This window comes from Truepera sp., from assembly GCA_032027045.1.
Classification (GTDB): Bacteria; Deinococcota; Deinococci; order Deinococcales; family Trueperaceae; genus JAAYYF01.
Genome location: JAVSMU010000001.1, coordinates 667,846 through 725,516, shown reverse-complemented (window position 1 = coordinate 725,516; position 57,671 = coordinate 667,846). Strand labels below are relative to the sequence as shown.

Annotated in this window: 44 protein-coding genes and 1 tRNA gene (2 of these 45 only partly in view); 20 read left to right on the top strand and 25 right to left on the bottom strand. The window is 69.2% G+C overall.

Going from position 1 to position 57,671, the window contains the following annotated elements:
* A protein-coding gene (locus tag ROY82_03195; GenBank protein MDT3681473.1) for an ABC transporter substrate-binding protein crosses the window boundary here: on the bottom strand, positions 1-290 show its 5' portion. 940 nt of this gene lie to the left of the window's left edge; the window shows 290 of its 1,230 coding nt (coding positions 1-290); it begins with the start codon at positions 288-290; its stop codon lies beyond the left edge, outside the window.
* A 307-nt stretch (positions 291-597) separates the two neighbouring features.
* Between ROY82_03195 and ROY82_03190 the strand changes: the two genes are divergently transcribed.
* The 5 genes from ROY82_03190 (at position 598) to ROY82_03170 (ending at position 10,378) form a co-directional block, all read left to right on the top strand.
* A complete protein-coding gene (locus tag ROY82_03190) occupies positions 598-3,228 on the top strand; it encodes a PD-(D/E)XK nuclease family protein (GenBank protein ID MDT3681472.1) in 2,631 nt (876 codons plus the stop codon).
* Positions 3,225-6,659, top strand: coding sequence for a UvrD-helicase domain-containing protein (locus ROY82_03185; GenBank protein ID MDT3681471.1), 3,435 nt, complete (start codon positions 3,225-3,227; stop codon positions 6,657-6,659). The genes ROY82_03190 and ROY82_03185 overlap by 4 nt, the downstream gene beginning before the upstream one ends.
* A 54-nt stretch (positions 6,660-6,713) precedes the next feature.
* A complete protein-coding gene (locus ROY82_03180; GenBank protein ID MDT3681470.1) occupies positions 6,714-8,309 on the top strand; it encodes an iron ABC transporter permease in 1,596 nt (531 codons plus the stop codon).
* Positions 8,310-8,381: 72 nt separating this feature from the next.
* Positions 8,382-9,383: an ABC transporter ATP-binding protein gene (locus ROY82_03175; GenBank protein ID MDT3681469.1), complete on the top strand. Its 1,002-nt coding sequence runs from the start codon at positions 8,382-8,384 to the stop codon at positions 9,381-9,383.
* On the top strand, positions 9,380-10,378 hold the full coding sequence (locus ROY82_03170) for a thiamine diphosphokinase (GenBank protein ID MDT3681468.1): 999 nt from the start codon (positions 9,380-9,382) through the stop codon (positions 10,376-10,378). Before ROY82_03175 ends, ROY82_03170 begins: the two co-directional genes overlap by 4 nt.
* Before the next feature lie 81 nt (positions 10,379-10,459).
* On the opposite strand, the gene ROY82_03165 is transcribed toward ROY82_03170, so the two are convergent.
* The gene (locus ROY82_03165) at positions 10,460-12,211 is read right to left on the bottom strand and encodes a catalase (GenBank protein ID MDT3681467.1); all 1,752 of its coding nucleotides are present in this window, start codon (positions 12,209-12,211) and stop codon (positions 10,460-10,462) included.
* 337 nt (positions 12,212-12,548) lie between these two features.
* On the opposite strand from ROY82_03165, the gene ROY82_03160 reads away from it, so the two are divergent.
* Positions 12,549-12,974, top strand: coding sequence for a hypothetical protein (locus ROY82_03160; GenBank protein ID MDT3681466.1), 426 nt, complete (start codon positions 12,549-12,551; stop codon positions 12,972-12,974).
* A gap of 63 nt (positions 12,975-13,037) precedes the next feature.
* Here ROY82_03160 and ROY82_03155 read toward each other — a convergent pair whose 3' ends face one another.
* Positions 13,038-13,952, bottom strand: a complete 915-nt coding sequence (locus ROY82_03155; protein MDT3681465.1) for a MerR family transcriptional regulator — start codon at positions 13,950-13,952, stop codon at positions 13,038-13,040.
* Positions 13,953-14,060: 108 nt separating this feature from the next.
* Here ROY82_03155 and ROY82_03150 point away from each other — a divergent pair, with 108 nt between their 5' ends.
* The 3 genes from ROY82_03150 (at position 14,061) to ROY82_03140 (ending at position 16,667) form a co-directional block, all read left to right on the top strand.
* Positions 14,061-14,306 (top strand): DUF378 domain-containing protein, encoded by a 246-nt coding sequence (locus ROY82_03150; GenBank protein MDT3681464.1) that lies wholly within the window; start codon positions 14,061-14,063, stop codon positions 14,304-14,306.
* Between the two features lie 227 nt (positions 14,307-14,533).
* The gene (gene aspS / locus ROY82_03145; GenBank protein ID MDT3681463.1) at positions 14,534-15,871 is read left to right on the top strand and encodes an aspartate--tRNA(Asn) ligase; all 1,338 of its coding nucleotides are present in this window, start codon (positions 14,534-14,536) and stop codon (positions 15,869-15,871) included.
* A gap of 157 nt (positions 15,872-16,028) precedes the next feature.
* Positions 16,029-16,667: a CsgG/HfaB family protein gene (locus ROY82_03140; protein MDT3681462.1), complete on the top strand. Its 639-nt coding sequence runs from the start codon at positions 16,029-16,031 to the stop codon at positions 16,665-16,667.
* 82 nt (positions 16,668-16,749) lie between these two features.
* Here ROY82_03140 and ROY82_03135 read toward each other — a convergent pair whose 3' ends face one another.
* The 8 genes from ROY82_03135 to ROY82_03100 all read right to left on the bottom strand — a co-directional run bounded on the left by ROY82_03135 (position 16,750) and on the right by ROY82_03100 (position 31,596).
* Positions 16,750-17,925 carry a M20 family metallopeptidase gene (locus ROY82_03135; GenBank protein MDT3681461.1) on the bottom strand — a complete coding sequence of 392 codons (1,176 nt, stop codon included), beginning with the start codon at positions 17,923-17,925 and terminating at the stop codon, positions 16,750-16,752.
* A gap of 86 nt (positions 17,926-18,011) precedes the next feature.
* On the bottom strand, positions 18,012-19,025 hold the full coding sequence (locus tag ROY82_03130) for a hypothetical protein (protein ID MDT3681460.1): 1,014 nt from the start codon (positions 19,023-19,025) through the stop codon (positions 18,012-18,014).
* 285 nt (positions 19,026-19,310) lie between these two features.
* Positions 19,311-24,779 (bottom strand): VWA domain-containing protein, encoded by a 5,469-nt coding sequence (locus ROY82_03125; GenBank protein MDT3681459.1) that lies wholly within the window; start codon positions 24,777-24,779, stop codon positions 19,311-19,313.
* Between the two features lie 126 nt (positions 24,780-24,905).
* Entirely contained in the window at positions 24,906-27,326 is a 2,421-nt protein-coding gene (locus ROY82_03120; protein ID MDT3681458.1) for a hypothetical protein, read from the bottom strand.
* On the bottom strand, positions 27,323-27,949 hold the full coding sequence (locus ROY82_03115; GenBank protein MDT3681457.1) for a hypothetical protein: 627 nt from the start codon (positions 27,947-27,949) through the stop codon (positions 27,323-27,325). Before ROY82_03115 ends, ROY82_03120 begins: the two co-directional genes overlap by 4 nt.
* Positions 27,946-28,140 carry a hypothetical protein gene (locus ROY82_03110; GenBank protein MDT3681456.1) on the bottom strand — a complete coding sequence of 65 codons (195 nt, stop codon included), beginning with the start codon at positions 28,138-28,140 and terminating at the stop codon, positions 27,946-27,948. The genes ROY82_03115 and ROY82_03110 overlap by 4 nt, the downstream gene beginning before the upstream one ends.
* Positions 28,141-28,351: 211 nt before the next feature.
* Positions 28,352-30,970 carry a tetratricopeptide repeat protein gene (locus ROY82_03105; protein MDT3681455.1) on the bottom strand — a complete coding sequence of 873 codons (2,619 nt, stop codon included), beginning with the start codon at positions 30,968-30,970 and terminating at the stop codon, positions 28,352-28,354.
* Positions 30,967-31,596 carry a thymidine kinase gene (locus tag ROY82_03100; GenBank protein ID MDT3681454.1) on the bottom strand — a complete coding sequence of 210 codons (630 nt, stop codon included), beginning with the start codon at positions 31,594-31,596 and terminating at the stop codon, positions 30,967-30,969. The genes ROY82_03105 and ROY82_03100 overlap by 4 nt, the downstream gene beginning before the upstream one ends.
* Before the next feature lie 150 nt (positions 31,597-31,746).
* On the opposite strand from ROY82_03100, the gene hslV reads away from it, so the two are divergent.
* Both hslV and hslU read left to right on the top strand, forming a co-directional pair.
* Complete coding sequence (gene hslV, locus ROY82_03095; protein MDT3681453.1) at positions 31,747-32,340, top strand: ATP-dependent protease subunit HslV; 594 nt, start codon at positions 31,747-31,749, stop codon at positions 32,338-32,340.
* On the top strand, positions 32,337-33,641 hold the full coding sequence (hslU, locus tag ROY82_03090) for an ATP-dependent protease ATPase subunit HslU (GenBank protein ID MDT3681452.1): 1,305 nt from the start codon (positions 32,337-32,339) through the stop codon (positions 33,639-33,641). The genes hslV and hslU overlap by 4 nt, the downstream gene beginning before the upstream one ends.
* Positions 33,642-33,674: 33 nt before the next feature.
* Here hslU and ROY82_03085 read toward each other — a convergent pair whose 3' ends face one another.
* Genes ROY82_03085 through ROY82_03065 form a run of 5 tightly spaced genes read right to left on the bottom strand, consistent with a single transcriptional unit; the run spans position 33,675 to position 41,342 of the window.
* Entirely contained in the window at positions 33,675-34,493 is an 819-nt protein-coding gene (locus tag ROY82_03085) for a menaquinone biosynthesis protein (GenBank protein MDT3681451.1), read from the bottom strand.
* A 22-nt stretch (positions 34,494-34,515) separates the two neighbouring features.
* On the bottom strand, positions 34,516-35,670 hold the full coding sequence (gene mqnE / locus ROY82_03080; GenBank protein ID MDT3681450.1) for an aminofutalosine synthase MqnE: 1,155 nt from the start codon (positions 35,668-35,670) through the stop codon (positions 34,516-34,518).
* 31 nt (positions 35,671-35,701) lie between these two features.
* Complete coding sequence (gene lpdA / locus ROY82_03075) at positions 35,702-37,111, bottom strand: dihydrolipoyl dehydrogenase (protein ID MDT3681449.1); 1,410 nt, start codon at positions 37,109-37,111, stop codon at positions 35,702-35,704.
* 1 nt (position 37,112) lies between these two features.
* Positions 37,113-38,483, bottom strand: coding sequence for a 2-oxoglutarate dehydrogenase complex dihydrolipoyllysine-residue succinyltransferase (gene odhB, locus ROY82_03070; protein ID MDT3681448.1), 1,371 nt, complete (start codon positions 38,481-38,483; stop codon positions 37,113-37,115).
* A gap of 48 nt (positions 38,484-38,531) precedes the next feature.
* Positions 38,532-41,342 (bottom strand): 2-oxoglutarate dehydrogenase E1 component, encoded by a 2,811-nt coding sequence (locus ROY82_03065; GenBank protein MDT3681447.1) that lies wholly within the window; start codon positions 41,340-41,342, stop codon positions 38,532-38,534.
* A gap of 232 nt (positions 41,343-41,574) precedes the next feature.
* On the opposite strand from ROY82_03065, the gene ROY82_03060 reads away from it, so the two are divergent.
* From ROY82_03060 to ROY82_03050, 3 genes are read left to right on the top strand one after another with little or no spacing between them, the layout of a single operon-like run.
* Positions 41,575-42,561 carry a PfkB family carbohydrate kinase gene (locus ROY82_03060; protein MDT3681446.1) on the top strand — a complete coding sequence of 329 codons (987 nt, stop codon included), beginning with the start codon at positions 41,575-41,577 and terminating at the stop codon, positions 42,559-42,561.
* 33 nt (positions 42,562-42,594) lie between these two features.
* Positions 42,595-43,617 carry a threonine/serine dehydratase gene (locus ROY82_03055; protein MDT3681445.1) on the top strand — a complete coding sequence of 341 codons (1,023 nt, stop codon included), beginning with the start codon at positions 42,595-42,597 and terminating at the stop codon, positions 43,615-43,617.
* 57 nt (positions 43,618-43,674) lie between these two features.
* Positions 43,675-44,289: a hypothetical protein gene (locus ROY82_03050; GenBank protein MDT3681444.1), complete on the top strand. Its 615-nt coding sequence runs from the start codon at positions 43,675-43,677 to the stop codon at positions 44,287-44,289.
* A gap of 124 nt (positions 44,290-44,413) precedes the next feature.
* Here the strand turns inward: ROY82_03050 and ROY82_03045 are convergent, their stop codons facing one another.
* The gene (locus tag ROY82_03045) at positions 44,414-45,067 is read right to left on the bottom strand and encodes a DUF2847 family protein (GenBank protein ID MDT3681443.1); all 654 of its coding nucleotides are present in this window, start codon (positions 45,065-45,067) and stop codon (positions 44,414-44,416) included.
* 355 nt (positions 45,068-45,422) lie between these two features.
* On the opposite strand from ROY82_03045, the gene ROY82_03040 reads away from it, so the two are divergent.
* From ROY82_03040 to rdgB, 4 genes are all read left to right on the top strand, one after another.
* Positions 45,423-45,514: transfer RNA gene (locus tag ROY82_03040), tRNA-Ser, on the top strand.
* A gap of 74 nt (positions 45,515-45,588) precedes the next feature.
* Positions 45,589-46,434, top strand: a complete 846-nt coding sequence (gene murI / locus ROY82_03035) for a glutamate racemase (protein MDT3681442.1) — start codon at positions 45,589-45,591, stop codon at positions 46,432-46,434.
* A gap of 10 nt (positions 46,435-46,444) precedes the next feature.
* The gene (gene rph / locus ROY82_03030; GenBank protein ID MDT3681441.1) at positions 46,445-47,167 is read left to right on the top strand and encodes a ribonuclease PH; all 723 of its coding nucleotides are present in this window, start codon (positions 46,445-46,447) and stop codon (positions 47,165-47,167) included.
* Positions 47,164-47,808 (top strand): RdgB/HAM1 family non-canonical purine NTP pyrophosphatase, encoded by a 645-nt coding sequence (rdgB, locus tag ROY82_03025; protein ID MDT3681440.1) that lies wholly within the window; start codon positions 47,164-47,166, stop codon positions 47,806-47,808. Before rph ends, rdgB begins: the two co-directional genes overlap by 4 nt.
* 6 nt (positions 47,809-47,814) lie before the next feature.
* Here rdgB and glpX read toward each other — a convergent pair whose 3' ends face one another.
* The 5 genes from glpX to ROY82_03000 all read right to left on the bottom strand — a co-directional run bounded on the left by glpX (position 47,815) and on the right by ROY82_03000 (position 52,940).
* Positions 47,815-48,891 carry a class II fructose-bisphosphatase gene (gene glpX, locus ROY82_03020; protein ID MDT3681439.1) on the bottom strand — a complete coding sequence of 359 codons (1,077 nt, stop codon included), beginning with the start codon at positions 48,889-48,891 and terminating at the stop codon, positions 47,815-47,817.
* Between the two features lie 180 nt (positions 48,892-49,071).
* Positions 49,072-50,139, bottom strand: coding sequence for a hypothetical protein (locus ROY82_03015; protein ID MDT3681438.1), 1,068 nt, complete (start codon positions 50,137-50,139; stop codon positions 49,072-49,074).
* 55 nt (positions 50,140-50,194) lie between these two features.
* Positions 50,195-50,824 (bottom strand): bifunctional phosphoribosyl-AMP cyclohydrolase/phosphoribosyl-ATP diphosphatase HisIE, encoded by a 630-nt coding sequence (gene hisIE / locus ROY82_03010; protein MDT3681437.1) that lies wholly within the window; start codon positions 50,822-50,824, stop codon positions 50,195-50,197.
* Positions 50,821-51,600: an imidazole glycerol phosphate synthase subunit HisF gene (gene hisF, locus ROY82_03005; protein ID MDT3681436.1), complete on the bottom strand. Its 780-nt coding sequence runs from the start codon at positions 51,598-51,600 to the stop codon at positions 50,821-50,823. Before hisF ends, hisIE begins: the two co-directional genes overlap by 4 nt.
* Before the next feature lie 26 nt (positions 51,601-51,626).
* Positions 51,627-52,940: a hypothetical protein gene (locus tag ROY82_03000; GenBank protein ID MDT3681435.1), complete on the bottom strand. Its 1,314-nt coding sequence runs from the start codon at positions 52,938-52,940 to the stop codon at positions 51,627-51,629.
* Positions 52,941-52,995: 55 nt separating this feature from the next.
* Between ROY82_03000 and ROY82_02995 the strand changes: the two genes are divergently transcribed.
* Positions 52,996-53,526 carry a hypothetical protein gene (locus tag ROY82_02995; GenBank protein ID MDT3681434.1) on the top strand — a complete coding sequence of 177 codons (531 nt, stop codon included), beginning with the start codon at positions 52,996-52,998 and terminating at the stop codon, positions 53,524-53,526.
* 95 nt (positions 53,527-53,621) lie between these two features.
* Positions 53,622-54,089 (top strand): cytochrome c, encoded by a 468-nt coding sequence (locus tag ROY82_02990; protein MDT3681433.1) that lies wholly within the window; start codon positions 53,622-53,624, stop codon positions 54,087-54,089.
* 19 nt (positions 54,090-54,108) lie between these two features.
* Here the strand turns inward: ROY82_02990 and ROY82_02985 are convergent, their stop codons facing one another.
* The 3 genes from ROY82_02985 to ROY82_02975 form a co-directional block, all read right to left on the bottom strand.
* Positions 54,109-55,143, bottom strand: a complete 1,035-nt coding sequence (locus ROY82_02985) for an ABC transporter permease (protein ID MDT3681432.1) — start codon at positions 55,141-55,143, stop codon at positions 54,109-54,111.
* A gap of 1 nt (position 55,144) precedes the next feature.
* Positions 55,145-56,176, bottom strand: coding sequence for an ABC transporter permease (locus ROY82_02980; protein MDT3681431.1), 1,032 nt, complete (start codon positions 56,174-56,176; stop codon positions 55,145-55,147).
* A 147-nt stretch (positions 56,177-56,323) separates the two neighbouring features.
* Positions 56,324-57,671, bottom strand: the 3' portion of a protein-coding gene (locus ROY82_02975; GenBank protein MDT3681430.1) for an ABC transporter substrate-binding protein. 398 nt of this gene lie beyond the right edge of the window; only the last 1,348 of its 1,746 coding nucleotides appear in the window; the start codon falls outside the window, past its right edge — the gene reads right to left on this strand; the stop codon is at positions 56,324-56,326.

The following is a 57,671-nucleotide window of genomic DNA, read 5'->3' as shown; positions in this document are numbered from 1 at the left end:
GTCGGCCCGATGAGCGCCACCACCCCGTCGGCGTTGATGAGCTTCTGGGCGGCCGTGAAGCCGGCATCGACGGTGCCCTCGGTGTCTCCCTGCAGCAAGCGGATCTGTGCTCCGCCGATGCCGCCACTCGCGTTGGCATCGTCGGCGATCATCTGGGCGACGGGTTGAACATTGGCTCCCACCCAGTCGTACTGGCCGGTGAAAGGCAGCAGCAGCCCGATGGAGATGGTGCCCTGAGCCATCACGAGTCCGGAGACGAGCGCCAACAACAGCATCACGATGCGCTTCATGTAATCCCTCCCAATCGTCGGCCATTATGTCTCCCGTTCGCCTGACCGGGCCGGTACGATGACACTTAACGAACAGCTCGCGACGCGGTATGGCCCGCGTATGGCGTCCAGTGCGTCCATCAGGGTTCCCAGCCGCCGTCGCTCGCTGGTCCTTGCCCGGGGCCTCGGGCGGCCGGGCTCCGGCGGCCTGGCCCCGCACGTCCTAGCCAGGCCCCGCTCGCCTGGCTAGGACGTGCGGGTAGCTCCGTCATTCCCTGCCGCACGCCCGCGTTATCCTCCTCGCAGCTTCGAAGGGGGGCCGCCTGCCTTGCTAAGGCGCACCACTTACGTCGTCCCCGGCCGCCTCGGCGGGCGCCGCGTGCAAGACGAGCTGGCCGAGCAGGGCAGCCTCGGCCACCAGGTCTTGTCCATGGCCGGCCTCGCCGGCCGCCTGGTAGGGGGCTTCGCTCGGCCCGTCAGTACCTCCGAGCTCCTGGCAGCGCTGCAGGTGCCGCCGGTGGAGAGGCTGACGGGGCTCCGGGAGCTCGCCGGCATGCCCGGTTTCGCGCGGGCCGCAGCACGGACGCTGCGGGCAGTGTGGGACGCCGACCTGGACTTGCGCGAGCGCGCCGCGGCGGGCGGCCGCTGGGCGGAGCTCGCCGCCCTCGAACAGCACGTGGAGGACGCGTTGGAGGGTGGCGCCCTCCTCCCCCACCGACTGGTGAGCCGCGCGAGGCGCCGGGTAGGCCTTGCCCCCACGCTGCTGGGTCCGACGACTCTCGACCGCGTAGACGACCTGCCGCCCCTGTACCGCGGCCTCCTGACCGACCTGGCGCAGCAGGTCTCCGTCACGTGGCGCGGACTGCAGCCGCGCCCGCCGGCTTGGCTGCCGGCGCAGGTCGCCTGGCTGGCGGCTCCGGCTCTCACACCGAGGACGACGCAGACCAGTTGCGCCAACCCGGAGCACGAGGCCCTCGAGGCCCTTCGCTGGGTGCACGAACTCCTGAGCAGCGGGCGCCGCCCCGAGGAAGTGGCCATCGGGACCACGGAAGTGGGCCCATACGACGAGAGCGTGCGCAGCCTCGCCAAGGGCGCCGGCTTGCCCGTGCACGCCGCTCACGGCACACCGGTCCTGGCGACACCCGTCGGCCAGTTACTTGCCGCCCTCGCGGATGCGCTGGCCAGGGGTCCGTCTCAGCCGCACGTCAGGCGGATCGCGGCCGCGGCGCGGGAAGTGAACACCGGCCCCCTTGCCGTCCTGCCCGAAACGTGGTCGGACGAAGTGCACCAAGATGCCGGGCTCACCAGCCTGGCGCACTGGCGCGGTGCGCTCGGACCCTTGGCGCGGCGCGAGCCGCTGCAGGCGCAGATCCTGGAGCGCCTGGTGGCGGACGTCTCGCTCGGCCTACCGGCGGCGAGCAAGGTGGGCGAGCGGTGGTTGCGCGGGGACGCCCTGGCCCTGTGGCGGCGGGCCCTGAACCAGGGTCCTGCCAACGTCCTCGAGCAGTCGCTGTCGCGCCTTCGGGTCGAGGACGGCAACGACCCGGCGACGTCAGTGATCTGGGGACCTGCCGGCACGCTCGTCGGCTGGCCCAGGCCGTACACGCGCCTGTTGGGCCTGACCGCGCGGGCGTGGCCGCGCCGCGCCCCTGATGAGGACGCGCTCCTTCCGCAGCGCCTCAGGCCCGGCATCGTGCTGAGGGAGCGCGGGGTGGGCCGGCAGGACGCCGATAACTTCCGCGCTCTGGTGGCCGCTACCGGCGAGGAGTTGGTGGCCTCCTGGCCCCGCCGCGGCTCTGACGGCCGCAAGCAGACGAAGAGCCGCCTGCTCGCAACCTTGGACGCCGAACGGGCCACGTCTCGACCCAATGCGGGCGCGCATCACGCCCTGAGCGAACCCGACAGGCTCGCGGGCCGCCCAGACGAGCTGGAGGCGGAGCGGCGCTTCCAACGAGCGCGCAGTGTTCATGGTTCGGCCTACACGGCCGAGCTGACGGCGAGCGACGGCGTGGTGCGCCCGGGCCATCCGGCCATCGAGGCGGCGCTTGCCCGTCACCACTCCGCGACCTCGCTCAAGAGTCTCCTCCTCCACCCCTACGGTTTCGTGGCCAGGTACGCGCTCGGCTGGCAGCGCCCCGAGCCCCGTGGTGAGGTCATGGCGCTCGACCCGGCCGCGCTCGGCTCCCTGCTGCACGAGGTGCTCGAGGCGGCGGTCGGCCACCTGGCCCTCGGGGATGAGCCGGCGCTGGAGGAGGCGGTCACCAGGGCGTGCCAGGAGGTGGGGGCGGCCTGGGAGGCGGAGCGGCCGGTGCCACCGGCTGCCCTCTGGCGGGCGACGCTGGAGACCGTCGCGGACTGGGCCCGCTGGGGCCTGACCTTCGAGGAAGGGCTCGACTTCGGCCAGGAGAGTTACGCCGAGTTGCGCTTCGGCTACACGAACGGAGCGGACCGAGGCGGCAGTGGGCCTTGGAGCACGCGTACCGAGGTGATGCTGCCGGGCACCGACCTGCGCCTGCGAGGCGTCATCGACAGGCTCGACCTCGACCGCGTCGGCTTACGAGTGCGCGTCGTGGATTACAAGTCCGGCAGGCAACTCAGGGACGCCGATGGCCTGGCAGGCGGCGACGAGCTGCAGCGCCCAATCTATACCGCGGCGGTGCGGCAGCTCCTCGGCCCCGAATGGCGGGTGGAGGCGCTGCTCGCGTACCCGCGCCACCGGACCACTCTGCCGCTCACCGACCCCGACGCGGCCCTGAGCGACCTGGCCGAGGCCGCAGAACTGGCCGCGGCGAACCTGCGGGAGGGCAACGCGGTTGCCGGGCCGGGCCTGGCTTCGCCGTACGAAGACACGCGCCTCGCGTTCCCCGCTTACGGGGTGGCGCGTTACTTGAGCCAGAAGAGTGCCGGACTCGAACCCCTGCGCCGCAGGCTGGACGAGCTACTGGGAAGTGCGACGTGAACGGTACCGGCGGCCGGCCGCCCATGGACGCCGCGGCGCGGTTGACGGACGCCGCGGCGCGCAAGATGGCGCTTACGGACCGGCACCGAGGCTTGTTGGTGGAGGCAGGGGCGGGCACGGGCAAGACGGCCATCCTGGCTGGGCGAGTGGCCCTGTTGTTGGCGGACGGCGTGGCGCCTCGCAACGTGGCGGCCATCACGTTCACCGAGCTTGCCGCTGCCGAGATGGCGAGCCGGGTGCGGGAGTACCTCGAGACCTTGGCGAGGGGCGAGGTGGTCCCACCCCTCGCTCCTGCGTTCGACGCTTCCGGACCGACCGAGGAGCAGAGGCGGAACCTCGCCGCGGCGTTCGAGGCACTGGACGAGCTCACCAGCACGACCATCCACGGCTTCGCTCGTGAACTCGCGCTGCCGTATCCGGTCGAGGCACGCGTGGACCCTGGCGCGGCGGTCCTGGACGCCGCGGCGGCGGACCTCCTCTTCGACGACGTGTTCGACGCGTGGTTGCGTCAGCGCCTGAGTGCCGACCCGCTCGCCGCCTCCGAGGACCCCTTCATCGACCTCCTGACGCACCCCGAGTCTCCGAGCTTGGAGAGCCTCAAGTCCCTCGTCGGCATCATGCGCGAGCACCCCGACCTGGTCGTCCCGGAGGCGAACGTACAGGCCGCCCGCGAGGCGGTCGACCGTACGGCCCGGCGCTTCGGCCGCCTGGTCGACCGCGAGCCCGCCGCTACGGAGGCCGTCCAAGACTTCAACGAGGCCCTGGCGGCCTACGTAGCCGGGCTGGCGTGGACCGAGGGCACGACCGACACGGCGTTGGCGGCGCTACGAACGGACGCCGGCCCCCTTTTCACACAGAAGAACAGCGTCAGGAAGCTCAGGGCGAAAACGGCCTGGGTGGCGGCGATCAGGTCTGCCGGCGGCTCCGCCGAGGAAGCGAAGGCGAGCTACGTGGCGTTGCTTGCCGCATACGAGGACGCGGCCGCGGCCATCGCCCACCTGCTCTCGACCTCCGTCGATCACTTGGTCGGCCTCTTGATCGGCTCGCTCCGGGGAGCGCTCGAGGCGTACGCGGAGGCCAAGCGGCAACGCGCCGTCATCGACTTCGACGACCTCATAGCGACGGCCGCTCGGCTGCTGCGCGAACACGAGCACGTGCGCGGCGAGCTGGCGGAGCTCTACCGCTACGTGCTGGTGGACGAGTTCCAGGACACCGACCCCCTGCAAGCCGAAATCGTCTGGCGGCTGACGGGCGTACCGACGGAAGGTGACTGGCGGCGGTGGCCCTCACGGCCGGGCGCGAGGTTCGTAGTGGGCGACCCCAACCAGTCGATCTACAGGTTCCGCGGCGCGGACCCCGCCACCTACCTGGCCCTGCGAGACGGCCTGGCCCGAGACCCGGGCTCGAGCACGCTCCGCCTGACCACCAACTTCCGCTCGGTCCCGGGCGTGCTCGAGAACGCGAACTTAAGCTTCCAGGGACCGCTGTCCGCGCCCGGCCAAGCGGGCCTGGCGCCGCTGGACGGGAGCCGCCGGCCGGGGCCCGGCGCCGCACTGGTGCGGCTCAACGTCGTCAGGCAAGACGCGACCCGCGACCAAGCGGAGACGGAGTCGACGGACCCGAACGAAGAACAGGGCCTCCTCATGGGCGCCAAACGGGAAGCGGAGGCAGCCGCCGTGGCGGCGTTCTGCCTTAGCCTCGTCGAGGGACGCAGCGGCCTGCTAGATGGACCGGTCAGTCCAGGTGAGATCGCGCTGCTGGCACCGAGCTTCGTGGGCCTCGAGCACTACGAACGCGAGCTCGAGGCGGTTGGCCTGAACGTCGCGAGCCAGGCGGGCAAGGGGTTTTACCGCCGCCAGGAAGTGCAGGACATGGTCGCGCTCACGTGCGCTCTGGCGCACCCCGCCAACTCGCTGGCGCTGGGCGCCTTCCTCCACGGTCCGATGGTGGGCATCACCGACGAGGAGCTGCTCGACGTGGCGTACGCGCTCTCGCGGTCCGCGGGCGACCCGCAACTCACGCTTGCGACCGACCCCGCCCTGGTGCCGGTGCCGCGAGTGGCCGAGGTCCTCGAAGTGCTGGCACCGCTCGGTGCACGACGCTTCACGGCCGCCCCCTTCGACCTCCTCACCGAGGCGGTGGACGCTCTGCGGTCGAAGGCCGTGCTCGTCCATCGGCACCGCTTCCGGGCCGACCGGGCACTCGCCAACCTTGAGCGCTTCCTCGAGGCGGCCAAGGCGTACGACCTGCGCGGCATCGCCGCGTTCGCAGACGACGTCTGGACCGCCTGGAGCGAAGGCAGCGCGGAACTCGAAGGCCGTGTGGACGCGGAGGAGGACGCGGTCACGCTCATGACCTTGCACTCGGCCAAGGGCCTCGAGTGGCGGGTGGTCATACCCGTCGGCTCGATGTCGCGCCCCAAGGGGGCCGAAGTCCCGCTCTACGACCGGCAGAACAAGCGCCTCGCCATGAGGTTGCTCGGGCACCAGTGCAGCGCCTTGGATGAGAGCCTGGAGCGGGAGGCCGCGGAGCTGCAAGGAGAGCGAGTGCGCCTCTGGTACGTGTCAGCGACGCGGGCGCGAGACCTGCTGGTGATCCCCCGCTTCGACTTCGAGACCGCCGACGGCGCCTGGTGCAACCTCGTGCCTTGGCAGGAGGAAGTCGCCTGGCACCCGGTCACGCCCGATGTTCAAGACCGGCGGTGGACCGACCTGGCCGCGAAGAACACGACTCAAACCCCTGAGGAGTTCGCGGCGCAAACGGCGGTAGTCCGTGGCGTCATACGCCACGTCGAGAGGCGCGCGCCGAGCCGCAGCGACGAGGGTGATGGCGCCGCTGAGGGGGTCAAGGCCGAGGACTCGGTCCCCCTATTCACCGCAGAGCTTGGCACCTGGATCCTCGATGCCCTCGATTCGGTCGAGGAGGCACCCGCCACTGCCTCGACGCTGACGGTGGGAACGGCCCGCGGCATCCTGCTTCACAAGCTCATGGAGGACGTCATCAACGCAGTGGTGGAGGCCGCACAGGCCGCGCTCGCGGTGCGGGCGGCCGGCCTGCTGGCGGAGCTCTCGCCGGACGACCTCGGCGTGGACCCGGCGGAGGTGGCCGGCATGGCCCTGCGCGCCTGGCACGTGCCCGAGGTGGCTGCGCTGCACGGCAGTCTACTGGCCGAGGTCGCGGTGGCGGGCGCCGAACACGACCACGGTACGGGCGGCGAGGTCATCTGGAGCGGGATCGCGGATGCCATCGCGGTCGACCCCCAAGGCCGACCGGAAGTGGTGCTCGACTGGAAGTCCGACCGGGCACCCACCCCGGAGACCCTGGCACATTACCGGGAGCAGGTCCGCGCCTACCTGCGGCTCACCGGCGCCAGGGAGGGGATCGTCGTACTTGCCGCGCGTGACGAGGTGCTGCGGGTGCTGCTCGGTTGAGGCTTCGCGGGCGCGCCGTGGGGCGGCCGGGGGCGGTGGCCTACACTTGAGGCCATGCGGCGCAGCCCCGTCACCCACCTGGCCGGCGCCCTGGCAACCGCCTTCCTCGCCGCCTTCTTGCTCGTGCCGCTGGCTGTCATCCTGGCGCGGAGCCTGACACCCGCCCACGGCGAGGTGTTCGCCGCGGGCTTCCTCGCCGCCCTCACCGATCCCTACAACCTCGGTCGCATCGGCTTCACGCTCGCACAGGCCCTACTTTCCACCCTGCTCACGGTCGCGCTTGGCCTGCCCACGGCGCTGCTGCTGGCGCGCTACCGCTTCCGTGGCAAGCGCGCCCTCACCGCGGCGTTCTCCGTCCCCTTCGTCATGCCCACCGTGGTGGCCGGCATCGGGTTCCTCACGCTGGTGGGCCCGCGCGGCGTCCTCGGCGTCGACCTGCGCAACACCCTGGTCATCTTGCTCATCGCGCATGTCTTCTACAACTTCGCCGTGGTGGCGCGCGTGGTCGGCGGGTTCCTGGAGGGCGTCGCGCCCCGGCTCGAGGAGGCGGCGACCACCCTAGGGGCCACTCCGTGGCGCGCGCTGTGGCGCGTGACGATCCCCCTGGCGCTCCCCGCCACCCTCGCCTCGGCGCTGCTCGTGTTCCTCTTCTGCTTCACCAGCTTCGGGGTGGTGCTTATCCTCGCCCCGGCCGCCAGGTTCGCCACGCTGGAGGTCGAGATCTACCGCCTGACCGTGCGCCTGCTGGAGCTGGACTCGGCCGCGGCCCTGGCCCTGGTGCAGCTCGTCCTCATGATCGGCGTGGGGTTCTTGTACACGAGGCTCCAGGAGCGGCTCTCGGTGAGCGTGGCCCCCGGGGACGCCACGCGGCGACCGACCGGCGCGGGCCACCTGCTACTGGGCGGCATCCTGCTGGTGACGAGCGTCCTGGTGCTCGCACCGTTGGTGACCCTCGCGTCGCAGTCGCTCGCGGCGCCCGGCGCCGGCTGGCCTTCACTGAAGAACTTCTCGAGCCTCCTCACGCCTTCGGACACCATCGGGTTCACCGGCCTGTGGCACGCGCTGCGCAACTCGCTGGCGTTCGCGTTCAGCAGCGCCGCCCTGGCGCTGTTGGTCGGCTTCTTGTTCGCGTACGCGGTGGCGCGTGGCGGCTGGCGCTGGCTGGACCAGGCGAGCCTCCTGCCGCTAGCGACCAGCCCCGTGACGCTCGCGTTCGGCTACCTGCTGACCTACCCCGTGCTCGTTGGCTCCGCGTGGGGCGTGCCCCTGGCACACGCCCTCCTCGCGTTCCCGTTCGTGACGCGCACGCTGCTGCCGGCCTATCGATCGCAACCACCGGCGCTGGCGGGCGCGGCCGCCAGCCTGGGCGCCGGACCGCTGAGAACGCTGTGGCGCGTCGAGTTGCCCCTCCTCAGGCCGGCCTTCCTCACGGCGGCGGCCTTCGCCTTCGCCGTGTCCATGGGCGAGTTCGGGGCCACGCTCTTGCTCGTCAGGCCCGAGTACGCCACCCTCCCGGTGGCCATCTTCGACCGCCTGGGGCGGCCGGGCCAGGCCAACTACGGGGAGGCCCTGGCGCTGGGCGTGGTGCTGATGCTCCTGACTGCCGCCGTCATGCTGTTCCTGCAGCGGCGCGGCCCGAGCGAGTTCTGAACGCATGGCCGGCGCCGGTATGATGCCGCTGAACATGCCGACAATCCCCCTCAGCACTGCAACGGCCCCAGCGTGAACCTGCGCCTGACCGGGCTCGTAAAGCGTTATGGGCCCGTCACGGCGGTCGGCGGGGTCTCCCTCGAGTTGGAGGAGGGCACGACGCTCGCACTGCTCGGACCCAGCGGTTGCGGCAAGAGCACCCTCCTCAGGCTGGTTGCCGGACTGGAGGTCCCCGACGCGGGCAGCGTGCGCCTCGAGGACCAAGACCTTACGCAGACGCCCCCCGCGAAGCGCGGTTTCGGCATGGTCTTCCAGGACTATGCCCTGTTCCCCCACCTCGACGTCGCGGGCAACGTGGGCTTCGGGCTCGTGGAGGCCCGGGTCGCCCCGGCCGAGCGCAGCTCCAGGGTGGCTGACCTGCTCGAACTGGTGGGCCTGGCCGGCATGGGGCGACGCAGGGTTCACCAGCTGAGCGGCGGGCAGCAGCAGCGAGTTGCGCTCGCCAGGGCCCTGGCGCCCTCACCCCGCCTGCTCCTGCTCGACGAGCCCCTCTCGAACCTCGACGCCAACTTGCGCGAGTCCTTGAAGCTCGAACTGCGCGGCATCCTGCAGGGCCTAAGGACGGGGGCCATCTACGTGACCCACGACCAGGGAGAGGCGTTCACGGTTTCCGACCGGGTGGCGCTCATGCGCGAGGGCGTCATCGTTCAGACGGGCGCGGGTGAGGAACTGCTGGACCAACCCGGAGATCCGTGGGCGGCGCGCTTCCTGGGCCACGACAACGTCTTCGAGGGGGAAAGCGCCGCCCTACTGCCGGTCGCGTCCCGCGCGGTGCTCCTACGCGCCGACCTCACGCGCCTCCTCGAAACCGGCGAGGGCACGACGCCGGTTACCGTCCTGGCGGCCGCGCGCGACGGCCTCGCGTGGCGACTCACCCTCGACGCCCCGGCCTGGAACGTACAGCTGACGTGGCGCGGCTTCGACCGCGAACTGCCGTCTCACCCGGCGCCCGGCTCGACGTTCGGACTGCTGGTGCCAGGGGACGCCTGGCGTGACCTGGAGAGGAGACCATGAAAGGCGAGCGACTACCGCATAAGACGGCCCTCGTGCTAGCCGGCGGCACCCTGCCGGCGACCGGGCTTTGGCCCCTGCTGCTCGAGGGGCGAGACCTGGTGATAGCCGCCGACGGCGGGCTGGCTCACGCCCGCGTCCTCGGCGTCGAGCCCGACCTCATCGTGGGCGACTTCGACAGCGTGGAAGCGGGCGACCTGAGGCGCTATGAGCACGTACCCGTCGAGAGGCACCCGCCGGAGAAGGACGACCTCGACCTCGAGCTCGCACTGAGCGCGGCCTGGGAGCGCGGCGCGGACCACGCGAACGTGGCCGGGGCGTTCGGCGATCGCCTCGACCAGAGCTTCGGCGCCCTGCTCATCGCTGCGCGGCTGGTGGCCTCGGGGCGGAGCTTGGCGCTGTTCGCCGCCAACCACGAGGCACGGGTCGTGGCGGCGGGAGGGTCACTCACCCGCGAGTTGCACCCTGGCACCACCGTCAGCCTCCTGGCCCTGGCGGAGGACTGCGTGGTGTCGACGTCCGGCGTCCGCTACCCGCTGCGCGAGGCCGCGTTGCCGATGGGCACCGGCCTCGGCTTGTCGAACGCCGCCACCGGGGGGCCGGTAGAGCTCGCGGTTCACGCGGGCGTCGTCGCCCTGCTGGTGGAGCACCCGCCCGACGAGCCGAAGCAGGCCATCTGGGGCGCCCAGGCGGAGCGCATAAGCGCGGCGCTGGCCGCGGCGGACCCGGACCTCGGCGCCCTGGTGGAGCGTGTTGCCTACGGCGACGTGTTCGCGCGGTCCGGGCTGGACCTGGCCGCGCGCGAACTGATCGCCTTGGCGCTGCTCTTGGCGGAGGGTGACGTGCAAGACCTTCCCACGCACCTGCGGGGCGCACTGCGCGTAGGCGCGAGCGAGCGTCAGATCCGAGAGACGATCATCCACGCGGCCATGTTCGTCGGCTTCCCGAAGGCGCTGGCCGCCATGCGGGCACTGGAGCGGTTCCTGGGCGACCGCTGACCTCAGGAGCCCGCGTGCCCGCCGGGGGCCACGATTACTGCCTCGTGCCGGCGTCCCCCTCGAGGAGCCGACCAAGCACGCCTAGTGGCTTGCTTCTGCCCGCTCGGCGGAAGCGATCTTGCCCGCGAGCACTTCCTCCGCGGTGCCGGCGCGGTTCTCCACCGAGCTCGTCCACTTCCCCCACCGCTTGGGATCGATCACGTCACCGTTCTCGCCAAGCTTCTGACGACGGCGTTCGTCCTCCTCGGTAAGGATCTGGCCGGGCAGCAACTCGAGGTGCTTCACGTCGGCGGCCGACATGTTCAGGCCCTGGCTCACGCGCTTGCCGTAGTCGTCGTGGATCAGGAAGAAGTGCCACAACATGCGCTCCTGCACGTCGCGCTCGCACTGGGAGAGGTTGTCGATCATGTTGTGCACCAGGTCGTCGCGCTCCCACTGCAGCATGGTGTCGTAGCGCCCGCGCGCCTGCACGTAGTCGTTGCGGCGCTCGATGATGGCGCGCGTCACCTTGCCGCGCACCTCGGGTTGGTCGTCGGGCCCCGCCTCTTGCGCCTCGTGCAGGCCCCCGTGAATCGACGGTTCGTAGTTCACGTGGGGATTCTGCCCCGGCGCCAGATCACGGCCGTAGGACATGGGTCCACCCGTCAGATGCGTATGCACCCGGCCGTTAACGCCCTTTGGCTGGTTAACGGGCAACTGCAGGTAGTTGCTACCCACCCGGTAGCGCTGCGTGTCCGAGTAGGAGAACGTGCGGCCCACCAGCATCTTGTCGTCGGAGAAGTCGAGGCCGTCGACCAGCACACCCGTACCCATGGCGATCTGTTCGTTCTCGTCATGGAAGTCCTCGACGTTGCGGTTGAGGGTCATGACCCCCACGTGGCGCAGCGGGAACTGATCCTCCGGCCAGATCTTCGTGTCGTCCAAGGGGTCCCAGTCGAGCTCCGGGTGGTCGTGGTCGTCCATTATCTGGACGAAGAAGTCCCACTGCGGGTAGTGCCCCAGCTCGATCGCCTCGTACAGGTCCTTCGAGGCCGAGCCGAGTTCCTTGCCCTGGACCTTCTCCGCCTCGGCCTGGGTGAGGCTCACGACGCCCTGACGCGGGTGCCAGTGGTACTTGACCAGCACGGTCTGCCCCTGGGCGTTCACCAGCTTGTAGGTGTTCACCCCGAAGCCCTCCATGTGACGGTAGCCGGCGGGGATGCCCCGCGGGCTGAACAGGTGCGTCAGCATGTGCATCGACTCGGGCGACTGGCTCATGAAGTCGAAGATGCGGTTCGGCTCCTGGCGGAAGGTCACCGGATCGGGCTTGAGGGAGTGGATGACGTCGGGGAACTTGATGGCGTCGCGGATGAAGAAGATCGCGAGGTTGTTCCCGACGAGGTCCCAGTTCCCGTCCTCGGTATAGAACTTGACGGCGAAGCCCCGGGGGTCGCGCGCGACCTCGGACGAGTCGCGGCCGCCGATGACCGTCGAGAAGCGGACGGCCAGCGGCGTCTTCTTCCCCTGCTCCTGGAACAGCTTGGCGCGGGTGTACTTGGCCGCAGGTTCGTCACCGATCTTGCCGGTGGCCTCGAACTCGCCGTAAGCGACGAAGCCGCGGGCGTGCACCACGCGTTCGGGCACGCGCTCCCGGTCGAAGTGGCTGATCTTCTCGAGGAACTGGTAGTTCTCCAACGTCGCCGGTCCCCGGCTGCCAATCGTGCGTTGAGCTTGATTGTTGGTGACCGGATGCCCTTGACGCGTGGTCAACGTGGAGTCGGTGCTTGCTTCACCGCTCGAACGTAGCCTGTCGTGACCTTTGACCGACGCCTTGTGCTTCTTGTTGTCGTCCATGGCTCTCGATTGCCTCCCTTGACGTTCATCGACCTTCGCTCTGCAGACGTCCATTCTCCCAGAAGGCAGGGCGCACGGCAGTTGCACCGGCGACTGGTTGCACTTAGAAATGTCCGCGGCTAGCGATAGGCATTGCAATAGGCATTAGTGGTTGGACCATGAACTGAACTTTGGCGTTCCGTAGTAACCACGGCTGCTACTGGGCTCATACGCGAACAACTGCGCAGACTGCTCGGAGCGCTCGGCATGGGCGAGGTTCCCCGCCTCCCGCCGGACTCTTGCGACGGCGCCCACGCTACGGATGCCCCCATGCCCGCCCTCCCCTTATACTCGCCGCGTGAAAGCGGCGGAGATCTTACCCAGGTTGGCGGAGCTCTCCCTCCCCAACGGCGATTACGCCCTGCACTCGAGCGCGTCGCTCGTCTTGCGCGGCATCCTGGAAGAAGCCAGTGACCTGGACATCGTCGCGCGCGGGGCCGCCTGGGACCAGGCGTTGAGCCTCGTAGCGGCCGGGAAGGCCGTGCTGGATGAAGGGCGCCAGGATTCACGGGTCAGCGTCGGCGAAGACGTCGAGATCTATGATGGTTGGCTGGGAGAAAACGCCGATACGCTGGTGGACCGCGCCGAATCGGTGCTAGGCGTGCCGTGCGTCCCACTCGAGGACGTCATCGCCATGAAAGAGAAACTGGACCGGCCCAAGGACCGGGAGCACCTGGCGCGCATCCAAGAGCACCTGATGCGCACACGCGAGCACCGCGGGTAGGGAACGCCACGGATGGCTTGCGGCGGCGTCATGCTCGATCAGGTCATGCTCGATCGGGGGGAACTACTGTCCCCCGCCGAGGATCTCGTCGACCTTGGCGGCTGCCAGGGCGAAGTCGGCCGGCAACTCATCTCCGAACGCGCGTAGTCTCTCTGCGCCGGCCGCGGCACCCCCGAACGACACGCTCGTAGCGGTCACCGCCGCCCTTAAGGCGCCGGCCACTCTCGAGGCGGGGATCACGTCGGCCTCGAGCGCCACCCCGACGAGCACGAGTCGTGCGCCCGTGTTGCTCGTCGCAGTTATCCAGTCCTCCACCGGCAGGTTCTTCCCCAGGTACAGAACATCCAGCCCGTGACGCCTCAGTGCAACGGCGTGGGCAAGGGCGCCGAGCTCGTGGTGAGACCCGGGCGGAAGCCCGACGAGGACCCGGGGCCGGGGCGAGTCTCGCGCTGCGGCCTCGTACTGAAGGCCGAGCCAGCGCAACGCCGCCGCGGCGGCCATGTGCTCGCCCGCGACCGAGACGGTGCCGTCCGCCCACGCCTCTCCCAGGGCGCGCAAGGCCGGAAACAGCCGGGCGGTCACTGCGGCTTCGAACGACCCAAGCGCGCCCAGCCCGTCGAAGAACTCCCGAAGGGCTGCAGGGTCCAAGGCTGCGGCCGCATCCACGAGCGCTCTATCTGCCCCCGGTGTGGCCTCGGTGGCGTGGGTCTTCACGGTTGCCGCTCCGCCTCCGCCGTCCACTGCCCGGGAGGCCGGCCCTGGATCATGTGAGTCGAGGTGGAGCGCCGCCTCCAGGGGCCTGTAGCCGCCGGCGACGAGTCGCCGCATGCGCGCCAGTCGCTCGATGTCGGTGGCGCTATAGAGGCGGTAGCCGCTCGCGGAGCGCGTTGGGCTCACCACGCCGTAGCGCCGCTCCCACGCCCTGAGCAGGTCGGGGCTGAGTTTCGCTCGCTCGGCTGCTTCCTTGATAGTGAACATGTCCTGAGCCTATGCCTTAGACGCGCCCTTGACAAGCCCTAGTCATCTCTGTATAGTCTAGACAAACCTTGGACAGACGGTCCGGGGTTACCCATAGGAGGAAACACCATGCGTACCGTCAAGCTGATCTCGCTGCTGCTCGTGATAATAGGCGCCCTCAACTGGCTGCTCGTCGGCCTCTTCGGCTTCGACCTCGTAGCCGCCGTCACCGGCGACTCGTTCGGTCAGAAGAACGCCATCTCGTCCATCATCTACACCCTCGTCGGGCTCGCCGGGATCGTCATGCTCCCGAGCCTCTTCGGCGGCGCCGAGACCTCGTCCGGCACGGGTGTGCACGCTCGCTCGCGCGTCTGAGGGTTCGGCCCGCGCGCCGCGTTGACTACGGGCGACCCTCCTGCTAACGTAGCGCGCATGACGTGTGCCTACGCCCTCGCCACCCAGGCCAATCCGGATCCAAGGCGGCTCAGGGCCTAGGCGCGATCAGGGCACCCCATAAGGACCCCCGAGGCGCGGCCCTCGGGGGTCCTCTCGTTTGACGCACAACAAGCGGCGGCACTCGAGCCCCAGCCAGGAGGCAGGCGATGACCAGCAACGAGTTGGAAGCAGGTTCGGAAGCGTTCTCGGGCGCGGCCCCCGGGAACGCCGTGTCACGGGTGCTGGTCCGTGACCTGGCGGCGCACGACGGCGAACGGGTTGGCCTCCAGGGTTGGATCCTCACGCGCCGCGACCTGGGCGGGATCCGCTTTCTCCTGCTTCGCGACCGCAGTGGCGTCGTGCAGTGCGTGCTCGAGGGCATCGACGTGCCGCTCCACGAGAGCTGCGTGCGCCTGACCGGCAAGGTGGTGGCCCACGCGAAGGCCCCGGGCGGCTACGAGGTGCAGGCCGACTCCCTCGAGACCCTGAGCGCGGCGACGCTGCCGCCCCCCGTCGAGCTTTCCAAGGAGGAGTGGCACGCCAACCCTGAAACGCTGCTCCAGTACCGCCACGTCACGGTCCGCAGCCCCAAGAGCCGCGCGGTCCTCAAGGTGCAGGCCGAGCTGGTACGCGGCTTCCGCGCCTACCTGGACGGCCAGGACTTCACCGAGATCTTCACTCCCAAGCTCGTCTCGGCCGGCGCCGAGGGGGGCGCCAACCTCTTCGAGGTCGACTATTACGGCCGGCGCGCGTACCTGGCGCAGTCGCCGCAGCTCTACAAGCAGATCATGGTGGCGGTGTTCGAACGGGTCTACGAGACGGCGCCCGTTTACCGCGCGGAGAAGAGCCACACGCATCGCCACCTCTCCGAGTACCTGTCGCTCGACGTCGAGCTGGGCTTCATACAGGACGAGAACGACGTGATGGAGCTGGAGGAGGCCCTCCTCAAGAGGATGCTGGCGGGCGTGGCCGAGCGTTGCGGCCCGGAACTCGCCACCCTAGGCGCGGAACTACCGGACTACGAGGTGGCCTTCCCGCGCATCGAACTCCTCGTGGCCCGCGACCTGGTGGCCGACCGTTACGGGCACGTCTCCGGCGGCAAGGACCTCGATCCAGAGGCGGAACGCCTGCTGGGCCGTTGGGCCAAGGAGGAACACGGCTCCGACTTCGTGTTCGTGACCAAGTACCCGCAGGCGGCCAGGCCGTTCTACACCTACCCCCTCGAGAACGGCCTCACCCGCGGGCTGGACCTCATCTTCCGGGGCGTCGAGATCACCTCCGGCGGGCAGCGCGCCCACCGGCCCGAGGTGCTGGAGGAGGAACTCCGCAAGCGCAACATGGACCCCCAGGCCTTCGCCGATTACCTCGAGGTGTTCAAGCACGGCATGCCACCTCACGGGGGCTTCGCCATAGGCGCCGAGAGGCTTACGGCGCTGCTGCTCGGAATCCACAACATCCGCTTCGCGAGGGCCTTCCCGCGAGACGCGCAGCGGCTCACGCCCTGAGCGGCGCCCTGAGCCGCGCCCCGGGCGGCGCTCGTAGCGCTGCGCCATCTCGGCCGGCGGCGCCCTCATTGATGGGTCTTTGACGCCTTTCTGGTAGCGTTGGTCACGGAAATCACCCCGATCGTCCAGCGACGTTCGTTGCGGAAGAGGAGCCACAATGTTGCGTAGACCCATAGTCGCCCTGATCGCCGTTGCCACCGCCTTGCTCGGTGCTTGCGCCCCCACGACCGAGGTCACCGCCGGACCCGCCGCCTGCGTCTCGGATCCGATACCGACCGTGGCGGTCGTCGACTTCCAGAACACGTCCGGCCAGGGTGGCGGCGTGAGCGTAGTGGGCGTCGAGGAGGCCGCCACCGCGCGCCTCATCACGCTGCTCAAGGAGTCCGGCTGCTACGTGATCGTCGAGCGCAGCGAGCTGCAGACCATCATCGAGAAGCAGGGCATGGAGTCGCTCGACCCCGTCGCCCTGGCCAAGGCGGCCGGCGCAGGTTACGTGGTAACAGGCACCGTCACCCGCGCCACCGTTGCCCGGCCCGGTGGCAGCCTGTTCGGCGTCACCCTGGGCGAGACGAAGGCCCAGATCGAGGTCGACGTGCGCGCCACCGACATCGTGACCGGCGAGGTCGTCGTGTCGAAGAAGGGGTCGGGCGAGGCCATGAGCCCGAACATCAGCGTGAGCAACGTCCCGGTCGCTGGGAACGTCAGCTACAACGACCCGACGGTCGGTCCCCTGTTCGCCGAGGCGGCGAACTCCGCCATCAACCAGGTGGTGGCGGCGCTGCGCGCCAAGTTCTAAGAGCCCGGGTAACCATGCCTGGAGCGGGCCCCATCTCACGGTGGGGCCCGTCACTCGTGGCTATGAGGAGCGCGCTTCCGGGCTAGTCGCCGCCCATCAGGTCGGCCACGCCCGAGGCCAGCAGCGCCACCGCCACCTCGAGCCCGCGCTCGTCCACGTCGAAGCGCGGATGGTGGTGCGCCCAGGACGTGTCGGGACCAGAGCTCGTACCCACGAAGAAGTAGCAGCCGCGCGCCTGCGAAAGCCACAGCGCCATGTCGTCGCCGCCCATGATGGGCGCTTGTAGCGTCACGTTCTCGTCTCCCACTACCTGGGCGGCAACCTTGCGGAACCGCTCAACGGACGTGGGGTCGTTCACGACGGCTGGCGTGCCCTCGGACCACTCCTGCTCCAGTGAGCAGCGGAGCAGCTTGGCGGTCGCCTCGGCCACCTCGAGGATGCGGGCGCGGAGCCTCGCGCGCGTGCCTGCATCGAACGTGCGCAGCGTGCCCTTCAACTCCACCTCCTCCGGGATGATGTTGAAGGCCGTGCCGCCATGGAAGCTCGTGATGCTGATGACCGACTGGTCGATCGGGTCGGTCTCGCGGCTCACCAGCGTCTGCAACGACAGCACGACCTGCGAGGCCGCGACGATCGGGTCGATGCAGGCGTGCGGATAGGCGGCGTGCCCACCGCGTCCCTTGACGACCAGGCGGAACGAGTCGGTGGCGGCCATGGCCGGCCCTTCGCGCACGGCAACGGTTCCCACCTCGTGGTTGCTCGAGAGGTGAAGGCCGATCACGTGATCGACGTCGAGGCCGTCGAGCGCCCCGTCTTCGAGCATGGCCCGCGCGCCGCGCACGATCTCCTCCGCGGGTTGGAACACAAACACCACGCGGCCGGCAAGCTGTGCGGCGCGCGCCAGCACGATCTCAACCACGCTGAGTAGCACCGCCACATGCCCGTCGTGGCCGCAAGCGTGCATCTTGCCAGGTGCCCGGGACCGGTACTCCACGTCGTTCTCTTCGGTCACCGGCAGCGCGTCCATGTCGGCGCGCGCCATGACGGTGACGCCCGGTCTGCCCGTATCGAACACGGCCACCACGCCGGTGCCGCCGACGGCCTCCCGCGGCTCCAGGCCGAGTTCGCGAAGCCGCGCCGCAATGATCCCCATGGTGCGGCGCTCCTCGAAGGCCGTCTCCGGGTGCCGGTGAAGGTCACGGCGGGTCGCTACCGTCTTGGGCTGAAGCTCGCTCGCGAGGTCGACGATCGTTCTCATGCCCGTCAGTCTAACGGAGCGGCCGGCCGGAGCCGGCGGGCCGGTGGGGGACGATTAGGCCCGCTACCGTCAGGCTGACCAACGGCTCAGGCTGTAGCCGCGTCGCCCTCCAGCGCCGGGCCGGCGTCCCTCTGGTCCTCCTCCGCCTCGACCTCCGCGGGGGCGCGACCGACCGACCCCACCGCGGCCGCGGCCTTGCGCCCGAGTTCACGGAACTTGTCGCTCGCCCCGTCGAGCTTGGCCACCCACTCCGGGTTCGGTTCCATGGTGGCGGTGGCGCCATGGTAGGCGAGGAGCGTGGCGGCGAGCGAGATGGCGTCCGAGAGCGCGAGCTTCAGCATCCAAGCGCCTATCAGGACGCCGATGCCCAGGGCCGGCCCGAGGTTGGGCGCAGCGGCGCCGATGGCCAGCGCCGGTAAGCCGAGGATCAGGAGGAAGATGACGAACTCGGCGTAGCTGAGTAGCGCCAAGACGACGGCGTTGGCCAAGATGGGCTTCCACGCCTGGGCGTAGAGCACGACGCCGTCCTTGGCCACCGCCCACACGTTCTGTTCGCGCTTGGCGTAAGCGCGCGACAAGATCGCCTCGTCGACGTAGGTGGTGCTGAGGATGGCAACGCGCTCGAGGAACTTGCCCAACGAGTCGACTCCGGGCACCGGCAGGATGGACACGATACGGGTGAACGTTCGAACGACGAACTTCGTGATGCCCCCAACCAGCAGGCCGACGCCGAAGAGGATGGAGGTGTCTGCGAAGCGGCTCATGACCTGCTTGCGTCCATACTCGAGCTGGCCCGTGACCGGACCGTTACCGGTGGTGATGAACTCGGTCATGACCGCCGTATGCGCCGCCCGCAACAGGTGGAACCAGTACTTGCCGGCCAGGTCGACGATCCAGAAAGCGCCACCGACGGCAGCGATGAAGATGATGACACCGAGCGGCGCCCAGAGCTTCGCCAAGAGCAAACCGATGCCGATGAACAGCCCCGCATAGATACCGAGCCCAAGGCCCAACACCAAGTAGCTGGCAAGCCTCACCCAAACGATCGGCAGGGTCTTGAGGACCAGTCGAATGGCCTCACCTAAGTAGATCTTCGGCATCCGCGCCTTCCCTTCCTGGTCGTCACGGCACCGTTGCGGTTCGAGAAGCGCCGCGTCCAAGGTAATGGACCGGCAACCCCGCGACCTAGGGCGGTGCAGTCACGCTAATAGTGACTTCTGCTGCCAAAGTTACACGAAGGGGCGTCAACGCGCCGTCAACGTCCGGCCGTAGGTGAGTCGGGTCCCGACCGGTGGGGAGTCAGACCCCTACCGTTGGTGAGCCGGGCCCCGACTGGTAGCCGGGCCCACTCCCGGCCACCAAAACCTCTCGACTCAGCGCCTAAGTCAAGGCTCACGAAGCGTGAGCCTCACGTCCCTCTCCCCCGGCACCCTCACGGCCCGGAACTCCTGCACGGGCGAGACGAGCACGCGCACGTCGTACACCCCCATCTCGAGTGACACCGGGTCCGCCCCGACCCGGCCCCGCGCTACGAGCTCTCCCGACTTGGCATCGAACACCTCGAAGGCCGGGTTGAGCGCCTCGGCCACGGCCTCGCTCAGCGCCTCGAACGAGCCGACGTCGACGTAGGTCGCTCCCACGTCGGCGGCTAGGGCCTGGAACACCGCCAGGGCTTCCGGCTCGAGCCCCAGGGAGACGATGGCGAAGTCCACGGGCCCGGAGGCGCGCAGCTCCCGCACGGCGGCGGCGGGATCGCCGCCGCACGATTCCTCGCCGTCGGTTATCAGGATGACCGTCCTCGCGCCGCCGGCCTGCGCGAGGTCATCCTTGACGGCCAGCAGCGAATCCGCGATAGGCGTCTGCGACAGGAGTTTCGGCTCTATCGCCTGAACCACCGCAGCCGCCTTGGCGCGGTCCAGCGGCGCCAGCGGCAGGTCCAGTCGCGTCTCGCAGGACGACGGCTTGATGTGCCCGAAGGCGCGCAAGGCGAACGGGGTCTCCTCAGGGAGCACCTCGTTCACGAGTTGGGTCAGCGCCCGCTTCGCGGCCGTGATGCGCTGTTCGCCACTCGGCAGCTCCTTGCCCATCGACCCAGAGGCGTCGAAGACGATCTCCACGGCGGCCCTGGCAGCGCCCGGGGCCGCCTGCACGGAGAGGCTCCCGGGTCCGGGAAGTGGGGCGGCTCGCGTGTTGAGCATCAGAACGTAGCGCTTGGGGCGACGCAAGACGCACGAGGCGCGGGAGAAGCCTGCGTCGAAGTCGCCTATGCCGGCCGCCAACGAGTAGATGCCGGAGTTGACGTCCGCCCAGTCCTGCATGAGGTCTTGAGCGTAGTCGCTGCCTCCCGAGCTGATCTCGAAGGTGAAGATGCGGGGTCGTACCCGTTCGAAAGCCGCCCACAGGTCGGAGGTGATGGCCTGGCTGGGTGACTCGGCGTCCGTCATGAGCAAGATGGCGCGGGTGCCCTCTCGGTCCTCCAGCGCCTTGGTGGCCGTGAGCAGTGCCGTCTCGGAGTTGCTCGAGTCGGCCTCGCGGTCGAACTCGACGATCGAGCGCTGCACGCGCTGTGGATCGCTGGACCAGAAGGGCAACAGCCACTTCGGGGCAGGGTCGTCGAAGGCGAGGAGCTGAACGGCCTCGCGTTCGCCGTTCACGCCGGCGGCGAAGCTCGCGAGCGAGTTGTAGGTGATGGCCTGGTAAGGGCTCACGGAGCCGCTCGTGTCCCAGCTGAACACCACCGTCCGCTTGGGCTCCCACAGGTGGAGGTAGTAATCGCCGGGGTCGGCGAAAAGCGACAGCACGACGTCGTCGCCCTCGAAGCGCTCGTCGAAGCCCACCTGGTTGCCGCTGGCATCCACCAGCTCGTACAGGTAGAAGATCTGCGGGTCACCTGCGAGGGTGAGCTCCAGGAAGTTCTGGCCGGCGGGGATGGTGAGCCGGTACCAGTCCTCGTCGACGGCCACTTCCACGGCCCCGCTTACCTGCTCGCCGCTCCTGAGCGGGGTCGCCGACTGAAGGGTGTCGTTGCCCGCATCGGGAAGCTCGCGGCCGACCGTGACCGGGTTCAGGTACTCGTAGATCGCGTCCCGCGACATGGCGCCCCACTCGCCGAGGGCGGAACGGTACTCGTCGTCCGGCGCCCGCTCGAACACCCGCAGGACGTCGGGCGGGCTGAAGTAGCGGCCCGGCTCACCGTCGTCCCCGTCTACCTTGGCCGCCGTGAACTTCAGGTAGCGGGCCCACACGGGCTCGGCAAATTGCAGGGTGGCGACACCGTTTGCATCGCGGCGCAACGTCCAGTCGGCCAGCGGCGCCCATGGCCCGGCCCCGCCCGTGAGGCTCACCTCGACGGTGGCACCGAGGAACGGTGCCCCGTTGCGCGAGCCCGTGTCCAATTTGTCCTGCCACTCGATGCGCGTCACCTGGGCGGCGCGACCGTCGTGGAAGCCGACGACGAACGTGAACGCCTCCTTGCTCCTGAGATCGACGGCGCTGGCGCTGCCGTCGTCCCCGGTGATCAGCGAGGCTCCGTGGCTACCGATATACGGGTCACTGGTCACGACGTGACCGCCCGCCTCAGGGGCCGCAAGGTTGACCTCTCCGAAGGTTGCGTCCGGGGCGGCGATGAGCTTCCATTCGCCCAGGTAGGCGTTGCTCGAGTTCCGTTGTGAGCTGACGAAGACGAGGCGCGCGTAGCTGGCCGTCACCGGCGCGTCGAAGACGAAAGCCTGCTCGACCGCCGACGCTTCCAGGACGCCGTCGAAGGCGGGCGTGAACTGCCGGCCGTCGAGCGAGGTCTCGATCCGGAAGGCCTTCAAGTAGTCTCCGGCGCGGGCGTCCGAGCGGGGGTCGAGCGTGGCCCCCAACAGGGTCACGGGCCCGTCCCCGGCGAGGCGGTAGGTGGGAGAGTGGGAGAGGTGCAGGTAGCCGCCGCCGCTCGGTCCGACGCGCCCGTCTATCAACTGCCGGTCGCGCCGCTCGTAATCGGATGCGCCGAAGAGGGCGGCGCCGAAGTCCGGCCGCAGCGCGTCGAACCTACCCAGCAGTGAGTCCGGCAGGGGCCAGGCGGCGCGCGGGTCCACGGGTTGCGCCTCGCACCTGGCTGCCGCCACGACGTCTGCCGCCGCGGAACCCTCGGCACTGACCGCGGAAACCTCGACCCTGAGGGGCAGGTCGTCACGCAGGTCGCGGGGAACGAGGACTTCCACCGGCACGGCGCGGCTCTCGCCCGCGGCCAGGGTCAGCCCGGCTTCGTAGGAGAGGCCCACCAACGGGTTGTTGCTCGCGGCCTCGAGGCGAACCTCCTGCGGCGAATCGGTGCGGTTCTCGACGGTGGCGGTCGCGACGAACGCCTGACCCTCGTGCCAGAAGGCGGCCAGCTCGTCGGCCGAGGACTCCAGCGTGACGTTCAGGGCCCCGGAGGCGCGCGGCGCCAGCAGCTGCGCCGGGTCAGGCACTCCGTCGAAGCTCAGACGCGCCTCGTAGCGGGAGTTGACGTAGAGGCGCAACCAGGTGCTCTCGCCGGCCGGGATCGTGCCGCTCCAAGCGCCTCCCTCTTTATCCGACTTGCTCTCACTGAGTTGTAGGCGGCCGCCCTCGTTCGTGAACATGACGTCGGGCCGTTGCGAGGTCCCCTCGAGCGTCAGCCGGAACACCGTGTCCTTATCGAAGACCGGTAGGCGGTAGAAGTCGGGGTCCCCACCGAACTCACCCGCCTGGCCCGTCCACTCGAGCTCCGCGGGAAGCGTGGAGGCGGTGCGGATATCGTCGTTGGGCTCGGCGTCGACGGGCGGCAACAGGTTGTTGGGGAATGTCAATCGTAGTTGGTAGTACCCGTCCGATTCGACCTCGGGGCTCCGCAGGAACAGGCCATGGTTCCCCGCCAGGAACTTCCGCTCGTACACGGCGGGGCCTCCCTCGTCACCGTCAAGCACCAAGAGCCACCCGACATCGTCCAACCTTATGCCGATGGGTAGGCCGCCTTCGGGTGGCTGAAGTTCCAGGCGCACGTACTGGTCTCTCGCTAGGAAGAAGCGGTAGTAGTCGTCGCTGCCGCCGGTGAGGCGCCCGACGTGAACCTGGTCCGGGATGAGCCTCATCGCCCGGCTGGCGTCGTCGTTCGGCTCGAGCTCCAAGATCCCGGGTGGCGGCGGCGGGCCGGCCACCAGCGGCGCCGCCTCCGGCGCGGCGGCGGCCTCCTCGGCGGGCTCGGTGGGGGTACCGGGCGCTGCCGGGGAGAGCGGCTCGTCGGGCGCGGGACCGGCTGCTGCTCCTTGCGTGGCCACTGGGGCGGGCCCGAGCGCCAGGACCCTCAGGGCATACTCGCCGCCTTCGCCCAGCACCTCGAAGTAGTGAGTCCCGGGCAATAGCACGAGGTCGTCCAGGCGTAGTCGGTTCGTGCCCGAGGCCCTGGCCAGCTCCTGGCCCCTGGCCGTCTGCTGCGTGAGGCGGGTGGCGGTGGGTCCGACCAGTTGCACTCGGTAGAGCTGCGCCTCGCCCGTCACCTCAAGGCGGTAGACGTCGGCCTCGTAACCGTCGAACTGGCCGCGCACCTTGCCGTTCTCCGGGATGGGGCTGGCGCCCGCCGGGGTGTCGTTGGGCTCGAGCTCGTCTCCAATGGCCGCCGCCGGCCTCAGCGCCATCCGGTACTGCACGCCGTCTGTGCCCTCGACTAATAACCTGTACGTTCCCTCGACCAGCGAGAGCCCATGACGAGTGCCGCCCACGCTGCCCCGCCCGGACATCATGAGCTTGGTGCCCGCGGCGTCCATGAACGTGTAACTCAGCTCCGAGTCAGGGTCGAAGTCGAAATCGTAGATCCCCGCGCCGTCCTCGGGGACGTCGATGCGGAAGTAGTCACGCCCGTGAAGCGTCGCCCGCATCTCTCCCGCCACCGGGAACACGGTGGCGGTCTGCCAATCGTCGTTCGGTTCGACGGCCACGCCGTCGCCGCGGATGCCCTGCGACTCCAGGCGCAGGCGGATCATGCCGCTGGCGCCGACCACCCGCGCCACGTAATCACCGACCCCCAGGCCGAGGCCAGGAAGCCGCACGCGGCCGTCCGCACCGGCCTTCCCTTCGGCGATGACGCCGCCGGGGCCCTCCAGCCGGAGGCTCGGCGCGGTGCCCAACGCGGCCCACAGCTCGAGCCCCCAGACGCGGCCGGCCTCGGCCTCGCCCAGGCTGAACTTCTGCTCGAGCTCGCCGTCCACCGGGCCGTACAGGCCGAACTCGCCGGTGTAGCTCCTGGAGCGGGAAAGCTCGTCGTAACGCTCATCTGCGTCGCCGTACCGCAGCACGCTCACGGGTCGGACGTTGGCTACGTACTCGCCGCCGTTGCCGCTGTTGGATAGGCCCAGGAAGTAGGCCCCGGGCTCGACCAGGAACTGCTCGGAGACGGCCGCGGCGCCCCCCTGCGTGCCGATGTCGAGGAGCTTGTCCACCGCCGTCACGTCCGAGCCGTTCTCAGCGAACGTCACGCGGAACAGGTCCAGCTTGGTGAGGCTTCCGCCCGGGCCCACCAGCTCGATCTCCCAGCGATGAGCTGCCTGCTCCTCGGAGACGTCCCAGCGGAAGGCGTCCTGGTCGCTGGCGCTGACGTCCCCGGTAAGGCACAACCCACCGACCGAGTTGCCCCTCGCGGGCCCGAGCATCTGCGGTCCGGCGCCCGTGAGACGAGTGGCGGTGGCGGGCGTCTCGTTGGGTTCGAGCTCGTAGGTGCACTGCTGGGCGTAAGCGGCGCCCGCAGCCAGCGCCAGGGAGAGCAGCAGCATCGACGCCGCCCGGCGCCACGGCCTGGTAACCAGCCCGAACCTTGCCGACTTCGTTCTTGGGGCCAGACTCGTAGCGACCACTATGTTCTCCTCAACTGAAGGTTCGGCCGCTTCCTCGCGGCACGGGTGAGACTCGAACGCGCAGCCGTTCGGCGTCCCCGGACCCTGGACGACCGGCGACGTCGCGCGGGTAGGGGCACGCGTTCATCAGGCCAGGATGCAACTACGCGGCCCGCTGTCGCCGATAAGCTTATCGACCCACGTGCAAGGCCCACCGAGGAAGAGCGACGGAACGCCCACCCCTAGGTCCAGGGCCAGGAACGAGCCTACGGCGACTCCTTGTTGCACCAAGACGGTGGCGCCTCCGAAAGCGGCAGCGATGCCCACGCCGATGCCCGTGAAGATGGCGATCCCCGTGACCATGTCACAGATGCAAAGTATGAGGTCGTCACCCTTCTGGGTGGCGCACAGGGCGGCGCCCGGCACGGCCAGCGCGGCCGCCAGCGCGAGGCTCGGCGACAACTCGACGAGGAACTCGGTCAACGCGCTGCCGTGACCGCCGGTTCCCATTCCGAGCGTCACGCCCGTCAGTGGATCCACCCGCCAGTAACCGAAGGCTTCGTCCGCGCCCGGTTGGGCAGCGGCGTAGACCAGGACGTTGCCGGCGCTCAGGTCCCGCTGCATGGCCGGAAGCGCTGCGGTCGGCGCGCCGGAGGCCGCGAGTTCGTCCTCGCTCTTCACCACCTCGAGAGGCGCCCCGGCTCCGAAGACCGAGTACGCGCTGGCGACCGCAGGATCGAACCTCTGCATGTAGAGCCTCTCGACCATGGTGTCCCAGGCGCCGGCCAGGACCGCGGCGTCCGGATCCTCCGTAACGCCGGACGGCCCGTCCACGAGGAACCTGCGGCCGCTGAACATGATGTCTACGCCTATCTCGACCCCGACCGAGTCGCCGACGGTAAGCGCCTGCCGTATCGACACCACCGTCGGTTCTGCCCGGTAGGCGACACCGCCCGCGCCCGACGCCGAGGCCTCGAAGAGCGCCATCAGCAGCAACTGATCGCGGCCCCTCACGTCCGCGAAGGCCGTTTCCAGGGCCGACGCGTCGGGCTGCCGGACGAGGCGCTCCATCGCTTCGACGTAGAGCATGCCCTGTGCGGTCGTGTCGAGCGCCAGGAAGTCCAGCGGCAGCGAGCCTCCCGTGACCATGATCTCCATGTTCGACAGGATGCCGTTCAGCAGCACGCTCTCGTCCAGCAGGGCCGTACCTCCCAAGGCGCGGGCGTCGCCGGCGCGCCGGTCGAAGATGTAGCGTCTCTGGCGGCTCTCTTCGCCTCCCGGCGCGACGTGGACGACGTCCACGAACTGTGCCGTGAGCGCGAAAGGCTCGTCGTCCGCCGGGCCGTCGTTCCCGAGGCCCCCCAACGCCCCCGTCGCCTGGTTGAGCTTGCCCGCCCCCGTCTGGAACACGCCCGCCATGGGGCTGGCGGCGTCCTCAGGCGACAAGAGGTTGCCCATCGTGTCGAAGGCGCGCGCTCCCGGCGCCATGGTCCCGTTCAGCAGGGGAACGAAGAACATGGTGTCGCCGATGCTGCCGGCGATCTCCTGCAGGCTCGCGCCGGCACCCTGCCCTAGCGGCGAGTTGGCCACCGACAGGTTCACGCCGAGCATGTTCGCCACGGGTCGCTCCCACGGGGTCATGAGCGGCTCCTCGGTGAAGACCTCGCCCCGCTTCCTCTCGATCCCGACCTCGATCCGAAGCCGGTGCTGGAAGCGGTCTGGGACGGAGCCCTCGAGGTACTCCTCGGCCACGACCGCGGACGGGCTCGGCTGAGCGCCGAACGCGGGGTGTAACGCGCCCCACTCGTCCGTGGCGCCGAGCCGGTACTCGACCCAGGCGTACTCCCCTGCCTCGTCCACCAGGTCTGCATGAGTAGCGCCCCGCAGATCGAAGCCGGCGCCGGCGAGCGCCTGGATGAGGGCGCCGCTCGCCGCGACCGACTCCTGATAGCGGTCGCTGGACGTGACGTCGACGGCGGTCAGCGCGCGGCCGTACTCCACGAGTCCGGCCTCGCTCACGCCGCCCGCCTGCGCCAGTTCCGCTAGGCGGTCACCGCCGATGGCGGTGGCGCCGGGCGCCTCCACCGGCTCCAGGACGCGAGCGAGCAGCCGCTCGGCGTCCTCGGCCTCGAGCGTGCCGACGGCGATGCGCGAATCGTAGCCGGCATCTTGCAGCAGTGTGGCCAACAGCAACGACAGGTCGAAGGCGTTGCCGGCGCCCGACACGAGGGTCCCCTCGGGCCCCCGCAGCACGCCCCGGTAGAGTTCGAAGCCGTAGCCCGTTGCCACGGCGTCGCCGATCTCCGTGGCGTCCATGAACGCGGCGTCCAGCCGCAGGGCGTCGAGATCGAAGCGAGACCCGTCGACTCCTTCCCGCACGACCTCGAGCAGGCGCCGCTGACGCGCCAACTCTTCGAGGGCGGCGTCCGTTCCGCTGCCCTGTGCCAGCGCGCTGGGCGCCCAGGCGAAGGCGAGGAAGCTCGCGAGGACTACGCCGAGAGGCCCCCTGAAGCGGCCGGGCGGCCGGGCGGCGCGCGCAGGGCGGTCTGGCGTGAGGGCGCCTTTCACAGACCGAACACGGCCAGCGGCATGTACTCGTCGAGTTCGTCGACGTAAGGCGCCACCAGCTCCACGTTCTTGGGAGGGGCTTCCTGCAGGCCGGCGTTCTGCGTCTCGTCTACTTCGCCCTCGGACAGGGCCGTCAGGTCGAGTGCGTGGTAGCCGATGCCGGCGGCCTGATACACCTCACGGCGCACCCAGGAGTACTCGGCCAGCGAGAAGCCCTCGGCGTTGAGCGCCTTGACCTGCAACTCCTTCGCCTGAACCACGAGGCGGATGATGTCGCCGTAGGCGTTGATGACCTGGCGGACGCTCGGGTTGCTGTCGTCATCTACGAGTTGCGAGTACTTGCTCTCCAACTCCGCCGCCTTGCCCTTGAGGCCGGCCGACACCGCGCGCGTGACGTTGAGGTAGCGCTCCACGTCGCTCGCCTTCAGTTCTCCGTCCGTGGGGGCCGTGAACGACCGCTTGTTGCTCACTCGGCCTTCGATCTCGGTGATGCGGCCGAGTTCAGTGGCGGCTTTGACCGTGTTGGTCAGGGGCCTGATGATGTAGAAGTAGGCGGCGCCGCCACCCACGACGATGATTGCGATCGCCACGATGAGGCAACCGAGAGCGAACTTCTTCTTCATTCGACTTCCTCCTCGAGCTGTGCGGTGCCGGCCATCCCGTCGAGGCTGGTCAGGTACTTGACCAACGCCTCCGTAGCCGTGAACTCGTGCAACGTCCCGTCGACGACGTCCCTAAGAACCGCGTGCCATCCCGGCCTTTCTCCCGACTCGCACCAGACCTTCAACAAGAACCTGTGACTGCTGTCCTTCACACTACTCCCTCGTTGCGCCACGGCTTGAGTGGCAGAGCCGGAACCAGCGTGCTCGCGCTGGCACCTGGCGCGTTAACGGTCGAGAAGAGCGTAGTCGAAAGGGTGTCAACGGGGTGTCAAAAGTACGGCGGATGGGGCCAACTCAAAGCTGCGGCAACCGCGGCTACTACACGGCGGTGCGCACGGCGAGTCATGCAACCACACGTCATCGTCACGGTTCCTGGCGTTCGGCGGCCGGCAGGGACAGGAGGCCGGAGTGCCACCTCAGGGGTGCCTGGAGCAGCGTGCGCCTGAGTCTCGCCGGGAGGCCCGCGGCTTGCTCTTCCAGCTGGACCGCGACGGCCGCGTCAACCGGTGCCGGCGTGGCGCCGGTCGCCCGGCCCTCGAGCACTGCCTCGAGCGCTCGCGCCAGGAACAGCGCGAGGGGCTGCTCGACGATCGTCACACGCTCGGGCCGTGAGGTGACCTCGGTGCCGCACACCTTCGTGGGTGGTATCAGCCCGGCCCCCACGAGACGCCAAAGTGCCTCCTCCGAGGCCGCGAGGACCGCCGCGTCGGCTCCACGCAGCAGGCCCAACCGCAGCCTCACGATCTCCCCCACGAGTTCTTGGTGAACGCCGGTGGTGCCGGCGGCCCCTACCAGTGCGAGCTGGTCCGCGCTGAACGAGAGGTCGGCGGCGAACAGCGCGAGTTCGAGCCTGAGCCAGGAGACCATGCCGTGAAGCCGCGCTCGTTCGAGTTCGGTGGCCGCGGCGGCCGCCTCGGGCATCAGCGTCGGCTCCAGCCTGGCCCTTACGAGCAGCTGCTGAGCCCCGAGGGCGAGCAGCTTGCGCTCGTCGCCCAGCTCCCCAGCCACCGCCAGGGCGGAGTCGAATCCGGCTACGGCCGCCTCGAGGTCACCACACTGCGTCAGGATCTCGGCACGCTGTTCGGCGACGCGCATGGCCAGCCGCTCGTCGCCGAGTTCCGCCGCCAACAGCCCGACCTCCTCGGTCGTGTTCCAGGCAGGCCCGAGCTGCCCCTGGCGGGCGTAGACCACCGCCAAGTTGACCAGCATCTCCGCCTCGTGGCGCCCTCCTCCCTTGTGCCTGGCCAGCGCGAGCCCCTCGCGCAAGTGCTTCTCGGCCCTTGGGTAGTCGCCCAGGCGCTCGGCGCTGGCGGCGAGGTTGTTGAGGGTCGCGCTCACGTCGAGGTGGTTGGCGTTACGGCGGGCAAGCGTGAGCGCCTCGTCGAAGTGGCGGTGCGACGCGTCCAGGTCGCCGCGTAAGGCGTGGATGCTGCCCAGGTTGTTGTGGGCGCGGTAGCGCTCGACCTCGTCAACCGCTTCCAGGTTGTAGGTGAACGACTGGGCGGCGCCGTCCAAGTCACCCGCGAAGAAGTGCGCGGCTCCGACCACGTTCCTGGAACGCGCCACCAGGCCCGTATCGCCGATCCGCAACGCGACCCTTAGCGCCGTGAGCGCGCATTCGACGGCAGCTCCGACGTTGCGTTGCGCCAGCAGCAGTCGTGCGCGCCTGACGTTGGCCTCGGCCAGCGCCGAGTCGCTCTGGGACTCCCAGGCCAGTCGCTCCACCTCCGCCAGCAGCGCCTCCTGCAACCCGAAATCGGCGCGGCCGGCGGCGATGCCCTCCAGGGAGAGGCACGCCTCAAGCCTCAACCCGGGCTCGTTCGCCGACGCCCAGAGCGTCAGGTAGAGGAGGTCGACGGCGTCGGTCTGTCGGCCCCGCTCCAGCGCCTCATGCGCGGCCTTCAGGCCCCTGCGCGCCGCCTCGACGTGCTCGCCCGCGGCCAGCAGATGACGCGCCAGGGCACCCTGGTCCGCGGCGTTCTCGGCCAGCATGACGGTAGCGATGCGCTCGTGCAGCAGGCGCCCGAGCGCCGCCGGCAGGCCCTTCAGGACCTCGTCTCTCAACCCGGGGCTCACGCTCAAGTGGCCGTCGACGCAACCGCGGCTCTCCAGCTTGGCAAGGTCGGCGGCGAGGTCGAACGCCGGCCGCTCGAGCACGCGGGCCAGGCCGTCCACCTTCAGGGCCCCGCGGGCCAGGGCCAAGGCTTGGACGATCCGCCGCTCCGCGTCGCTGAGCGCCGCCGGCGTCAACGTCGGCGCCAGCGCTTCGCCGCGCTCGATCTTGCGCGCCAACGCCTTGGTCTGCGGATCCGGCTCGCTGCCGAGTTCCCCCTTCAGGCGCGCCGCGAACCGGGCGTAACCGGCCAGAGCCTTGTCGGCCTCGCCGGCCAGGTAGGTGAGCCTCATGGCCGACCTCTCGGCCGACCCATCGTAAGGGTCGAGGTCTCGTAGCCTGTTGACGAGTGCTAGGGCGCTCTGAACGTCACCTGCGCCTTCCAGTGCCGCCGCGGACACCGACAACGCGCCGCGAACCAGGTCGGCGGTCCGCGCACGCTCCCCTTCCAACCAGTCGAGGTAGGGGTCGGGCAGGCCGTCGCCCACTCCGGCGAGGAACTCCTCCCCCTCGAGGGCGCCGACCGTCTCGAGCGGCGCGTCATCGGCCGCTACCTCCAGCCCCTCGATGTCGCTGACCGCGAGGACGGTTATCTTGGGTCCGCCGTCCACCAGCCACTCCCTGGCGCCCGGCAGGGTGCGCAACTGGTAGAGGGCCTGCCGCACGTTGGCGAGCCTCCCGGGCCCCCACAGGAGTGTCGCCAGCTCGTCGCGCGCCACGGGCCGCTCCTGCGTCACCAGGTACGCCAGCAGGGCCAGGGCCTTGGCCGAGGCGGGCCGGACCTTCACGCCACGGTGCAAGAAGCGGGGTTCTCCCCATAAACGCGCCTCGAGCGGCGCCTTGGCGGCGTCGTCCGTGCCGTCGCTCAACCGCTTGCCTCGCGCGGCCGTTCCTCGAACAGCGGCACTTCACGCACGTTGCGCATGACCACGTGGCACGACCGGCACCGCGGTTCGTAGCTCTCCGAGGCGCCCACCAGCACGGTCGGGTCGTCGAAGTGGGCAGGTTTGCCCAGGATGAGCCGCTGCGTGCGGGTGGCGGCCATGCCGCAGCGGCAGATGGCCGTGAGCTTCTCCACTACCTCGGCGCGGGCGATCAGTTCGGGCATCGGGCCGAAGGGCTCGCCGCGGAAGTCGAGGTCCAGGCCGGCCACGATCACGCGAACGCCGCTATCGGCCAGGCGCTCCGCTACGGTCACCACGCCCGCGTCGAGGAACTGCGCCTCGTCGATCGCAACTACCTGCGTGCCCTCGAGCAGCCGTGCGCGCAGCTCGGCCGACCCCGAGACCAGCTCGGCTTCCAGTGTGCGCCCGTCATGAGACGCCACCGCCAGCCGTGCGTAACGGTCGTCCATTGCGTGCTTGAAGACCTGCACGCGCTGCCGGGCGATCATCGCGCGCTTCACGCGGCGGATCAGCTCCTCGCTCTTGCCCGAGAACATCGGCCCGGCGATCACCTCGACCCAACCACTGGAGTAAGTGTGGCCCAACGACATGGACGCCATGCTATCGCTTGGGGGCTCCTTGGCGACCGTGTGCCAGGCCCTCGGTGGCGGTGGGCGGCGGCGTTCGCCGGCCGAGGCACCAGGTCGGCCGTTGCTCCCGGACGGTGACGACGCAGGTGCTACGCTCACCGGGTGAACCGAATGCACGGAACTACCATCGTCGCCGTCAGCCGAGACGGCGTCACGGCGATCGCAGGAGACGGCCAGGTGACCATGGGCGAGACCATCGTCAAGCGGGGCGCCGTGAAGGTCAGGCCGCTGGCGGACGGCGCCGTGGTTGCCGGGTTCGCCGGGGCGGTCAGCGACGCCTTCACGCTGCTCGAGAAGTTCGAGGGTTACCTGGACCTAAGCAAGGGGAACCTCGTGAAGGCCGCGGTCGAGACGGTCAAAGAGTGGCGCACGGACCGCGCCTTGCGCAACTTGGAAGCGCTCCTCATCGTGGCCGACGACCAGCAGATCCTCACCCTCTCGGGCGTGGGCGACGTCATCGCCCCGGACGAACCGGTGGCCGCAGTGGGGTCCGGCGGGCCCTACGCTCAAGCTGCCGCCATCGCCCTCCTGCGCCATAGCGACCTCCCGGCCCCCGACATCGCTCGGACCGCCCTGCTCATCGCCGCCGAGATCGACATCTACACGAGCGGCAACGCGACTGTCCTCACCGTCGGCGAAACCGAGGCGGAGCCGATCGAGGGCGCCGACCCCGTGTCGTTCCCCTATCCGGAGGAGCCGCGATGACGACGGAGCTGGTCAAGCGGAACGCCGACCTCACGCCCATCGAGATAGTCGCCGAACTCGACCGCCACATCATCGGTCAGGAGAAGGCCAAGCGCATGGTGGCGGTGGCGCTGCGCAACCATTACCGCCGCCGGCGCCTGCCCCTCGAGGTGCAGACCGAGGTCACCCCCAAGAACATCATGCTCATCGGCCCCACGGGCGTGGGCAAGACCGAGATTGCCCGCCGGCTCGCCAAGCTGGCGGGCGCGCCCTTCCTCAAGGTCGAGGCCACGAAGTACACGGAGGTGGGCTACGTCGGGCGGGACGTCGACGGGATAGTGAGGGACCTGGTCCACGCCGCCGCCGCCATGGTGGAACGAGAGCAGAAGGAGGCGGTCATGGGCCGCGCCAGGCAGGCCGCCGAGGAGCGCCTCCTGGACGCCCTCATCCCCGGCGGGTCGAGCGACAGCCGCGAGCGCATGCGGGTGCTGCTGAAGGACGGCAAGCTGGCGGACCGCACCATCGAGATCGAGGTGAAAGACGAGCCAACCGCCACCATGCCCATGCCGGGGATGGAAGAGGCCGGCATCAACCTGCAGGAGATGTTCAAGCGCTTCATGCCAGAGCGCAAGACCCGCCGCAAGACCACGGTGCGCGAGGCCGCGAGGATCTTGGAGAACGAGGAGGCGGACAAGCTCATAGACCACGACTCGGTGGCGAGCGAGGCCGTCGACCGGGCGGAGAACCTCGGCATCGTGTTCATCGACGAGATCGACAAGGTAGCCGGCGGCGAACGCGCCGGCGGGGCCGATATCTCGGGCGAGGGCGTCCAACGCGACCTCCTGCCGATCGTCGAGGGCACGCAGGTGAACACGCGCTACGGGCCGGTGAACACCGACCACATGCTGTTCATCGCCGCCGGCGCCTTCTCCGTCGCGAAGCCCAGCGACCTCATCCCCGAACTGCAGGGCCGCTTCCCCATCCGGGTGGAGCTCGAGGAACTCAGTGCGCTGGACCTGCAGCGCATACTCACGCAACCGCGCTTCGCCCTCACCAAGCAGTACACCGAGCTGCTCGCCGTGGACGGCACCCACCTGCGCTTCGAGGAGAGCGGGATCGTGGCGCTGGCGGAGTTCGCCGAGCGCGTGAACCGGGACGTCGAGGACATCGGCGCGCGCCGCCTGCACACGGTCATCGAGAACGTGCTGGAGGACATCGCCTTCGGTACGGAGCTGGGCGAGGTGGTCATCGATCGGGCCTTGGTCGAGAGGAAGCTCGCCGACATCGTGGAGAACGAGGACCTGAGCCGCTACGTGCTGTAGGCGCACGAACCGGGCATGCAGCGCGCCGGGCGGCTACACGTCCCAGTAGCGCAGCTCCTCCGGGCTCGTGCCCGGCGCGCTGAGCGCTGCGAAGGCGGCAAGTCCATCGCGGTCGGGTGCCTCGAGGTAGTAGCGGAAGTTCGCCAGGTAGCGCTGCACGACGCCGGGCTCGAGCCCGAGCTTGCGCGCCTCTTCGGCCGCCACTTCCGCCAGCCTGCCCAGGCCCAGTTCGCGCGCCGAGCGGAACTCCGCGACCAGCCGCTGGGAGGGGCGGTGGTCGGCGCGCGACGCCCACACTGCGAAGGTGAAAGGCAAGCGCGTCAGGCGGTACCACTCCTCGCCCAGGTCGGTGACCAGCGGCACGGACCCGTTCACGGGCCGCCGCAGGACGGCCTCCCGCAGCGCCGCGTCGCCGATCAACAGCGCGGCGTCGCAGACGGCCAGCATGGCGTCCAGGTCGGGCGCCATGGGCACCAGCCTGGCGCGCATGCCCGCGCCCTCGAGCAGGACGCGCAGGAGCTCCACGCTAGTGGCCGAGTCGGTGGAGACGGCGATGCTCGCGCCGCCGAGTTCCGCGTAGGGTAGTTCGTGGAAGAGCATCACGCTGCGCACGCTGCCCAGCGTGGCGATGGAGAAGTCGGGGAGCGCGCGGAGCTCCTTGCGGCGCCTGATGAACTCGATCGACGAGATGAGCGTCAGGTCGATCCGGCCGTCGGCCAGCGCCGCGTTCAGCTCGCTCGGGACGCCGTAGACGAACTCGACTTCGCACCCTGACTCGTTCCAGGGCTCGAGGCTCCAGTGCAGCGGGGCGACGTTCGTGTAGGAGACGATGCCGAGGCGCTCGGGTCTCACCCCCGCGGCTCCGGCCACCCGTTCACGCGAAGACCTTGAGCTCGTTGTAGAGGGCGTCACGCCTGACCGGCACGCGGCCGGCGGTCCGCACCAGTTGCACCAGGTCCTGCTCGCTCATGCCCAGCTCGGTCACGGCGCCGCTGGCGTGCGCGATCTTCTCGTCCTTGATGGTGCCGTCGATGTCCGAGACTCCCGCCGACAGCGACACCTGTGTGAGTTCGGGCGTGATCATGATCCAGTAGCCCTTGATGTGCGGGAAGTTGTCGAGCATGAGCCGCGCCACCGCGAGGTTGCGCAGGTCGTCCACGCCGGTCGTGTGGCGCGTGCCCAGCTCCTCGGCCAACGGGTTGTTGTCGGGCTGGAACGCCAGCGGCACGAACGAGCGGAAGCCGCCGGTCTCGTCTTGTTGCTGCCTCAGCCGCAACATGTGATCCAGCCGCTCTTCGAGCGTCTCGATGTGCCCGTAGAGCATGGTGGCGTTCGTGGGCAGGCCCAGTTCGTGCGCCGTGCGGTGCACTTCGAGCCAGCCGTCGGCCGAGACCTTGGCGCGCGCTATGCGCTTGCGCACCCGCTCGGCGAAGATCTCCGCCCCCCCGCCCGGCATGGCCACCAGGCCGGCGTCCTTGAGCTGTGACAACACCTCGCGGTAATCGAGCCGCGGGCGCGTGATCTTCGTGAAGTGGTGGATCTCCGCCGCGGTCCAGGCCTTGACCTGCGCGCCCGGGTAACGCTCCGTGAGGCCGCTCACGAGGTCGAGGTAGTAGTCCCACGGCCGCTTGGGGTGGTGGCCCGACGAGATGTGGATCTCGGTCAGGTCCGGGTGCCAGAAGCGGTCGACGTACTCCCATACCTGGGGCAGGTCGTAGTCCCAGACGCCCTCCTCGCCGAGCTTGCGCTGGAAGCCGCAGAACGTGCAGCCCACGTAGCAGACGTTCGTCTGCGACAGGCGCAGGGAGTGAACGAAGTAGGCCTTCTCGCCCACCTTGCGGCGCCTGACCAAGTCGGCGAGGCGCATGAGGCCGGGGACGTCGCGAGTGCGGTAGAGGGCGAGTCCGTCCTCCATGCCGAGGCGACCGCCCGACAGCACGATGTCGTGGATCCGCTCCAGTGCCGGGTCGCGGTAGAGGTCGCTGGTCGCGACCTCCGTGAGTTCCGTGGTGAGGGTTCGACCCGTCATGCCGCGAGTGTAACTCCGCTCGGCCACCGGCTCAGATGTGCAGGGCGCGGCCGTCGACCGCCAGGGCGGCTTCCTTGACGGCCTCGGAGAGTGTCGGGTGGGCGTGGATGGTGCGGGCGATGTCCTCGCTGCTGGCGCCGAAGGTCATGGCGGCCACGGCCTCCGCGATGAGGTCCCCGGCCCTTGGGCCGATTATGTGAACCCCGAGGACGCGGTCGGTGGTGGCGTCGGCCAGGATCTTCACTCGGCCCTGGGTGTACCCGAGGGCCCTGGCGCGCCCGTTGGCCGTGAACGGGAAGGTGCCCTTGCGGTACTCCACGCCGGTCTCCTCGAGTTGCTCCTCGGTCATGCCCACGCTGGCTATCTCCGGCTCGGTGTAGGCCACGCCGGGAACGAGGCCGTAATCGACCTCGGACACGCCCCCCGCCAGTCGTTCCATGAGGGCCACGCCGTCCTCCTCAGCCTTGTGAGCGAGCATGGGGCCCTGGATGAGGTCGCCGATGGCGTAGACCCCCTGGACGTTCGTGCGGAAGCCGCCGTCGACCTTCACGCGGCCGCGCTCGTCGAGCTCGACGCCGAGCCCCTCGAGCCCGAGGTCGGCGGTGGAGGGTTTGCGGCCGACGGCCACCAGCACCTTGTCGGCCTCGACGTCCTCGCGACCCTCGATGCTCACCCTCGCCTTGCGGCCCTTGCCTTTCCCGGTAACGGTTACACCGGTCACGCGGGCGCCCAGTTCGAACGTCATGCCCTGCTGCTTGAAGACCTTCAGGGCCTCGCGGGCGATCTCCGCGTCCATGCCCGGCAGGACGCGGTCCAAGTACTCGATGACCGTCACCTTGGAACCCAACCGCAACCAGACCGAGCCGAGCTCCAGGCCGATGTAGCCGGCGCCGATCACCGCCAGGTGCTCTGGCACGCTGCCCCACTCGAGCGCCTCGGTGCTGCTCACGACCACCTCGCCGTCCACCTCGACGCCAGGCAGGCTCGCACTGATCGAGCCGGTGGCCAGGACCACGTTCTCGGCAACCAGCTCAGTGACCTTCCCGTCACCGTCGGTAACGCTCACCGTGCGGTCGCCGGCCAGCCGGCCCTCGCCCTGGTAGCGCGTGATCCGGTTCTTCTTGAAGAGGTACGCCACGCCGTCGGTGTTCTGCTTGACGACCTTGGCGCGCCGCGCCTGCATGGCGGCGAGATCCAGGCGCACCCCCTCGACGATCACGCCGTGTTCGCTCAGGCTCTCCTGCGCCTCCCGGTAGCGGTGGGTCGACTCCAGGAGCACCTTGCTCGGGATGCAACCCACCCGCACGCAAGTGCCGCCCAGGGCGGCGTCACGCTCGATAACCGCCACGTCGAGGCCCAGTTGCGCGCCGCGGAGGGCGGCCACGTAGCCACCCGGTCCGGCGCCGATGATGACGACGTCGTGCTGCGCCTGGTCGCTCATCTCAGATCTCCAGCAGGATGCGCGCGGGGTTCTCGATGACGTCCTTGATGCGCTTGAGGAACGTGACGGACTCGCGCCCGTCCACCATGCGGTGGTCGTAAGTGAGCGCGACGTACATCATGGGCCTGATCACGACCTGCCCGTCTCGCGCCACGGGGCGCTGCTGGATGGCGTGCATGCCCAGCACGCCCGACTGCGGCGGGTTGACGATCGGGGTCGACATCAGCGACCCGAACACGCCGCCGTTGCTGATGGTGAACGTGCCGCCCTGCAACTCGTCGGGCGTGATCTTGTTGGTGGCGGCGCGCTTGCCGAAATCGGCTATCGCCATCTCCACCTCCGCGAACGACATGCGCTCGGCGTCGCGGAGCACCGGGACGATCAGGCCGCGCGGCGTGGACACCGCCACGCCGATGTCGTAGAAGTTCTTGTAGACGACGTCGGTGCCGCGTATCTCGGCGTTGAGCTGCGGTATGAGGCTCAGCGCGTCGATGGTCGCCTTGACGAAGAACGACATGAACCCGAGGCGCGTGTCGTAGCGCTTCTCGAACGCTTCCTTGTATTCGCTGCGCAGGTTCATGACGCCGGTCATGTCGATCTCGTTGAAGGTGGTGAGCAACGCGGCGTTCTGCTGCGCGGCCACGAGGCGCTCCGCGACGCGGCGGCGCAGGAGGCTCATGGGCCTGATCTCTTCCTGGCGCTCATAGCTGCTCGCGCTCAGAAGTTGCTCGGGTTCGGCGGCCGCTCGCTCGCGCTGCGCCAGGTGTGCCTGGACGTCCTCCTTGAGGAGGCGCCCGCCGGGGCCCGTGGCCGGCACCTCGTCGGCGCTCAGGTCGTTCTCGTCGAGCAGGCGCTGGGCGGCCGGCATGACGCTGGTCGCCTTGACGCCGGCCGGCGCCGCGGGTGCAGGGGCGGCGGCGGTAGGGGCGGCGGCTGGTGGCGCCGGGGCCGTTGGGGCCGGGGCCTGGGCCGGGCCGGACACCGGCTTCGGGGGCACGGTCGGCTGAGCAGCCGCCTTGGCGGCGGTGGCGCCAGCGGCGGCCGTCGTGGGCGCCGCACCGGCCGGCGCGGGTGCGGCTGCCGGCTCGGGCGCCGGCTCGGACGCTGCGGCCGGCGGGTCCGCCTCCTCGCCCGCAGACTCGTCGATGCGGGCGATCACCTCGCCGATGGCGGCGGCATCGCCCTCGTTCTTCAGGGTCTCGATGAGCACGCCGGCCACCGGGGCCGGCAGGTCGAGGGTCGCCTTGTCGGTCTCCAGCTCGACCACCGGCTCGTCAGCGGCCACGTAGTCTCCGGGCTTCTTCAGCCACGAGCCGATGTAGACCTCGCTGATGGACTCGCCAGCCGCGGGCACTTTAACGTCGGTTGCCATTCACGTCTCCTCTGCCGGCGACCGCGGCCGCCCCGTTCTTACTTAGCGTCATCCCTCGAAGGCCTGGCGCAGGAGTTCCGCCTGCTCCAGCTTATGGGCCTCGCCCGAGCCGGTCGCCGGGCTGGCCGACGCGGCGCGGTAGACGCCGCTCAGGGGCCGCGCTCCGATCTTGCCGCCGAACCTGATCGACAGGTAATGCCAGGCGCCGTTGTTCTCGGGCTCTTCTTGTACCCAGACGACCGGCGCCGCCTCGGGAAAGCCGTTCAACGCCGCCGTCAGGTGCTCGCTCTGGAGTGGGTAGAGCTGCTCCAGGCGCACGATGGCGACGTCTTCGGCGCCCCTCTCCTCGCGCTCGGCGAGGAGATCGTAATAGATCTTGCCGCTCGTCAACAGGATCTTGCTGACTGCGCCAGGGTCGACCCGGTCGTCGCCGATCACGCGCTGGAACCGCCCCGTCTCGAACTCCGCCAGGTCGCTGGTGGCGTGCGGGTGGCGCAGCAGGCTCTTCGGGGCCATCACGATCAGGGGCTTGCGGTAAGGCCTCAGCACCTGACGCCGCAGCAAGTGGAAGATCTGTGCCGGGGTCGTGGGGTAGACGACCTGCATGTTGTCCTCGGCGCAGAGCTGCAAGAAGCGCTCGAGCCGGGCGCTGGAGTGTTCCGGCCCCTGACCCTCGAAGCCGTGCGGCAGCAGCATCACCAGGCCCGACAGGCGCGACCACTTCTCCTCGGCGCTGGCGATGAACTGGTCGATGATCACCTGAGCGGCGTTCACGAAGTCACCGAACTGAGCCTCCCAGAGCACGAGCCCATCCGGCGCGTCGAGGCTATAGCCGTACTCGAAGCCCAACACGCCGGCTTCCGAGAGGGGCGAGTTATGGATCTCGAACAGTCCGGGCGCCGATTCCACGCTCGACATGGGCACGTACTCGTGGCCGTCCCCCGTATCGTGGAACACGGCGTGGCGGTGGCTGAAGGTCCCGCGCTCGACGTCCTGACCGCTGAACCGCACCTTGACGCCGTTGGCCACGAGGCTCGCGAAGGCCAGGGCTTCGCCCGCTGCCCAGTCGAGGGGCGTCTCGCCCTCGGCCATGGACGCCCGCACCTTAAGCTGCCGGGCGATCTTGGAGTTGAGGTTGAACTCCTCCGGCACGACGGTGAGAGCGGCAAGCCAGCGCTTGGCGTCGGAGGCAGCGATACCGGTCTCGGCCTCCGGGGTGCCCTGGTCGTCGCCGCCCCGGTACTCGCTCCACACGCCCTGAAGCGTCGAGTACTCGAGTTTGAAGTCGTCGCTACGAGCGGCCGACAGCTCGTTCTCGAGGTGGGCGCGGCGGTCGTCGGCGATCTGCTCGGCGTCGCCCTCCGTCACCTCGCCCAACTCCAGCAGGTGGCTCAAGTACGACTCGCGCACACCCTGACGGCGGCGGATCTTCTCGTACATCACGGGCTGCGTGAAGGCCGGCTCGTCCGCCTCGTTGTGACCGAAGCGCCGGTAGGCGTACATGTCCACGACCACGTCTCGCCTGAACTCGTGACGGAAGTCCATGGCGAGCTCGATGACCTGCGCCACGGCCTCGGGGTCCTCGCCGTTGACGTGGAAGATGGGGCTCTGGAGCATCTTGGCTACGTCCGAGGCGTAGGTCGTGCTGCGGCCCTGCCGCGGCCCGGTCGTGAACCCGACCTGATTGTTGGTGATCACGTGGAGCGTGCCGCCCACGCGGTAGCCCAACAGGCCACTGAGGTTGAGCGTCTCCTGGACGATGCCCTCCCCCATGAAGGCGGCGTCGCCGTGGATCAGGATGGGGAGCACGCTCTCGCGCTTGGCGTCGCCCAGGCGGTCCTGCTTGGCGCGAGTGCGCCCGAGCACGACCGTGTTGACGAACTCGAGGTGCGACGGGTTGAAGGTCAGCGACAGGTGCAGGCTCTTGCCCCCCGAGGTCATCCTGTCGTTGGAGAACCCGAGGTGATACTTCACGTCGCCCTTCCCCAGATAGAGTTCGGGGTCCGCGTCGTCGAACTCGCGGAAGATGGTGCGCGGGTTCTTCCCGAGCACGTTGGCCAGCACGTTGAGGCGCCCTCGGTGTGCCATTCCCAGCACCACCTCGCGCACGCCTTGCTCGCCGGCCTTCTCCAACGCAAGATCGAGCAGCGGGATGAGGGTCTCGCTGCCCTCTAGGGAGAAGCTCTTGGCGCCCACGTACTTCTTCTGGAGGAACTCCTCGAAGATCGTGGCGTCCGTCAGCTTGGTGAGGATGCGCAGCTGCTCGTCTCGCGACAGGGCGAGGCGGTTGCGACTCGCTTCCATGCGGCGCTGCAGCCACACGCGGACCTCGAGCGAGTCGATGTGCATGAACTGCGCCCCGATGCTGCGGCAGTAGGTGGCCTGAAGGCCGTCGATCACCTCGCGCACCGTCGAGGCGCCCGGGAAGGTGTTGGCGAGGACCGGGCGCTCCATGTCGGCGTCGGTCAGGCCGTAGTAGGTGGGATCGAGTTCCGGGGCCTCGAACGGTTCGCGGCCCAGTGGGCTGAGGTTGGCGAAGCGGTGGCCACGAACGCGGTAGTTCCGCACCAGACGATCGAGCTTCTGCTGCAGCAGGGCGGCGGCCATCTCGGCCTCGCCCAGCCGGGCCGTCGAGTGGCCGCTGGGTGGGTTGAACAGGCTGTGAGGCTCGAAGCTGGGCCCGAGGGCGGGCCGTGCGCCCGGCGTGGGGGCGGGTTGGGCTGCGAAGTACTCACGCCACTCGTCCGGCACGGCAGACGGCTCCTCGAGGTAACGGAGGTAGAGTTCCTCCAGGTACTCGAGGCTGGAACTGTTGAAGGGCTCGGTTACGGTGCTGGCATCCATTAAGCTAGACCTCACGACCTGAATCGTTCCCGGCGCAAGCGGCCGCACGCCACGATCCGAGCTCCTCTGCGGCTGACTCGTGCAGGCTCCGAGGAGAAAGGGCGAACGGCCTCGATTGCGGTGGGCGCGCCGGGGGCGCCACCGTCGTCAGCCTCAAGTTGTATCACGAGGGCGGCCGGTATTTGGCCTCGGGGTGCACCTTCGAGGCCGTGTGCACGCTCGGGCGGAACGGGCTAGATTCTTGGGCATGGCCGAGCGCAGGAACGTCGACATGATCTGCTTGGGAGAGGCGCTCATCGACCTCGTCGCAGAGGGGCACGGCGTGCCACTCTCGGACGCCGAACGCTTCTTGAGGGCGGCCGGCGGCGCGCCGGCGAACGTGGCCGTCGGCGCCGCTCGCTTGGGGGCTTCCGTGGGCTTCGTCGGCAAGGTCGGAGCCGATCCGTTCGGCGACCACCTGGTCGCCACCCTGGCGGGTGCGGGCGTCGACACCAGCCACACGCTTCAGGACCCCGAACACCTTACGGGCCTCGCCTTCGTAAGCCTGCTGACCGGCGGAGAGCGCGAGTTCCTCTTCTACCGCAACCCCTCGGCCGATCAACGCCTCGAGGCCTCGGAACTCGACGAGGGCTACATCGCGAGCGCCAGGCTGCTTCACATAGGCACCCTCACGCTCGCCGTGGAGCCTGCTCGGGAAGCGACGCTACACGCAGTGAGCGTGGCCGGCGCAGCCGGCGTGCTGCGCTCGTTGGACGTGAACCTACGTCAGGCCGCCTGGCCGACGGCGGAGGCGGCGCGTGCCTCCGCACTTGCCGCGATCGCCGCTGCTGAGATCGTCAAGGTGAGCGAGGAAGAGCTCGAGTTCCTGACGGGCGGCACTGGGCGCAAGGCGGCTTCCAAGCTCTTGCACGACGCGCTCGAGTTGCTGGTCGTGACGCTCGGGTCCGCAGGCGTCACCTATTACCTCAGGGGCGCTTCCGGGAAGGTGTCGGGGACGGTGCCCGGGTTCGAGGTGGCGGCGGTCGATGCAACGGGCGCCGGTGACGCGTTCGTGGCCGGCATGCTCACGGGCCTGCTGGAAGCTCCGGCCGCCTTGAAGGATCCCCTCGCCCTCGAACCCGTGCTCCGCCGGGCGAACGCCTGCGGCGCCATCGCGACCACGCGCCTAGGGGCCATCCCGGCCCTGCCCGATGCCCTCGAGGTCGACGCATTCATGTCCGTGCGCGGCCGCTGACCTCGGGCGGGGCGCTCATGGTAGATAGAGGACGTGACCGACGTCCCCATGGAATCACCGTCTCTCGGCGAGCCGCAGCTCGAGGACCTGGAGGCCGCCAGGGTCCGGCTGGCGGACGCAGTGCGCCACACGCCACTCCTGCCGCTCGTCCTGGAGGGCAGCGCTTTCCCCGTCTTCGTCAAACCGGAGAACCTGCAGGCGGTGGGGTCGTTCAAGATCCGCGGGGCCACGAACTTCTTGGCCTCGTTACCCGAGGAGGTCAGGGCCCGCGGGGTCGTTGCGCAGTCGAGCGGCAACCACGCGCAGGGGGTGGCGGCCGCGGCCAAGCATTTCGGTGTGAAAGCCACCATCGTGATCCCCGAGGGCGCGCCGGCCGTCAAGGTGGGCAACACCCGCGAACTCGGTGCGACCGTGGTTCGTTGCGAGAACACGCAGGAAGCGCGCGAATCCACGGCGGCCGCCATTGCGGAGAGAGATGGCTCCACCATCGTCCCGCCGTACGATCATCCCTGGATAGTCGCGGGCCAGGGCACGGTGGGGCTCGAGATAGTCGCCGACCTGCCCGAAGTGAAGAACGTAATCGTGCCCATTGGTGGCGGTGGCCTGGCGTCGGGAGTGTCGCTGGCGATCAGGTCGTTGGCGCCCGGGGCGCAGGTCATTGGGGTGGAACCGGCTCTTGCCGCCGACGCCAAGGAGTCGTTGGAGGCGGGGGAACTGCGCGGCTGGAGCGCGGAGAAGGTCACACGCACCATCGCGGACGGCGTGCGCACGCAGCGCATAGGCGAACTGAACTTCACGATGCTGTCTCGCTACCTCGCCGGCGTGGTCACGGTGGACGAGACCGCAATCGCCGACGAGGTGCGCTTCTACGCGACCAAGGCGCACCTGGTGGTCGAGCCGACGGGAGCCATCTCGCTCGCAGCGCTGAGGCGGCTGCTCGTCGAGGGTGCCGTCGACGGCATCGCGCTCGTCCCCGGCCCCACCGTGGTCATCGCATCGGGAGGCAACGTCGACCCCGGCAAGCTGGGCGACTACCTCGCCGCCAAGGTCGAGTGACCACCGGCACGGTGCGGCCGCTTTGCTAGCGGCGCCGCGGCGGACTATCCTCTTCTCGTGACCGCGCTCGCCGTTCTGGTACTACTACTGTTCTTCATCTTGCTGGCCCTGTCGTTGACGGCGTGGGCGGCTCTCAGCATGAGCACCAAGCGCAGGCGCGCGCTGGCGGAATCGACCACCGAGCCCCATGCCAACGCGGGCCGCCGCGTTCCGGCGGCGACAGTCAAGGACGTCCGGACAGGCGCCACGAGGGTTGCCCGAACGGCCGCTCCCGGGCCCCAGGTACCCGAGGCGCCCAGCACGCAGCCACGGGTGCGGGTGGTGGCCAGCTCCGGCGCCGGCGGTCGGGACGCACAGGGCACAGCGGTAAGCCCCGAGCAGAGGCGCATCATCAGGGACCCCGCCGAGTTGCCGTGGCTCAAGCCGCCCGGCGGCCACGAGCCCGCCTCCGACGAACCGGGCCGGGCCAAGGCGGCGAAGGCGGACCGCGGCGAGACGGACCGCGGCCAGCGCAAGGGACGCTCACCGCGCGTAGTGGCAACAGACGCCGAGCCGCAACGCGAAAACGGGAGCGGGCAGGCGGCGGAGCAGGGGCGAGCGACGGTCAGCTTGGGTAGCGTCGAGAGGGACGCGTTCGACCGCTTCCTGGACGCCGAGCGGCGGCGCGACTAGGCCGCCGGACGGCAGCTCCTTCGACGGCGCCGAGAAAGGGCGCGGCGGCCCCATCGGCCTGCCGCGCCCCCTAAGTTCCAGTGAGCTCCGTGACCTACGAGCGGCCTGGCGTCACGTCACCCGATCAGGCGCGGGCCCCCGCCATCTCCTTCAGCCTGTCGTAGGCGGCCTGCGCGCGCTGGCGGAGCTGGGAGTTGTCGGCCTTGCCCTGCATCATCAGATGCATGTTCATGTGCTGGTCGACGTCGCCGAAGATCGAGTTGAGCACGTCCACCTCGTCACCCGGCCGCAACGTGGAATCGCCACGGAACATGTGCGTGTATGTGTGCTCGAACTGGGAATCGTCGATAGTTCCGGCGAGGTAGCTCTCGAGCACTTCGAAATAGGGGCGCAGGTCGGAGCCCTGCGCGGCACTGGGGGGCGCCACGGGCCGGCCCACCGCCACCTTCTCGAAGCCGCTGGCTATGGCCTCCGGCGTGATGTCCCAGTTGTCGGCATCGAACACGGGGCGCCCATCCTCGAAGAGGATCACCTGCGGCGACTCGTGCACGATGCCCGTGCGCTCGGCCACGAGGTTGCTGGCGGCCCTGGCCTCGACCACCCGGATGACGCCGCACATGAGGTCCTCGCGGTCCTCGAGTCGTTCCTGTACGAACCCGAAGCCCTGCATGGTCTTGTGGCACGTGCCGGCCTTGTAGATCACGCTCGTGGGGTAGCGGTCGATGAAGGCCTCGACGGCCTCCGGAGTGTTGAGTAGAACGATCCTGTCTTTCAGCATCTCGCCTCCAAGGTTGGTGGTTACGAGTCTATCCAAGCCGGGGCGCGAGGCGGTGTCTCGTAGGTACCCAACCGCCGTGTCGTGGGTACCCGACCGTTCGGAGCCCCCGCGCTCCTTGGCCACCCGAAGAACCGCATCGAACTGATCACCGGCGGCGTTCGGAGCCCCCGCGCGCCTTGGCCACCCCGCTCGCTCGTTGACAGCCTTCCCGCTCGTCGACCACCTGCCTGCTCGCGCGAGTCATCTCATAAGTAGATCGTACCGGGGTTGGGGTCGCGTTGACCGCCCCGTGAGCGCCTGATAGACTCCTTGTTGCCCTGACGCCCCGCCAGTGCCGGGTCGTCTTCGCTTCCTTGGAGAGGTGTCCGAGTGGTTTAAGGAGCGCGCCTGGAAAGCGCGTGTGTGGGGCAACTTGCACCGAGAGTTCGAATCTCTCCCTCTCCGCCAACGGTTCCCAGCCTTGCCCGAGCCCGGCGCCCGCCGCGGCTCCAGCCCGTGGCGCCCGGTGGTAAGCTCGCCGCGTGCCCGCCCAGAACTCCGCCCCCATCGGTGTGTTCGACTCGGGCGTCGGCGGCCTGACGGTGCTACGCGCCTTGCGGCAAGCCCTACCCAACGAGTCCTTCGTCTACCTGGGCGACACGGCCCGCCTGCCGTACGGCTCCAAGCCGCTAGAGATGGTCAGGGGCTTCGCCGAAGGGGTCGTCGCCGAACTCGTGAGCCGCGGTGTCAAGGGCGTGGTGGTGGCGTGCAACACCGCGTCGGCCGCCGCCTTACCGGCCCTGGGGGACCGGTCGCCGGTGCCCCTTTGGGGCGTCGTCGAACCCGGGGTGAGCGCGGCGTTGCGCGTTGCCGGGAGCGGCAGGGTCGGCGTGCTGGGCACCGTCGCCACGGTGGGGGCGCGCGTGTACCAGGACCGCCTCGAGGCGGCCGGCGCCAGCACCTGGTCGCGGGCCTGTCCACTGTTCGTTCCCATCGTCGAGGAGGGTCTGGCGGACGGGCCGGGCTCGGAGATCGCGCAGCTCGTGGCGTCTCACTACCTGCGAGACCGCCCGGAGCTGGACGCCATCATCCTCGGCTGCACCCATTATCCGGCCCTGAAGAACGTGCTTCGGCGCGTGGTGGGCGCCGCTCTTCCCCTGATCGACTCGGCGGACGAGGTGGCGGCCGTGGTGGCCCGTGACGTGGCCACGTTCGGCCTCGGGGCAACGGGAGCCCTGCCGGGCAGCGTGCACTACCTGGTCACGGGTGACGTGGGCACGTTCTTGCACGGGGCGCAGGCGTTCGGTGTTCCCGTAGGAACGTCGGAGCAACTCGACGTCACGCGCCTCACCGGCTTGCGGGCGGCGGCGAGTCGAGCGGGCGGATGAGGGGGCCGACATGGCCGCCGTGAGGCGAGAGGGGCGCGCCGCCGATGAGTTGCGCCCCGTCAAGGTCGAGCTGGGCTTCAACCCGCACGCGGAGGGTTCCTCCCTCGTCACGTGGGGCAAGACCGTGGTGTTGGCGACGGTCACCATCGAGTCCAAACTGCCTCCTCACATGCGCGGCGGCGGCAACAAGTCGGGCTGGCTGACCGCCGAATACGCGCTCCTCCCGCGCAGCACCACCGAACGCGTGCCACGTGAGCGGCTCTACGCCTCCGGCCGCACGCAGGAGATCCAGCGCCTGATGGGGCGGGCGCTGCGCAGCACGGTGGACCTCGAACTGTTCCGCGGCAAGACCATCACCGTCGACGCCGACGTCCTGGTGGCCGACGGCGGCACGCGCTGCGCGGCCATCCTGGCGGGTTACGCGGCGCTGCACCAAGCGGCCGACAGGCTCGTGTACAAGGGCGACCTTGCAGAGTGGCCCCTTAAACACGAGCTTGCCGCCGTGAGCGTCGGCGTGGTCGACGGCGAGGCCCGCGTGGACCTCGATTACGCCGAGGACGCGGCCGCCGTCCTCGACCTGAACGTCGTGGCCAGTGGGACTGGCGACGTCCTAGAGGTGCAGGGCGGCAGCGAGGGTACCCCCGTGTCGGCGGAACGCTACGTGGGGCTCGTCGGGGCCGGGGTGGCCGCGGTAGAGACGCTGCTTGCCCAGGTGCGAGGGCAGCTCAAGTGACGCATAGGCTGGTGGTCGCGACCCTCAACCCAGGGAAGTTGCGGGAGTTCCAGGACGCGCTGGCCGGCGCCGACTTCGAACTCGTGTCCGCGCCCGACGTGGGGGTCACCAGCTTTCCGCCCGAGACGGGCGCGAGTTACGAGGAGAACGCGCTGATCAAGGCCGGGCACGTGGCCGTGGCCTCCGGCCTGCCGGCACTGGCCGATGATTCCGGGCTCGAGGTCGATGCCCTAGGCGGCGCGCCCGGCGTCTACACGGCCCGCTTCGGCGGCCCGGGGTTGACGGACGGCGAGCGGATGGCGCACCTCCTGAGGAAGCTGCGGAACACCCCAGCCGAGCAGCGCACCGCGCACTTCATTGCCGTCATCGTCCTGGCCACCCCCGCCGGCGCCGTGCAGGCCTTTCAGGGCGAGAGCATGGGCACCATCTTGCAGGGGCCTCGCGGGATGGACGGTTTCGGCTACGACCCCATCTTCTTCAGCCCCGAGCTGGGCAAGAGCTTCGCCGAGGCCTCGACCGCGGAGAAGCGCCGGGTGAGCCACCGCGGGCGGGCGCTGGCGGCCTTCGCCGCATGGGCAGCCAGCGACGGCGGCAACGAGGTGCTGAGCGACACCGTGGTGCGCTCGGTCGAGACGGACTGACGAACCTCAGACCTGGACGGTCACCCTGGCGCCGTCGCCCAGCAGGTGGACGGAGTCGGTGAAGCGGATCAGGCGGGAGCGGTAACCCATGGTGATGCTGTGGGTGCGCGCGCCGTTCTTGAAGAACTTGACTCCTCGCAGGAGGTCCCCGTCGGTGATGCCGCTGGCGCTGAACACGATGTCGTGCCCTGGCGCCAGGTCCTCGGTGCGGTAGACGCGCTCCTCGTTCGCCCCCGCGGCCTCGAGGCGGCGGCGCTCGTCGTCGTTGCGCGGCCTGAACCGGCCGTGGATCTCTCCCCCGAGGCACTTCAGCGCCGCTGCCGCCAGCACACCCTCGGGCGCGCCGCCCGTGCCCATCACGGCGTGCACGCCGGTCCCGCGCACCGCGGCCGCGAGTGCCGCGATCACGTCGCCGTCACCGATCAGTTTTACTCGCGCTCCGGCTTCGCGGACCTCGCGCACCAACTGCTCGTGGCGCGGCCGGTCGAGGATGACTACCGTGAGGTCGTCGACCGCCCGGTCGAGGGAGAGCGCCACCCCGCGCAGGTTGGCCGCGACCGGCCAGGTCAGGTCGACCTTGCCCTTCGCCGGTGGGCCGACGATCAACTTCTCCATGTAGGTGTCCGGCGCCTGGAACAACCCGCCGCGCTCCGACATCGCGATCACCGCTACGGAGTTGTTGATCATGCGCGCCGTGATGTTCGTACCCTCGACGGGGTCCACGGCGATGTCGACGGGCCAGTCGCCCTCGCCGGCCCTGCCGACCCTCTCACCGATGTAGAGCATGGGCGCCTCGTCACGCTCGCCCTCGCCGATGACTATCTTCCCGTCTATCGGTAACTCGTTCAGCACTTCGCGCATGGCGTCTACGCCGGCCTGGTCCACCAGGTCGGGGTCGCCCTTGCCGGCCACGCGGCTGGCGGCGATGGCCGCCTGCTCCGTCACCCTGACCGCATCGAACACGAGGACCGCCTCGAGCCCGCCCGACCGGACGCCCGACAGCTCCTTGGGCCTGGACTCCTCGCTCCCACGGGTGTTGGCGGCGGACTTGGCGGCGGCGTTACCGGGACTGGACTTGGGCATGTTCTTACTATGCAACCATCCGCGCCTCTCGGTGCCCCGTTGTACCGCCCAGGCGGTGTAACGACGGCCGGTTCGCGGAGCGCAGGGGGCAGCCGGTGCGGGAAACGCAGGGGCAGCCGGTTCGCGGAGTTCAGGGGGCGACCGGTGCGGGGAACGCAGGGGGAAGCCGGATCGCGGAGATCAGGGGGCGGCCGGGGTCAGGTCGCCCGAGCGGTACTCGAAGCCCTCCGGTGCGGGTGGCAGCACGAACTTGGACATCGGGTTGGCGTCGTGGTCGGGCACGCCGAGGGCCTGGAGCATGGTCGAGACCCAGCTTACCGAGCGGTTGTAGTGGCGCCCCAGGTCGGAGTGCGACTCCTGCGCCGTGATGCCCCAGAGGTTCGTGTAAGTCCCGTTTATCCGGACGTTCACGTCGTCATCGGCCAGAACGTTAGGGTCCAAGGAGAAGAGCCTGAACGCGGTCCGAACCTCCAGCCCGTAGATGACGTTGGCGGGCACCACGTCGTTGATGTTCGCCCTGTCCTTCTGGCCCGGAATACTCAGGGTGCCGCACGGGTCGCCCTGATCGAGGGGGAACGGGATGGTCCAGGGGCCGTCCACGAACGCCTCCTTCACGTACTGCTTGTGCTTGTTCCACCACATCCAGCAGATGCCGTCGAGGGCCACGAACGAGTCGAACGTCACGTCAAGGTTGTTCGTGGCGAGCAGCGACGCCCACACGGTGCCGTGGGAGTGGCCCACCAGCACGACGCGCGTCGGGTCTTCCGTGCCGTCGATCCATTCGGACTTGACCTCGTCCAGGTACGCCTGTGCCTGCAGGTAACCGGGTTCGACCTTCTTGCTGATGGAACTGTAGTGGCTGGTGACGAACGACGACACGCCGAAGACCTCGATGTGCTCGAAGCCCAACCGTTCGTATGCCCTCTTGATACCGTCCACCACCGCAACGCCGCCGGTGGCGTCGCTAGCGTGGTCGAGGTACGACCAGGTGCTGCGCGTGTCGCAGACGAGGCCGCAGTGGCCCGAGAACGCGATTATCACCAGGTCGGGGGCGTCGGCCGGCCGCTTATGCAGCGCCGTCGGCTGCGCGCTGCTCGGCGCGTAGTCGGGGTCCGCTGCTTGCCGGCCGCTCAGGCTGGAGCGCGCCGCACCGGCCCGGGCCAGTTCGTCTCCGCTGGCAGCGGGCGCGCAGCCGGCAAGCAAGGCGGCGGCTACCAAGAGGACGACCGAGGTGATGGTCTTGAGCATGAGACTCAGAGGTTACTTCGTCCGGAGCCCCGCCTGGTGCCCGGCCGCTACGAGCTCACCGCCGCCGCTCGGCGAGCTTGTCCGCGACGCTGCCCAGGCTCACGCCGCGCTCCGTCAGGAGCACGCACAGGTGGAACAGCAGGTCGGCGCTCTCCGCCACCAGGTCGTGGTCATCCGCCTGCAGGGCCGCCACCACCGTCTCGCCGGCCTCCTCGACCACCTTCTGCGCCACGTAACCGAGCCCGCGCTCGTGAAGCCTTCGCACGTAGGAACCCTCGGGGAGCGTCTCGAGGCGTTCCTGGATCACGAGTTGTAGGGCCTCCAGCGCAGCACCGAGCTCGGCGCCTTGCCCGCCGCCCGCCCAAGCGGGCGAGCCGTCGACGACCCGGTAGAAGCAGCTGCGCTCGCCCGTGTGACAGGCCGGTCCCCGCTCGTCGACGAGGTATAGGAGCGCGTCGGCGTCGCAGTCGTAGCGCACTTCGAGGACGCTCTGCGTGTTACCGCTCGTGGCGCCCTTGCGCCACACCTCGGCCCGGGAGCGGCTGAAGTAATGCGCCTCGCCCGTCTCGAGGGTGAGCCTCACGGCCTCGCGATCAGCGTAGGCGAGCATGAGAACGGCCCGGTCCTTCGAAGACTGCGCCACCACGGGCACCAGCCCGTTGGCGTCGAACGCGATCTCGGTCACGCCGCCACCTCGCGCATGGGCAGCCCTGCTGCTGCGCACACGCGCTTCACCTGGGCCACGCTCACCTCGCCGCGGTGGAAGATGCCCGCGGCCAACGCGGCGTCGACCCCAGTCAACAGCGCGTCCCGCATGTCCTCGGCACTGCCGGCGCCGCCGGAAGCCACTACCGGCACGTCCACGGCCGCTCGCAGGGCCCTCAGGGCACCCAGGTCGTAGCCCGACTTCATGCCGTCCCCGTCTATGCTGTTGAGCACGATCTCTCCCGCGCCCAGCTCCTGGCCACGTTCGGCCCACGCCAGCAAGTCGAGGCCCGTCGCGTGACGTCCACCTGCAACGTAGACCTCCCAGGCCCCCTCGCCACGCTGTTTTACGTCTATCGACAGCACGACGGCCTGCGCCCCGAAGTGGTCCGAGGCCTCGCGGATGAGTTCCGGCCGCGCCACGGCAGCCGAGTTGATGGAGACCTTGTCGGCGCCGGCGAGGGTGAGCGCCCGCGCGCCCGCCAGGTCGCGCACCCCGCCGCCTATGGTGAGCGGCATGAAGCAGCGCTCCGCCACCTTTACCGCCACGTCCAGGATGGCGCCCCGGCCCTCGCTGGTTGCCGTGATGTCGTACATGACGAGTTCATCCGCGCCCTGGTCGTTGTAGTGCATGGCGAGAGCGACCGGGTCGCCGACGTCGGCGAGTTCACCTAGCTCCGCGCGGCCGAACTGTCGTCCGCGGGTGACGCGGCCGGCGTGCACGTCGAGGCAGGGGATGATCCGTTTGGCGAGCATGTGGACGAGTGTAGCCTCCCGGGGCCTCAGGTGCGCGTCAGCTCGGAGAGGAGTTCGACGTGGTGCGTTTGCGGGTAGAAGTCGAAGGGCACGAAGCGCGTGAGGGTGAAGCCGAGGCCCTCCAACTCCACCACGTCGCGGGCCCAGGTGGCCGCGTCGCAACTGACGTAGAGCAGCCGGCTGGCACCGGAGACCGCCACGGCGGAACGGACGCCTTTCGAGAGCCCGGCCCGCGGTGGGTCGACCACTACTAGTTCCGCGGTTTCCGGGATGACCGCCTCCCGCGCGTCGAGGCGCACGAACTCGACGTTGCCCAGACCCAGACGCTCGGCGTCACGTTTGCCGCGCTCCACGGCGCTCCTGTCGATCTCGATCGCCGTAACCAGCGAGAAGCCGGGCGCCAGGTGGAACGCGATCGCGCCCGAGCCGGCGTAAAGCTCGGCCGCGCGTCCGCCGCTTCCGGCCCAGCGTGCCAGCTCCTGGTAGAGCCTGCCGGCCGCGGCCGGGTTGGGCTGTGCGAAGCTCGTGGCGTTCACCGTCAGGGAAACGTTCCCGTACTCTTGGAGGATGGTTCGGGCGCCGGCCAGGCGCTCGGCGCCCGAACGGAAGCGACCGCGCGGGTCGAAGGGCGCGTACATCACGCCGGTCACGCCGCCCTTCACCAAGGCGTGAGCGAGGTCGAGTAGGGCGCGAGACGCCGCGCTGGAGACTATCGCCACCAGCGCCTCGCCCGCGTCGTTGGCCCTGATCACCAGCTCGTGCGCGCCCGCCACACGGTTGGCGCCCGACCCCAGGGCAAGCTGCCATGCTGCCCGCACGGCCGGCGTGGCCACCGGGTCCTCGCCGAGGACGACCACTTCCCTGGTAGCGGGCAGGCGATACCCGAGGCCCTCCGGCGAGGCGGCCGGCTGAACGCTGCTCCGGTAGCTCCACTCGTTCGGGGCCGGCACCACGCCCGTCACGTCCTCGGGCGCGAGGCGCGGCGAGGCGCGGTCTCCGGCCAGCGCCCGCGCGCGGGAGAGGGCGTCGGCGACTACAGCGCGCTTCTCCGCCAACTGCCGCTCGTACGTCATGAACGAGTAGTCGAGGCCGGGGTGCTCACTGGCCGGCACTCGGTCGGGGCTCGCAACCAGCACCTCGACGGCCTCGCCGAGCAGCACCCCCCGCTCGGTGCGCACGTCGGCGCGCACCGTCTCGCCCGGTACCGCGGCCCTGACGAGGGCCACAGCCCCCGACTCGGTGCGGCACAGGGCCGCCCCGCCGTGCACCATCCGCTCCGCGCTCACCACCATGCTGGTCGCTTGCCTGTTCGTCGTGGGTCTCGCGCGCGCCGTGGCCACGTGTGGCAGCTTACCTGCACGAACCTCGCAAAGGACCGGCTGTTATACTGCCGCCATGAGGCGCTCGCTACAAGAAGTCGTGGAGTTGGTCGTGTTCGGCCTGGTCGCGCTGTTGATCGGTACCGGGCTGCTGTGGCTGGTCGGTTGGATCTTGTCACTCGGTGGCCTGCTGCTCAAGGCCATCGCCGGGCTCCTCTGGCTCCTGCTCCGCTTCGTCGTTCCCGTCGCCATCGTCGCGGGCCTCGTTTACTTCATCGTCAAGGCCCTACAGGACCGTGAGTCCGGCAAGGCCGGTGCCGCGCCCGCGAGCAGCGCCCAATCCGCAACTTCGGCCGCTCCGGCTAAGGCCCCGGCGCCGGCGCCCGTGACCGGCGCCGCAATGGCCGGAACGGCCGCTGCCGGCACTTCTGCTCCCGCTACGCCCGTGGCGACTCCTCCCGCTGCCTCCCCGGCTTCGACCGAGCCGGCCGCGGCCGTCGACGACGAGGCGGAGCGGCCCAGTGCCGCCGCGCCCGACGCATCTGAATCAGAGGCTCCCGAAGCCGCGTCGGAGCCGGGCGACGAGCCCGCAGAAGACGACGCCTGAGGCAATACTCCGCCAAACCCCGTCGGCTGCTGCTAGCTGCTCCCATCGCATTACTGCTTTTCAGCGTGGTCCTGACCGTCTACGCCACCGATTCTGTGCACCCTGACACCGCCGCCGTACCGCCCGAGAACTATGCCGAGGCCATAGCGGACGGCAGTCGCCTTTACGCCCAGAACTGCGCCGTTTGCCACGGCAAGACCGGTGGCGGCATCGAGGAGGCGCGCCTTTCCTTCCCGCCGGGCGAGAGGCGCTGCACCCGCTGCCACCGGCCGTCGAACCGTGTCGTCCAACCGTTATCGGAACCGCTGGTAGACAACGACATGTTCTCGCTGGGCACACCGCCTGCGCTCCACGCTTCGCCTGAGCGGCCTCAGCCGCTTGCGAGCACCGCCTCGGCCATCGCCCTGTGGGCGTACCTGAGCGCGACCATGCCTCGCTACGAGCCCGGCAGGCAGTCGCAGGAGGAGTACTGGCTCCTCACGGCATTCCTGCTCGACATGAACGGCAGGACGGCCGAGGCACAAGTGGCTTTAGCGCACTTGGGCGCCTCCGGCCTACCCTAGGCGCCTGAGGCCGGAGCGCTCACTGCGAGCGCGGGTCGAGCACGTCGCGGAAGGCGTCGCCTAGCAAGTTCCAGGCGAGCACGAACAGCAAGATGATGATCCCGGGCCAGAACGAGACGTACCAGAAGTAGAAGGGCTTGCCCGGCGGGCCCAAGATCCAGTCGCGCGCGAACGAGATCATCTGGCCCCAATCGGCGTAACCGATCTCGGCGCCCAGGCCCAGGAACGACAGCGCCGCGGCGGTCAGCACCACCGAACCGATGTCGAGGCTGGCCACGATGACTATGGGCCCGACGGCGTTCGGCAGCACGTGGCGCCCGATGATACCGAACGTGCGGCGGCCGAGCGCGCGAGCGGCAGCCACGTACTCCTCCTCCTTCACGCGCAGCACCTCGCCGCGCATGAGCCGCGCGTAGGAGGGCCAGGCGGTCACGGCGATGGCGAGCATGATGTTCTCGATCGACTTGCCGAGCACCATGACGACCACGAGCGCGACCACCAGGCTGGGCAGCGAGATGACCACGTCGGTGAAGCGCATGACGATGTTGTCGAAGAGTCCGCCGAGGTAACCCGACAGGGCCCCGACGATCATGCCCACGAGGAAGGCGATGCCAACGACGATGAGGCCGACCTTGAACGCCGTCCTGGTGCCCCACACGAGCCCGTAGAAGATGTCGTAGCCGCCACTCGTAGTGCCGAGCACGGTCCCCGTCGAGGCCGCGTCGGCCGGCTGGGTGCTGTAGCCCACGCGCGCGATGGTGAAACAGGACTTGGGCGGGTTGAAGATCGCTTTCCAGAACGCCCCTTTCGTGGGGTTCCGGTAATCGTGCTGCGTGCTGGCGGTCAGTTCGAGGTCGCGCAAACAGCTTCGCGGCAACTCCGTGAGGACGGGCGCGAAAACGGCCAGGAGCACGAACATGGAGAGCAGTACCAGCCCCACTATGGCGAGGGGGTTACGGCGGAAGCGCTTCCAGGACTTGCCGCGCCTCCCGGCTTCCGCAGACTGTACGGCCGCTTCGGCGGCCTCGATGTCGGCGTTGGTTCTGTCGCTCACGTCACTCGTACCTGATGCGCGGGTCGACGATGCCGTAGAGGATGTCGACGAGAAGGTTGGCGAAAACTACCATCATCGCCGTGAAGACCGCAAACCCGAGGACGGAGGCGTAATCGAGGTTGACTGCGGCCGCGGCGGCCCACTGACCAAGCCCGGGATAGTTGAAGATGGTTTCGGTGATGACCACGCCGTTGATGAGGCCTATGAGCACGAAGCCCGAGAGCGTGATTACCGGTATGAGGGCGTTGCGCCTGGCATGCTTGCGCGTCACGACGCGTTCGGGCAGCCCTTTCGCGCGCGCGGTCCGCACGTAGTCGCGCCCCAGGGCGTCGAGCAAGGAAGAGCGCATGACGCGCATTATCTGGGCGCTCTGAACCACCGACAGCGTCACGATGGGCAAGACCATGTGCCTGAGCGCGTCCCAGAAGACGTCCCACCGCCAGTTCAGGATGGCGTCGAGCAGCATCATGCGCGTGTAAACGGTGAAACCGGAGTTGACGCCGGCCAACGACACCTGCGTGGCCGTAGACACCCTGCCGGGTTGGAACCACCCCAACCAACCGTAGAAGATCACCAGCAGCCAGATACCCAGCACGAACGTCGGCAACGACCAACCCACGATCGACATTACACGCGTGAGTTGGTCGATAGGTTTGTCGCGGTTGAGCGCAGCGGCAGTGCCCATCACTATGCCCACGCCCAGCACGGGGATGATGGCGAAGATCGCCAGCTCGAGGGTGACGGGGAAGCGCTTCTTCAAGGTCGTGAGCACGGGCTCGCGAGCGGTGCGGGAATAGCCCAGGTTACCTTTGAATACTTGACCGATCCAGCGCCCGTACTGCATGTACCAAGGGTCCTTTAGTCCGTACTGAACGATGATGGAGTCGATGTTCTTTATCTGCTGTTCCGACTGCACATAGGCCGCGGCCCGCTGGTAGGGCGTCAGGAGTTGCATGAGCAGCACGATGGCGAGCGTGACGCCGACGAACACTACCGGCAGTAGCAGCAAGCGTCTAACGATGAATACGAACAAGATAGGGTTCTCTCTTCGCGCTTCGAGATCGCCGTGAATCGGCCGCCGGCACCGCGAACCTAGGGCAGTACATCCGGGCCAAAGCGAAAGGCGTCAAGGCCTCGGGGGCCGGAACCTTGACTGGTTCCGGCCCCCGAAACAGGCGACTCAGTTCTTGGAAAGGGCCTTCCAGAGGAACTTGTCGGAGTACATGGTGTTGTAGTACACGCCGTCGAGGTTCGAACGGACGACCAAGAACGCGTTCTGGATCGGCACCGCGATGAGCGGGGCCTCGTCGTAATGCAGCGGCCCGATGCCGCGGTAGAGGAAGCCGCGCGCCTCGGGGTCCACCAGCTTGTCGGCCTGGTCGATGATGGCCTGGATCTCGGGCACGTTGATGCTCGTGCGGGCCGAGTAGAAGCCGTCGTTATCGTAGAAGGTGTTGATGAAGTTGCTCGGGTCGGCGTAGTCAGCGGCCCAGCCGAGTGCGAACATGGGCGCCTTCTTCTCGGCGGTGCGGGAGAGGTAGTCGGCCCACGGCAGACCGCGAACGTTCATCTTGAACTTCGGGTTGATGAACTCGAGGTTGTCCTTGATGAGTTCCAACGCAGTCTGGCGGATGGTGTTGCCGGAGTTGTAGAGCGCGGTGAACTCGAAGCCCTTGTCCCAGACGGCGCCATCGAACGCTGCGCGGAAGAACTGCGCCGCGGCCTCGAGGTCGAGGGTGCGAACGGCCACGTTCGGGTTGTAGCCGAGGAAGCTGGGGGGCAGGCCCATGGTGATGACGACGCCATTACCCTGGTAGACCTGGTCGACGAACCCCTGCTGGTCGAACAGTTGGGCGAAGCCACGGCGCACGTTCAAGTCGGCGAAGAAGTCGCTGGGGATGCCCTTGCCGTCGAGCTGGCCGGTACCAACGTCTTCGTTGGCGTCGGTATTGATGTCGAAGTTGAAGAAGACGGACGTCACGCTGGCCGGTACCCAGTTCGGATCGCGCAGGACGGACACGCCGGGCGCGCCTTCGACTTGCGTGACGGCGGAGTTCTCGTTGAGCGTGATGCGGTCGGCGTCGCCCTGCTGGATGGCGAGGATACGCGTCGACTGCTCGTCTACGTAGCGGTACACGACGTGCGCGAGGGCGGGTGCGCCACCCCAGTAGTCCTCGAAGGCGTCGGCGATGACGCTGTCATCGTTCCACTCGACCAGCTTGTAAGCGCCGGTGCCGCTGGTGTGCTTGTGGAGGAACTCGGCGGTCAGGTCACGGCCGACCCAGCTCTCCCAGGTGGCCTGCGTGCCGTCCCAGGCGCCGCCCGCGATGGCGTACTGCGAGTCGATGATGCTGAAGGCGGTGTAGGTGAGGATGGGGATGAGCGCCGGGGTCTGGTTGACCAGGTTGACGGTGGCCGTGAGGCCCTCGGGGCCGTCGGGGCACGTGACGATGTTGTCGATCATGTCCCAGGTGACTTCTTTGAGGAAGGCCTCGGGGTCGGAGCCGTCGGTGGAGGTCCCTAGCCAG

What these genes read in the sequence shown, in the direction of transcription:
- hslV (MDT3681453.1), top strand. Translation starts at nt 31,747, where the DNA reads ATGCACGGAACTACCATCGTCGCCGTCAGCCGAGACGGCGTCACGGCG.
- ROY82_03015 (MDT3681438.1), bottom strand. Translation starts at nt 50,139, where the DNA reads ATGCTCAAGACCATCACCTCGGTCGTCCTCTTGGTAGCCGCCGCCTTG.
- aspS (MDT3681463.1), top strand. Translation starts at nt 14,534, where the DNA reads ATGACCAGCAACGAGTTGGAAGCAGGTTCGGAAGCGTTCTCGGGCGCG.
- ROY82_03135 (MDT3681461.1), bottom strand. Translation starts at nt 17,925, where the DNA reads ATGAGAACGATCGTCGACCTCGCGAGCGAGCTTCAGCCCAAGACGGTA.
- ROY82_02995 (MDT3681434.1), top strand. Translation starts at nt 52,996, where the DNA reads ATGAGGCGCTCGCTACAAGAAGTCGTGGAGTTGGTCGTGTTCGGCCTG.
- ROY82_03060 (MDT3681446.1), top strand. Translation starts at nt 41,575, where the DNA reads ATGGCCGAGCGCAGGAACGTCGACATGATCTGCTTGGGAGAGGCGCTC.
- ROY82_03115 (MDT3681457.1), bottom strand. Translation starts at nt 27,949, where the DNA reads ATGAAGAAGAAGTTCGCTCTCGGTTGCCTCATCGTGGCGATCGCAATC.
- ROY82_03165 (MDT3681467.1), bottom strand. Translation starts at nt 12,211, where the DNA reads ATGGACGACAACAAGAAGCACAAGGCGTCGGTCAAAGGTCACGACAGG.
- ROY82_03045 (MDT3681443.1), bottom strand. Translation starts at nt 45,067, where the DNA reads ATGCTGAAAGACAGGATCGTTCTACTCAACACTCCGGAGGCCGTCGAG.
- ROY82_03100 (MDT3681454.1), bottom strand. Translation starts at nt 31,596, where the DNA reads ATGTCGTTGGGCCACACTTACTCCAGTGGTTGGGTCGAGGTGATCGCC.
- rph (MDT3681441.1), top strand. Translation starts at nt 46,445, where the DNA reads ATGGCCGCCGTGAGGCGAGAGGGGCGCGCCGCCGATGAGTTGCGCCCC.
- ROY82_03140 (MDT3681462.1), top strand. Translation starts at nt 16,029, where the DNA reads ATGTTGCGTAGACCCATAGTCGCCCTGATCGCCGTTGCCACCGCCTTG.
- glpX (MDT3681439.1), bottom strand. Translation starts at nt 48,891, where the DNA reads ATGCCCAAGTCCAGTCCCGGTAACGCCGCCGCCAAGTCCGCCGCCAAC.
- ROY82_03130 (MDT3681460.1), bottom strand. Translation starts at nt 19,025, where the DNA reads ATGCCGAAGATCTACTTAGGTGAGGCCATTCGACTGGTCCTCAAGACC.
- hslU (MDT3681452.1), top strand. Translation starts at nt 32,337, where the DNA reads ATGACGACGGAGCTGGTCAAGCGGAACGCCGACCTCACGCCCATCGAG.
- ROY82_03150 (MDT3681464.1), top strand. Translation starts at nt 14,061, where the DNA reads ATGCGTACCGTCAAGCTGATCTCGCTGCTGCTCGTGATAATAGGCGCC.
- ROY82_03170 (MDT3681468.1), top strand. Translation starts at nt 9,380, where the DNA reads ATGAAAGGCGAGCGACTACCGCATAAGACGGCCCTCGTGCTAGCCGGC.
- mqnE (MDT3681450.1), bottom strand. Translation starts at nt 35,670, where the DNA reads ATGACGGGTCGAACCCTCACCACGGAACTCACGGAGGTCGCGACCAGC.
- ROY82_03155 (MDT3681465.1), bottom strand. Translation starts at nt 13,952, where the DNA reads ATGTTCACTATCAAGGAAGCAGCCGAGCGAGCGAAACTCAGCCCCGAC.
- hisF (MDT3681436.1), bottom strand. Translation starts at nt 51,600, where the DNA reads ATGCTCGCCAAACGGATCATCCCCTGCCTCGACGTGCACGCCGGCCGC.
- ROY82_03180 (MDT3681470.1), top strand. Translation starts at nt 6,714, where the DNA reads ATGCGGCGCAGCCCCGTCACCCACCTGGCCGGCGCCCTGGCAACCGCC.
- lpdA (MDT3681449.1), bottom strand. Translation starts at nt 37,111, where the DNA reads ATGAGCGACCAGGCGCAGCACGACGTCGTCATCATCGGCGCCGGACCG.
- odhB (MDT3681448.1), bottom strand. Translation starts at nt 38,483, where the DNA reads ATGGCAACCGACGTTAAAGTGCCCGCGGCTGGCGAGTCCATCAGCGAG.